Raw genomic sequence first — 55372 nt, 5'->3', positions numbered from 1 at the left:
GTGGAGCGGCTCACCGCCTTCGACGTCCTCACCGCGGTGCTCGTCATGGGCCTCGCGCTCCTCGCGGTCTCCCGCGACGAGGGCCCGTCGATCGTCCTCGTCGTCGTCGCGCTCGTCGGGTTCCTCACCGGCGCGGCCGTCGTGCGCCTGGTCCCGAGGAGCAGGCGGTGACCGCGCTCGCCGACGTCGTCGCGGCGCTCCTGCTGCTCACCGGCTGCGCCCTAACGCTCGTGGCGTCGGTCGCGCTGTTCCGCCTGCCCGGGGTGTCGGGCCGGCTGCAGGCAGCGACCAAGGGGCAGATCGTCGGGCTCGTCCTCGTCGTCGTCGGCGCGAGCCTGCGCCTGCGCGACCCGGCGGAGTCGGTCGAGCTGTGGCTCGTCGCCCTCTTCCAGGTGACGACCGCCCCCGTGCTCGCCCAGGTCCTCGGGCGGACCGCGCACGCGCGCGGGGAGGAGCAGGGGGAGGAGCTCGTGGTCGACGAGCTCGCGCGGGCGGAGGCGTCGCGGGACCGGGGGAGGCGGCCGCGATGACGTTTCTCGGCAGGCACCGGACCCGTCTCGCGATCGCAGGCAGGAGCGCCCTCGCCGCGTTCCTCGCGTGGCACGCCGCGGGCCTCGTGCCGGGCGTGGAGGACTACCGGTACTACGCCCCGCTCGGTGCGGCGATCGTCACGTACCCGACCGTCGCCGACACCGTGTCGTCGTCGTGGCGTGCCCTGCTCGCCATCCTGGCGGGCGGCGCCATCGGGGCGGTCGTCGTCCTCCTGCCCGACGCGGCGGGCGTGCCCGTCGGGCTCGCAGTCGGGGTGGGCTCCCTCCTCGCGGGGCTGCGCGCCTTCGGCGCCCAGCGCGCGTGGGTCCCGACGGCGGCGCTCTTCACGCTCGTCGTCGGCAGCGGCGACCCCGTCGCCTACCTCGCCGCGTACGCCGGACTCGTCCTGCTCGGCGCCGGCGTCGGCGTGGCGGTCACGCTCCTGCTGCCGTCCCTGCCGCGCGGGCAGGCGGGAAGCGCGGAGCGACGGGCCCTCGGCGAGGTCGCCGTGCTCCTCGAGGACCTCGCGGAGGCCGTCGAGACCGGCGCGGCGGAGGAGTCGGTGCCCGACCGTCGCGAGGCCGTGCGGTCCGCGCTCGCCGAGGCCCGCGCCGGGGAGTCCGAGACGGAGCGGGCACGGCGGGGCAACCTGCGCGCCCGCCGGCACGTCGAGGAGCTGGGCGAGGAGGCCCGGGCGCTGCAGGTCGTGGACCGGGTGGGGCGGGTGGCGCTCGACCTCGCCGACGCGCTGGGGTCGACCGACGACCTCGCGGCGCTCGCCTCGGACTCCTGCTCGGCGGGCGGCCGCGTGAGCGTCGCCCTCCGTGCCGTCGGCCGGGTCCTCGACCCCGAGCCCTCCGGGACCCCGGCCGAGAAGCTGCGCGACCGCGCGGGACGCGCCGTCGACGAGCTCGCGGGCCGGGAGGCGGACGCCGCGTGCCGCGACGTCGTCGCGCAGGTCGTCGGGCACCTGCGCCGCCTCCTCGTGGTCACCGGGCCCCCCGTCCGGTGACCCGACGATGCTCGGGGACCCGGCTCAGCGGGTCCTGTCGCCGTGCGGGCGCCCGCCCGCACGACCGCGGCGGCCCTGACCGCGGCTGCCGCTGCGGCCACGGCCGTCGCCCGCGCCGCCGGGACGTGCGGCCCGGGCGCGGCCGCCCTGGGTCCGCCGGCCCGTCCCGGGGGTCCCCTGCTGCTCGGCGACCCGCTGCGCCGGGGTCACGTACTCCCGGACGGCGGCCACCTCGCCCACGAGTCGCCCGACCACCGGGTGACCGGGGGCGACCCGGTCCTCCCGCGGCTGGACCTTCGCCTGGCGCATGAGGGTGCGGACGTCGCGCTCCTGCTCCGGCAGGACGAGCGTGACGACCGTCCCCTCCGTCCCGGCGCGGGCAGTGCGCCCGGAGCGGTGCAGGTACGCCTTGTGCTCCGTCGGCGGGTCGACGTGGACCACGAGCTCGACGTCGTCGACGTGGATGCCGCGGGCGGCGACGTCCGTGGCGACGAGGACGTTGACCTCGCCGGCGCTGAACGCCGCGAGGTTGCGCTGCCGCGCGCCCTGCGTGAGGTTGCCGTGCAGGTCGACGGCGGGGATGCCCTGCGTCGTCAGCTGCTTGGCGAGCTTCTTCGCCGCGTGCTTCGTCCGGAGGAACAGCACCCGGCGCCCGGTGCCGGACGCGAGCTCCCGGACCACCCCGGTCTTGGCGTCGCGGTCGGCGAGGCGCAGGACGTGGTGGGCCATCTGCTGGACGGGCGACACCGCCGGGTCGACGGAGTGCGTCGCGGGGGAGCGGAGGTAGCGGCGGACGAGCCGGTCGACGCCGTTGTCGAGCGTCGCGGAGAACAGCAGCCGCTGCCGTCCGGTGGGCGTGGCGTCGAGGACGCGCTGGACGGCCGGCAGGAAGCCGAGGTCGGCCATGTGGTCGGCCTCGTCGAGCACCGTCACCTCGACGCGGCGCAGCGACACCTCGCCCTGGCCCATGAGGTCCTCGAGACGGCCGGGGCACGCGACGACGACGTCGACGCCGCCGCGCAGCGCCTGGACCTGCCGGCCCTGGGGGACGCCACCGAAGACCGTGGTGACGCGCAGGCCGACGGCGGCGGCGAGCGGCTCGAGCGTGGCGGCGATCTGCGAGGCGAGCTCGCGCGTGGGGGCGAGCACGAGGGCGCGCGGCTCCCGCGGCGTGGGGCGTCCGGTCGCGCGGGGTGCGCCGCCGAGGAGGCGGGCGAGCAGCGGGAGGGCGAACGCGAGGGTCTTGCCGGAGCCGGTCCGGCCGCGACCGAGGACGTCCCGGCCGGCGAGGGAGTCCGGCAGCGACGCGGCCTGGACGGGGAAGGGGGTGGTGATGCCCTGGTCGGCGAGGACGCGGACGAGGGGCCCCGGCACGCCGAGGTCCGCGAAGGACCGGTCGGCGGTGCGGGCAGGGGCGAGGGCAGGGGCGGGGTCGAGCACAGTCAAGGGGACGCCTCTCCGGCGGTGGTAGGTCGCCGCGGGCAGGCGGGGCGCGTCCGGACGTGCGGCCCGGTGAGGGGCCTGGGTGCGGGGCGCCGGCGTCACGGCGGGACGGCGTGCGATCGGGCCGACAGGGGGTCGACCGGAGGTGGAGCGGAGGTGGAGCGGGCTGCTCCGGCACGGCGTCGGGGACCATGATGCCTCACGACGGGCCGGGGACTCGCATCGCCGCGAGGATGTGCCGCGATGACCTCCGCCCCCGACCTCCCGGTCCGGGTCCCGCGCCCGCCCCGCCGGGTCCCGGAACGGCTGCGCCGACTCGGTCGCACGGCCCCCCTGCTCGTGCAGTCCGCGGTCGCGGCGGGCCTCGCGTACCTCGTCGCCCGGGAGGTCCTCGGTCACGTCCAGCCGTTCTTCGCCCCGGCCGCCGCCATCATCGGGCTGGGCGCCTCGTACCGGCAGCGCTGGCGGCGGGCCGTCGAGGTCGTCGTCGGCGTCGCCATCGGCGTGGGGGTGGGGGACCTCGTCGTCGCCCTCGTCGGGCCGAGCGTGTGGGTGCTCGTCGTCGTCGTCCTCGTCGCGATGTCGCTGGCGGTCCTCCTCGACGCGGGCACGGTGGTGGTCCTGCAGGCGGGGGTGCAGGCCGCCATCGTCACGACCCTCGTCGCGAACCCGGACGACGGCCTCGACCGGTGGCTCGACGCGGTCGTCGGCGGGGCGACGGCCCTGGTTGTGGCGGCGCTCAGCCCGGTCGGTCCGCTCCGCCGGCCCCGCGAGCACGCCGTGGAGGTGCTGCGCACGGTCGCCTCCCTGCTGCGTGACGCCGTCCGGGCCTGCCGCACGGGCGACGCGGACCTCGCCCGCCGCACGCTGGAGCGGGCGCGCGCGACGGACTACGCCCTCCAGCAGCTCCGCGACGCCGTCGCCGAGCGGCAGGCGGCCGCCGCGCTGTCCGTCCTGCGGCCCGTCCGGTCCCGGCGGGCGCTGGCCGACGCGGCCACCCACACGGCGCTCGATCTCGCGGTGCGGGACGTCCGCGTCCTCGTGCGCCGCGCCGACGTCGCGGTCGAGCGCGACGACCCGGTGCCGCCGGAGGTGCTCGGTCTCGTCGTGTCGCTCGCGGAGGTGGTCGACCACCTCGCGGTCGGCTTCGACGACCCCGCGCAGGTCGAGGTGCTGCGCCGCGAGCTCGTCGCCGTCGCGGAGCGCTCCTCGACGCTCGGGGTGCCGCTCGGGCTGTCGGCGGCGGCGGTGCTCGCCCAGAGCCGCTCCCTCGTCACCGACCTGCTGCGGCTCACCGGTCTCGACGCCGCGACGGCCGTGGGGCTCGTGCCGCGGATGACGTGAGGTCCGTTCCTCCTGCGGCCTGCTACCGCGACAGGAGGACGAGGACCTCGGCGTGCCGCGTCTGGGGGAACATGTCGAGGACCTGCGCGGCGACGGGCCGCCACGACGGCATCGCGGCGAGGTCGCGCGCGAGGGACGTGACGTCACAGCTGGAGTAGAGGACGTACCGGGCGCCGTCCGCCGCCTCGAGCCGGCCCGCGAGGTCGGGGCCGAGGCCCCGCCTCGGCGGGTTGACGACCACGAGGTCCGGCGCCGCCGCCGGCTGCTCCTGCGCCCACCGCGTCGCGTCCGCGGCGACGAACCGCACGCCGCCCGGACCGTCGGCCGGCGCGCCCAGCTCGTCGCGGGAGCGCTCCGCGGCCGCCACCGACTCGGCGGCCACCTCGACGCCGACGACGTGGCGCCGTCCCCCGGCGAGGTGGAGGGCGAAGCCGCCGGCGCCGCAGTACAGGTCCCAGACCCTGCCGCCTGCCGCGGCCGGCAGCGCGCGCTCCGCCCACGCCCGCGCCTGCCGGTACAGCGTGCCCGCGACGGCGAGGTTGGTCTGGACGAAACCCTGGGGGCGCAGGTGGAGCGTGACGTCGCCGACGGCCACGGGCAGCGTCGCCTCCTCGCTGAGGACGACCTCCTCCGGCCCCTCGAGGACCGCGGCGTGCACCGGCTGGAGGTTGGCCGACAGCACGACGAGGCGGGGCAGCCGCTCCCGCAGCCAGCCGAGGCGTGCGCGCAGCCGCGGCAGCCCCTCGGTCGAGCGGAGGACCGCCCGGACCATGAGCCCGCCGTCGGGGGCCTCGACGACGATGAGGTGCTTGAGCTCGCCCCGGCGCGCCGGCACGTCGTACGGCGTCAGCCGCGCCTGCGTCACGAGGTCGGCGAGGACGGGCATGGCCGCCTGCAGGCCGGGGGTGAGTAGCGCGCACGCCCGCAGGTCCGTGCCGTTCCCGGTCCGGTCGAGGATGCCGAGGGTCGGGGCCGCGACGGTGCCGCCGACGACCATCTTCGCCTTGGCGCGGAACGCGGCCGGTGGGCTCGCGACGGGCGGCGACCACTCGATGCCGTGCGCCCGGGTGCCGAGCGCCGCGGCGAGCACCTCGCGGCAGTCGGCGTCGAGCCGGGCGAGCTGCTCGTCGTAGGGCCGGCCGAGCCACGTGCACGACCCGCACACCCCGGCCGCGTGGTAGGCGCAGCGCAGGACGCCGCCGGCTGTGCTGCCGTGCGCCGTGGCTGCGGCGACGTCGCCGGGCAGCGCGAGGGGGAGGTCGACGGGCACCATCCGGGACAGCATGCACCGGCGCGCGCGCACGCTGACGACGGACGAGTGAGGATGGGCCGGTGGGGCCCGTCGACGCGACCGCCGCCTGGGCGTGGCTGCGGTCCCCGGCCGCCCGGGCCGGTGGTGCCCGTCCGGCGCCCGCGGACGCCGAGGCCGCGGACCTGCTCGCCCTCTACGGTCCGGTCGCGACGGCCCCCGGGCGCTTCGCGCTCGCGCAGCTCGGGCAGAGCCTCGACGGGTGCATCGCCACCCGCACCGGTGACGCCGTCCACGTCACGGGCGAGGCCGACCGCGAGCACCTGCACCGGCTCCGTGCCCTCGTCGACGCCGTCCTCGTGGGGGTGGGCACGGTCGTGTCCGACGACCCCCGCCTCACCGTGCGCAGCGTCGTGGGCCGGGACCCGCACCGTGTCGTGCTCGACCCCGCCGCGCGTGCGCCGCTGACGGCCCGGGTGCTGTCCGACGGCGCCCCGGTGACGTGGTGCGTGGCGGAGGCGCACGAGGCGGCGGCGCGCCGCGCGGTGACCGGGGACGGGCCGGTCCGCGTGCTCGCGGTCCCGTGCGACGAGCGGCGCGGGGTCGACCCGCACGACGTCCTCGACCGGCTCGCGGACCGAGGTCTCGTCCGGGTCCTCGTCGAGGGTGGCGGCCGGACCGTGTCGCGGTTCCTGCGGGCGGGGGCCCTCGACCGGCTCCACCTCAGCGTGGCGCCGGTCCTCCTCGGCGCGGACGGCACGACCGGCCTCGGGGTCCCCGGACCGGCCCTCGCGCGGGACGCCCTGCGCCCACCGTCACGGACGTTCCGGCTGGGCGACGACGTGTGCTTCGACCTCGACCTCGCCGCGGCCCTCCGGACGGGTGCTCCGGTGGGGCAGCGCGAGCGGTAGCAGCCCGGGCAGCGCGGCGACGAGGGCGAGCAGGCCGTACCCGACGGAGGTCGCGACGCCCTCCGCGGCTCCGAGGCCGACGCTCGCGAAGGCGAGCGCCGCGCCCGCCTCGCGTGCGCCCCACCCGGCCACGGTGAGGGGGACCCCGGAGACGAGGAGCGTGACGAGGACGGCGGGGAGGAGGTCGGCGACGGCCGCGTCGCTGCCCGTTGCGCGCGCCGCGAGCACGAAGGTCGCGACGAAGCACGCGAGCACGCCGAGCGAGGCGACCGCGCCGAGGCCGACGGCCGCCGCCCACCGCCCGACGGTGCCCCGTGACCTGGGCCCCGAGGCGGTGCGCCACGGCTGCCACAGCAGCAGGACGACGACGGGCGCGACGACGGCCGCGGCGGCGAGGACCGTGACGGTCCGCCCGTCGACACCGTCCGCCACACCGAGCAGCGACGGGTGGGACGCCACGGCGACCGCTGTCGCGGCGACGAGCGTCGCCTGTCCCAGGACCCGCTCGACGACGACGCCGCGTGCCGCCGGGAGCAGCCCCACGGTCGTCCCGTGCCGCCGCGCCCGGTCGAGGTCCCCGACGACACCGCCGGGGACGACCTGGTTGACGAGCTCGCTGCGGGTGTACTCCGCGTACGCGCCCGCCGGTGCCAGCGGAGCCCCCAGCGCCCGGGCCACCACCAGCCAGCGGGCGGTGGCGAGAGCGCGCCACAGCGCACCGAGGGCGAGTGCCGCCACGACAGGACCGGGGCTCAGCACCGCCGTGCCCGCCCGGACGGCGTCCGCTCCCACGACCAGCGCCACCGCCGCGAGCGCGGCCGCGGTCGCGGCGAGCCGGAGCGCGAGGCGCACCCGGCGGGGCAGGCGCCGCCGACCCGTCCGCGTCGGGGTGGCGGGCGGTGCGGACACGACCCCATCGTGCGTCACGACGCGTCCTCATGCGTCCGCGGTTCCCCCCACGTCTGCGTTTCTGTCGACATCCGGCACGGATGTCGACAGAAACGCAGACAGACGTGACCGGGCGGCGTGGCCCGGCAGGACCAGCACGTCGTCGTGGCCGACCTGCACCACGAGCGCACCCCGCTCGAGCGCGGACCTGTGGTCGGCCGCCCACACGTCGAGAGCTGTGCGCTCCTCGGGTGTGCGGGCGCCGTGACGGGCGGCGGCCGCGTAGCCCTCCCACCACGCCGCCACGAGCGCCCCGTCCCGCGCCGGGTCGAGGTGCCAGGGCGTGGACCGCGCGACAGCGCGGCACCCCTGCGCGGTCGCCGCGTCGACGAGCAGGCCGGCCGCACCCGGCCCGGCGGCCCCGTCGCGGCGGGCGGTGCGGGCGACGGCCGCCGCGGCGACCTCGTCCCAGGGGTGCTGCGGGTCGAGGCGCACGGTCCCGGTCACGGTCAGCGCGGCGAGCAGCGGCACACCGGCGCCGGCGACCGCGCGCGCGAGGTGCACGACCGAGGCGGCGGGCACGACGTCGAGCAGCGCGCTCGCGACGACCGCGTCGACCCGGCGCCCCTCCGGCGGGTCGGCGAGGAGCCGCGCGAGGTCGTCGCAGCCGGCGGCGACGGTCGTGAGGACCCGGCCCGGCGCCGCGGCGAGCCGGCTCCTCGCGACCTCGAGGAGCCGGCCGTCGGGGTCGACGAGCGTGACGACCGTGTCCGTGGCTCGCGGGCCGAACCGGTCGAGGCACCAGCGGGCCATCGCCCCCGTCCCGCACCCGAGGTCGAGCACGTGATCGCCCGGCGGGTCGGCAGCGGTGACGCCCGGTCGGAGAGCGTTGCCCAGGTCGGCGAGGAGGGCGTCCGAACGGGCTCTGTCGTCGGCGTCGGCTCGGAGGTCGAGCCACGCCACGTCGTACCCGCCGGCCTCGTCGTCGCTGCCGTCGTCGTTGCCGTCGTCGCTGCCGTCGTCGCTGCCGCCGACGGGTCCCGCCCCGCGCAGCGGGCTCATGCCCGCGCCCCGAGCAGGGCGTCGTGGACGGCGGCGGCCGTCGCGTCCCAGCCGCCGCCCGGCGCGGTGAGCGCCGCGCCGCGCCGGCGGGCGAGGTCGCGCAGCCCCGCCCGGAGGTCCGCGTCCGCCCACCACGTCGTGAGCGCGTCGGCGAGCGCAGCCGCGTCGCCGGGGGGCACGAGCAGCCCGGGGTGCCGCCCGGCCACCTCGCCCAGCGCCTCCTCGAGGCCGCTGCCGGTCGTCACGAGGCACGGCAGCCTGCGCGCGAGCGCCTCGGTCACGACCATCCCGTAGGTCTCCCGGTGCGACGGGACGACGAGGAGGTCGGCCCACGCGTACTCCGCGTCGAGGTCCGCGCCGGTCCGCGGTCCCACGAACGCGACCCGGTCCGGGTGCGGCAGCGCGGCGGCGAGGTCCCGCAGGCGCCGCTCGTGGGCGGGGTCGGGTGCCGGGCCGACCAGCCGGAGCCGCCACGGGACGTCCGGCGCGGCCGGGCGGTGGAGGGCGTCCAGCAGCACGTCGTGACCCTTGCGGGGGGTGAGCGAGCCGACGGCGAGCAGCCGGGTCCCGTCACCGGGGCGGTCGGGCGGGGCGAGGGCCGGCGGCCTCGTCCCGGGACGGGCGACGCGGACGGGCGTCCGCGTGCGCCCCCGGAGCCGTCCGGCGCACCACTGCGACGTCGCGACGACGACGTCGACCGCGGCGAGGGCGCGTGTCTCGAGGGCGTCGAGCCGCTCGGCGTCGTCCGGCCTCAGGCCGGTCTCGAGCGCGAGGGGCAGGTGGACGACGAGACCGAGTCGTGCCCGTCGCGACGCCTCCTCGAGGACGTCCGGCCACGCGGCAGCGACGAGTCCGTCGACGACCGCGACGCGACCTACCTCGGCCAGCGCCTCGACCAGGTCGCCGGGGCCCTCCGGGGGCACGGGCCACGCCCCCGCGACGGGTCGCCACCGGACCTCCGTCCCGGCCGCCCGGAGAGCCGCGGCCACCTCCCGGTCCCACACGTTGCCGCCGGTGGGCCGGTCGACGTCGCCGGGCACGATCCACCCGAGCGGCACCGTCGGCCCGGTCAGCGCGGCGCCCACGGCCAGCGGTCGACCGGCCCGGCGCCGGGCTCCCGCAGCCGGACCGTGCACGAGGCGGCGGCCTGCGGGGTCTCGCCGAGCTCGACGACGACCGCCGTGAGGTCGGTCCCCGCACCGCGGAGGTCACCGGCGGCGGCCCGGCGCACGAGACGCGCGGCGACGAGACCCGCGAGCACCTCGGTGGTCGTGACGACGCCCTGCAGGTCCGGGTGGTCGTCGAGGTTCGTGTACGTGAGGTCGGCGAGGGCGTCGCGGAGCACCTCCTGGGCGGCCCCGATGTCGACGACCACGCCGTCGTCGTCGAGCCCGTCGCGGCGGAACGTCGCCCGCACGACGAACGTCGCGCCGTGGAGGGCCTGCGCGGGCCCGAAGACCGGTCGGGGCAGGGAGTGGGCGACCATCATCGAGTCGCTGACGGTGACGGCGTGCTCGACGGCGATCGGGGCCTGACGGGTCGTCATGCCCCGTAGGTGATCACGGGGCAGGGACCGCCGCCACCGGCGTCGTCCAGCAGCAGCCCGGGCAGGACCGTCGGCGCGTCGTCGAGGGGGACCTCCGGGCCCAGGAGGTGGTCGAACGCCGGGTCGGTGAGGAGCCGGAGGGCGAGGGCGAGCCGGTCGGCGGGGGTGCGCCGTTCGCGGCGCGCCCGCGCCACCGCTCCCACCTGGCTGGGGCGGATCGCGACCCGGCGCGCGTGCACGTCGTCCCCGAGCGGGACCTCCGGGGCGTGGCTGCCGAACCACGACAGCTCGACGACCTCCCCGTCGTCGGGCGCGAGCCGGAGGGCGAGCGCGAGCCCGGCGGCGGTCGCGGAGGCGTGGACGACGACGTCGTGGCTGCCGACGACGCCGTCGAGCTCCTCGGGCGTCCGGTGGGAGACGCCGAGCGCGCCGGCCAGCACAGCCCGCTCCGGAGCCGGGTCGACGAGGTCGACACGGCAGCCCGGCACCTGCGCGGCGAGGCGCGCGACGCACGCGCCCACCATGCCGGCACCGACGACCGCGACGCTGTCCCCGAGCCGCACACCCGCGTCCCAGAGGGCGTTGACGGCGGTCTCCACGGTGCCCGCGAGGACCGCACGGCGAGCCGGCACGCCGTCCGGGACGACGTGGACGGCCGCAGCCGGCACGACGAAGCGGTCGTGGTGCGGGTGCAGGCAGAACACCGTGCGGTCCCGGAGCGCGGGCGGGCCGGCCTCCACGACACCGACGGCGAGGTAGCCGTGGCTCACGGGCCACGGCAGGTCGCCGTGCTGGAACGGTGCCCGCATCCGGTCCCGCTGCGACGCGGGCACCCGGCCGGTGAGCACGAGCCGCTCGGTGCCGCGGCTCACGCCGCTCGCGAGCGTGCGGACGCGGACCTCCTCCGGTCCCGGGTCCTCGAGGGGCTGGTCGCGGACGGCGAGCACGCCCTCGCCCTCGACCCACAGCGCCCGCGCGGTCGGCGGGCGGGACGCGGTCGCGGGGCGCATCGTGGGGTGGTGCTCGTCCGTGGCCACCCCCCGAGCCTGACACCGGCGGACGTGGTCACGCTCGTGCGGGCCGGACTGCTCGTCGTCGTCGCGGCGCTCGTGGTGTGGCCCACGACGACGGCGCCCCTCGCGACGCCGTCGTCGTGGGCCGGACCGGTGCTCCTCCTCGCGGTGCCCGTGCTCGCGCTCGACGCCGTCGACGGCGCGGTGGCCCGTCGCACCGTGACGACGACGCGCGGCGCCCGCCTCGACATGGAGACCGACGCCGCGGCGGTCCTCGTCCTCGCCGTGGCGGCGGCCCCGTTCGTCGGCGCGTGGGTGCTCACGGCAGGTCTGCTCCGCTACGCCTTCGGGCTCGCCGGGGCGCTCCGGCCGGCGCTGCGGGCGCCGCTGCCGTACTCCCTCGCCCGCCGGGTCGTCGCGGCCGTCCAGGGGCCGGCGCTGCTCGTGCCCGTGGCGGCCCTGCTCGTGCCCGGCGTGCCGCCCGTCGCCGGGGTCCTCGCGTGCGCCGCGGCGCTCACCGCCCTCGTGTGGTCGTTCGGGCGGGACGTCGTCCGGCTGGAGCGGGAGGGCCGCCGCGGTACGTCACGAATCGCGACGGTGCGCGCCCGGTCGTAGCGTCGTCGCCATGAAGGCGCTGCTCGTCGTCCTGCTCGTCCTGTGGCTGGTGGTGACGCTCGTCGGCGCCGTCGTCGAGGGCCTGCTCTGGCTCCTCGCCATCGGGCTCGTCCTGTTCCTCGCCACCGCCGTGTGGGGCTGGTTCAAGCTCCGGGCCGTCGTCCAGCGGGACTGACGGGGGCGGGTCTCAGCCGCCGAAGACGAACCCCCACCGCGACGTCGCGCCCGTCTCGCCGGCGAGCACGGCGAACAGCGTCGCGGCGGCGCCGGCCACGACCGTGAGCCACGCGGCCAGTCGCCACGCCGTGCCGGTGCCCGGGCCGCGGAACGTGAGCACCGTCGTGGCGACCGCGAGGACGGCGAGCGCGACGCTCGCCACCACCGTGTAGAGGCCCCAGCGGCCGTGGTCGCTCAGCAGCGGCGTCTCGAGCGCGAGGGCCACCTGCAGCGCCTCGCCGGCCTGCTGCGCGACGAGCGCGGCTCCCGCGGACGCGACGGCGCCGGCGGCGACGAGCGGGGCGTACGGACGCGCCCACCGCGGTCGGACCGCGACGAGGAGGGCTCCGAGGGTCGTGAGGGGGACGAGGACGACGACGGCGTGGACGACCAGGGGGTGCAGGGGGAGCCCACCGATCTGCTCGAACATGCGGTCAGTGTCCGCCCTCGGGGCCGTCCGCGTCCCGGGTTGCGACCGACGCGCCCGGACGGAGCACCCCGGGGCGCACGACCTCGGCGCGGACGCCGAAGTCGATCTCGCCGCTGCGGGTGCGGTCCGCGGCGAGCAGCCGCAGCGGGTCCCAGGGATCACGGGTGCCGGCGCCCGCGCGCAGCCTCACGACCGCGCACCGCGGCACCGGGCCGTCGACCCGGACGACGGGCGCGTCGGCGGCGTCCCCGAGGACGAGCGCCGTCCCGACCCACTCGTCCTCGACGAAGGGCGCGGCGCCGGGGGTGGCGAGGACGGCGGTGGCGCGGAACCGCTCGGCGTCGGCGACCAGGGCGGCCTCGTCGTCGGGGTCCGGCGCGGTGTCGTGGCCGTCGGCGCGGGCCCGGCGTGCGAGCTCGGCGAGCGAGGCGGTCGTGACGAGCGTGACGGCGCCGCCGAACACGACGTGCCGCGGCTCGGCCCGGGCCGGCGCCACCGCCCGGCCGAGGTACGCCGACAACGCCGGCGCCCACGGCCCGTCGAGCACCGTGAGCCGGGCGTCGCGCCCCCAGTAGTCCGCGACCACCTCGCGCCCGCCTCGGACGGTCCCGCGGACCGTGCCCTGACCCGGCACGTCGACGACGAGCTCGCCCGCCTCCTCCGCTGCCCGCAGCGCCACCAGCCGCGGGTTCTCGACCGTGCGGAGCACCCGTGGGCCACCGGGGTGGTCGAGGTCGACGAGGCAGAAGCGGCGGTCCCCGACCGGGCCGTACGGCGCGAGCTCGAGCACGTCCGGGTGCGCGGGCGCGCTGCCCTTGAGGACGCTGACACCGAGGGCCGCTACGTGCACCTCGGCGAGGGTACGGGCAGCATGCGGGGCGTGGACGACGTCATCGAGCCGGCCCCGCCCGGCGCCGGGGGAGCAGGTGGCCGGGACCAGCGGGGGCCGATGGAGCGCCTCACCCAGATCCTCTTCGTCCTCTCCCGCTCCCCGGAGCGGACGGCGTCGACGGACCGGCTGCTCGCCCACGTCGGGTACGGCGCCGCGGAGCCCGAGGACCGGCGGCGGCAGCTCACCCGCGACATCGGGCACCTCACGCGGCTCGGCTGGGAGATCCGCAACGTCGGGGCGAGCGGCGAGAACGCGCGCTACCGGCTCGTCGCGGGCGACCTGCGCCTGCGCGTCCAGTTCTCACCGGAGGAGCAGGCCGAGCTGCAGCGGGTCGCGCGCGCCGCCGACCTGTCCGGGCTCGGCGAGGACCTCGGTCCCAGCGGGCCGGCGGACGGGCCCCCGGCCTTCGTCGCGCGCCGGGAGCGGGTCGGTGACCCGGAGGCGGCGCAGCGTGCCGTGCGGCGGCGCTGCCGGCTGCGCTTCACCTACCGGGGCAGCGAGCGGGACGTGCACCCGCAGCAGGTGTCCCTGCGGGCCGGCGGCTGGTACCTGCGGGCCCGGGAGGACGGCGCGAGCGAGTCGAAGACGTTCCGCCTCGACCGCATGCTCGACGTCCGCCTCGACCGGCCCGGCACCGCCGACCCGCGGCCCGCGGGCGCCCACCTCAGCATCGACCCCGTCACGTGGCAGGTCGACGCGCCGGTCGACGCGTTCCTGCGGACCGCCCCGGAACACGTCCCGCACGTGCGGGCCATGCTCGGCGGCGCCGACGTCGTCGAGGCGGAGCCGGCGGTCGTCGGGGTCGGGGAGGAGGACCTGCCCGTCCTCGTGCGCGTGCCCGTCACCCACCGCACCGCGTTCCGCGGGCGCCTCTACGAGCTCGGCAGCCGCGTCCGCCTCGTCGGTCCCGACGACCTGCGCGACGAGGTCCGCGACCACCTGCGGGCCGTCGTGGCGGGCCGGCCGTGACGGCCGCGGCGCGACCCGCGGGCGGCGTCGCCCGGTACGCGAGCCGGCTCGCGCACGTCCCTCGGGCGCTGCAGCTGCTGCGACACCACCCCGACGGCCTGCCGATCAGCGACCTCGCCGCCGACCTCGACGTGCACGAGGCGCAGCTGCGCGAGGAGCTCGAGGTGTTCTTCCTCGCCGACGTCGTCGACGCCGGCGCGGTCGGGCTCCGCTCGTGCGCCCTGGAGTTCCTCGCCCCGACCGGGGACGGGGCCCTCGCCGAGACCGACCTCGCGTCGGCGCAGGTCGTGCGGCTCGTCGACGACAGCCCGCTCCAGGAGCTCGGCGTCGCGTTCCTCTCCCCGGGCGAGCTCGGGGTGCTGTACCGGGCGGCGTCGGAGCTGTCGGCGCTGGAGCCGGACAACGCCGCGCTCGCCGCGGCGGTGCGCCGGCTCGGCGACGGGGTGCTCGGCGGCGTCGACGGGCTCGCGGAGGCGGGCGACGACGCAGGGGACGGCGCACGGGACGGCGCACGCGACGGCGCCACCGCGCCGCCCCTGCTCGGCGGCGCGGTCCTCGTCGGCGCCGACGTCGCCGCCGACCTTCGCCGCGCGGCGACCGCGCAGCGGAGGGTGCGGATCGTCTACGCCCGCGCGTGGCGCCCGGGCGTCGTCGAGCGGGTCGTCGAGCCGTACCGGGTCGTGAGCACCCGCCGCGGCTACGAGGTCGACGCCGGCCCCCTCGACGCCGACGGGCAGCCCCGGACGTACCTCGTGTCCGGCATCCGCGACCACGAGGTGCTGCCCGACACGTTCGAGCGACCCGCCGACGCGGACGAGCGGGTCGCTGCCGCCCGTCGTCCGACCCGGGTCCGGCTCGTGCTGCCGGCGGACCGGGCGTGGGTGGTCGAGCGGTTCGCGGAGGACGTGCGCCTGGAGGCGGCCGACGAGGACGGTGTCCTCCTCGTCGCGGAGGTGCTGCCGCCCGTCCGGGAGCGGGTGGGGCTCCTCCTGGCCGTCGCGGGCGCCGGGGCGTTCGTCCTCGACCCGCCCGGGCTCGCCGAGGCCGACCGCGAGGTCGCCGCCCGGCTGCTGGAGCACCACCGCCTCACGTGACGCCCCGGGCCCGGTGCGCGCCGAGCCGCAACCGGTCGGCGACCGGGTCCGAGACCCGCATGAGGAGCGGTCCGCCGACCGCGAGGAGGAGGACGTAGCACGCGCTCAGCGCCGCGAGCACGGCACCGGCGGCCCCGAGCGCCGGCGCGGCGAGGCCGGCGACGACGATGCTGAACTCCCCCCGCGGCACGAGCGCGGTGCCGGCGCGGAGCCGGCCGCGGGGCCCGACCCCCTCCCGGCCGGCGGCGACCCACCCGGTCGCGACCTTCGTCGCCGCCGTGACGGCCGCCAGCACGGCGGCGGGGGCGAGCACCGGCAGCAGGGACGTGGGGTCGATGCCGATGCCGAACCACACGAAGAACACGGCGGCGAACAGGTCGCGCAGCGGGGCGAGGAGGTCCCGGACCTTGTCGGCGACGTCCCCGGACACCGCGACGCCGACGAGGAACGCCCCGACGGCGGCGCTGACCTGCGCGGCCTCCGCGATGCCGGCCACCAGCAGGGTGAGGCCGACGACCGCGAGGGTGAGGAGCTCGGGGCGCACCGGCAGGAGCCGCGTGAGCCGGGGACCGTGCCGCAGCGCGACGACGAGCACGACGGTGACGACCCCGACCGCCACGGCCACCACCCCGAGCCCCGCGAGCAGCCCCGCGCCGGTGACGACGACGGTGAGCACCGGGAGGTAGACCGCCATCGCGAGGTCCTCGATGACGAGCACCCCGAGGACCGCGGGCGTCTCGCGGTTGCCGAGGCGGCCGAGGTCGCGCAGCGCCTTCGCGACGACACCGGAGGAGGAGATGTACGTGACGCCGCCGAGCGCGAGCGCACCCGCCGGTCCGAGCCCGAGCAGGAGGCCGGCGACGACCCCGGGCACCCCGTTGAGGACGAGGTCGAGCCCGCCGACGGGGGCCTGGCGGCGCAGCGTCCCGACGAGCTCCTCGGCGGAGAACTCCAGCCCGAGGGACAGCAGGAGGAGCAGCACCCCGACCTCCGCGGCCGTGGCGAGGAACGCCTCGCTCTCCGTCGGGGCTACGAGGCCACCCTGCCCGAGCGCCAGCCCGGCGACGAGGTACAGCGGCACGGCCGGCAGGTCGAGGCGGGCGGCGAGCCCCGCGAGCAGGGACAGGCCGACCACGAGGGCCCCGAGCTCCAGCAGGAGCACGGCGGTGTGGTCGAGCGCCACCAGTCAGCCGCGCAGCAGCTCGGTGAGGGCCTCGACCCCGCCGGGGGTGCCGACGACGACGAGCACGTCCCCGGCCTCCAGCCGGTCCTGCGGCCCGGGCGAGGCGACGACGGTGTCGCCGCGCAGGAGGGCGACGACGGACGTGCCGGTGCGGGTCCGTGCCGCCGTGTCACCGAGCGGCCGGCCGGCGAAGGGGGAGCGGGAGTCGAGGTCGATGCGATGGACCACGACCCCCGGTACGTGGTGGATCGCGTCCTCGAGGTGCTGGACGAGCCGCGGCGCCCCCAGCAGCCCGGCCAGGCCGCTGCTCTCCTCCTCGCTGAGGACGAGCGCGTGCGCGACCTCGTCCTCGTCGCGGTCGTCGTACAGCAGGAGCTCGCGCCGCCCGCTGCGGTACGTGACGACCCCGACGTGCCGGCCGCGCTCGGTGCGGAAGTCGTGCCGCAGCCCGATGCCGGGCAGGGGCGTCTCCTGGACCTCCAGGGGGCGTGGGGTGCTCACCCCGTCATCCTCGCGGGCTCATCCTCGGGAGGGAACCTGCCGATACACCGCGTCGCCGGGGGAGATGACGAAGGTGGTGCGCCGATGGGCGGTGGGCACGGGCGGTCCGACCGCGACCACGAGCGGGAACGGGCGCGGCTGGAGGCGCTGCACGGCTACGGGGTGCTCGACACCCCGCCCGCGCCGGAGCTCGAGGCCCTGGTCCGGGTCGCCGCGCACCTGGCCGGCGTCCCGACCGCGACCCTCAACCTCCTCGACACGTCCCGGCAGTGCCAGCTCACCACGGTCGGGTTCGAGGGCGGGGACTCCCCCCGCGAGCACGCGATGTGTGACGTCACGGTGCAGACGGAGGAGACCGTCACGGCCGTCGACGCCCGGCACGACCCCCGCTTCTGGACCAACCCGTGGGTCGACGGGCGCTACGCCCGGGTCCGCGGGTACGCCTCCGTCCCGCTGCGCAGCCCGGCCGGGCACGTGCTCGGCAGCCTGTGCGTCTTCGACAGCGTGCCGTTCGCCCTCGACGACGAGCAGCTGTCCCGTCTCGAGGACTGCGCCGCGCTGGTCGTCGCGATGTTCGAGCGGGCGAAGGCCGCCCGGGTCGAGCAGGAGCGGCACCAGCTGCTCGACACCGTCCTCGAGACGGCTGCCGTCGGGATCGTCGTGTCCGACGCCGCCGGCCGCGTCAGCCTCTTCAACCGCACGGCGCGCGAGTGGCACGGCGCCGACGCCGACCCCGTGGTCGCCTCGGAGGAGCTGCCCGCCCGCTACCACCTGTGCGAGCCGGACGGACGGACGCCGCTGCCCGCCGCGGACGTCCCGCTGCTGCGTGCGCTGACCGAGGACCGCGTCGACGGCGTCGCCATGTCGATCGCCGTGCCCGGACGCGACCCGGTGCTCGTGGTGGCGTCGGCGCGCCGCCTGCTCGGCCCCGACGGGCGGACCCGGGGGGCCGTCGTGGCGATGGCTGACGTCACCGCGCAGCGCCGGCAGGAGGCGGAGCTGCGCAGCAGCGAGGAACGCTTCCGCAGCGCCTTCGACCGGGCCCCCAGCCCGCTCGCGGTGACGGGAGCGGACGGCACGTGGCTCGACGTCAACCCCGCGCTCTGCGCCTGGCTCGGCCACAACCGGGACGAGCTGCTCGGGCGTCCGGCCGAGGACGTGCTCCACCCGGACGACGCCGGTGAGGTCGCCGCCGCCCGGCGCTCGTTGCTCGACGGCTCGGTCACGACGACCCGGCTGACCGTCCGCTACCGGCACCGCCGCGGCGAGGAGATGTGGGGGGCCCTGTCCCTCGCCGTCGTCACGGCCCCCGACGGCGGGCGGCAGCTCGTCACCCAGGTCGAGGACCTGCAGGAGCGCCGGGCGGTCGAGCAGCGGCTCGCCGCGCTCGCGCTCCACGACCCCCTCACGGGGCTGCCGAACCGGCTGCTCCTGCTCGAGCGGCTCGGGCACGCCCTCGCCCTGTCGGCCCGGGACGGGTCCCGGCACGCGGTGCTGTTCTGCGACCTCGACCGCTTCAAGGCCGTCAACGACACGCACGGCCACGCGGTCGGGGACGAGGTGCTCGTCGCCGTGGCCGAGCGGCTGCTCGGGCTCGTCCGGCCCAGCGACACCGTGGCGCGGCTGGGCGGCGACGAGTTCGTCGTGCTGTGCGAGGCCGTCGCCGAACCGGACGTCGCGTCCGTGACCGCGCGGCTGCAGGCCTCGCTCGCGAGGCCGTTCCGCACCTCGGTCGGTCTCCTCGAGGTGGGCGTCAGCATCGGTGTCGCCCACCCCGTCGAGGGCAGCGGACCGGACGCCGCGGCGGAGGCGCTCGACGCCGCCGACCGGCAGATGTACCGGGCCAAGCGGCGGGCGCGCGGGGCGGTCAGCCCGGTGTGACGAGCGCCGGTCGGTCCGGGTGCTCGGCGCGCACGACGAGGTCGGCCCGCTCGGCCGGGGCGGTCTCGCCGACGTAGCGCGCCCACGCCCCGGGGGCCGGGTCCCCGTCGGGGACCCGGCGGCGCAGGGCGGCGTCGGAGGTCTGCAGGTGCACGACGACGTCGAGGTCGCCGGTGAGCTCCCAGCGCAGCAGGTACGGCCCGTCGACGACGAGGAGCGCTCCCGGTCCCGCGGTCCGGACCGGTTCCCGCGCCGCGCGGTCGGTGTCGGGGTCGCGCAGCCGCGGCAGCCACGTCAGGCGAGCGGGGTCGCCGAGCGGCTCCAGCACCTCCCGCTGCAGGGCCGCCCAGTCGACGGCGCGCTCGTAGGCGGCGTCGACGTCGGCCGGTCCGTGCTCGAGGCGGACGGAGCGGCGGTGGAGGAAGTCGCGCGCCCGCACCCGCAGCGCGCCGACCCCGGTCGCGAGGGCGTGGTCGGCGACGAGGTCGGCGAGCGGGCCGGTGTCCGCAGCCAGCGCGCCGTCGACCCCGACGCGCACCGCGACGCCGCGCTCCCTCGCCTCGCCGAGGCGCTCGGCCGCGGCGGCCACGACGAGCGCCGCGAGGGCGGCCGGTGTGAGCGGACGGACGGTGGGCGGCACGCGCGCAGGGTAGGCGGGGGCGGGGGCGTCGGTCCTACGGTGGGCGCGTGGAGCACCCCCCAGCCGGCCTCGTCATGGTCGTCGGCTTCACCGCCCGCCCCGACACCGTCGAGGAGCTGCGCGAGCGCCTCGTCACCCTCGTCGGCCTCACCCGCACCGAGGACGGCTGCCTGCGCTACGACCTCCACGAGCACCCCGACGACCCGCTGCGCCTGACGTTCGTCGAGGAGTGGGCGAGTCGCGACGCGCACGCCGTCCACGACCGCACACCGTGGGTGCAGGACCTGCGCGAGAACCTCCCCCGGCTCGTCGTCGGCGAGCCCGAGGTCACGGTGCTGCGCCGCGTGGCGGGCTGAGCGGTGGTGGCCGCGCCGCGCCACGACCCCGCGACCACCCGGGCGTGGGAGGTGGCCGGCACGCAGCGGCTCCTCGCCCTCGTCGACGCGCTCGGCGACGACGCGCTCGGAGGTGCGAGCCTGCTGCCGGGGTGGCGCCGCAGCCACGTCGTCGCGCACGTCGCGCGGAACGCCGAGGCCCTCGCCCGGCTCGCGACGTGGGCCCGTACCGGTGTCGAGACGCCGATGTACGCCAGCCGCGAGGCCAGGGACGGCGACATCGAGCGGTCGTCGCAGCAGTCGCCCGCCGCGCTGCGGGCCGACCTGCGCGGCACCGCGGCGGTGCTCGAGGACGCCCTCGACGGGCTGGTGGGCGAGGCGTGGGACGCCCGTGTCGTCGCCGGGCAGGGCCGCGAGGTCCGCGCCGCGATGCTGCCGTGGCTGCGCACCCGCGAGGTCTGGCTGCACGCCGCCGACCTCGACGCGCCGGGCGGCCCCGAGGCAGCCCTCGCGGGCGGCCCGCCGCGGCTCCTGCACGAGCTGCTCAGCGACGTCACCCGCACGGTCGGCCGTGCCGAGGCCTGCCCACCCGTCCGGCTGGAGGCCGACGACGAGCCCGGTGCCTGGTCCCTCGGACCCGACGCCCCCGACGCGGTCCTCGTACGCGGTCGCGCCGTCCGGCTCCTGCTGTGGGTGAGCGGCCGCGGCCCGACCACCGGCCTCGCCACGGCCACGGGGGCGCCCCTGCCCGTCCTGCCGCGCTGGCTCTGAGCCGGGCCACTCCCTCCACGACCTGACTTCCCGCAGTGCGGACGGGCGTCGTCAGCGGGCGGGGCGGAAGGAGCGGGCGACCTCGTCGAAGAGCGGGCGACTGTCATCCCACTGCTCGACCGGGACCTGCCAGTACAGGGCGAAGGCGCGGTCGCTCCGCTCGTCGACGACGTTCCGGTTGAGGACCCGCACGGTCCCGCCACCCGGCTCCCACGTGAACTGCCAGTCCGCGGCCTCGAAGCCGCGGAAGTCGGCCTCCTCGATGCCGAGCAGCTCGTAGCCGTCCAGCCGCCCGGCCACCACCGGCTCCTGCGCCTGCCAGTCCTCGACCGGCTCGCCGGACGGCTCGCCGCCCTCCTCCACGAGGAGGTAGCGACGCGAGTCCGGGTCCTGGAACCGGACCCGCGTGTCCCCGTCCGGCTCCGCCGACCACCCGGCCGGCACGACGAGGGAGTACCGCCCGTTGTCGTAGCGCTCGAAGCCGTCGGGGACGGCTCCGTCACCCCGTGCCGTGCCGTCCTCGTCCGGGCCGTCCTCGTCCGGGCCGTCCTCGTCCGTGTCGCCTGCGTCCGTGTCGCCTCCGTCCGGGTCGCCCTCGTCCGTGCCGCCTCCGTCCGCGCCGCCCGGGTCGGGGTCGCGGGCCGGGTCCTCGGACCCCTCGGGCGCGGCGCTCCCGGCCGTCGGCTCCGCGCGCGCCGACGGCGCGGTCGCGCTCGGCGCCGGCGCGGCCTCGCCGGACGACCCTCCCGGCAGGTCGAGGAGAGCCGCCACGACAGCCCCCACGAGCAGCACACCGAGCACCGCGGCGACGACGCCCAGCACTGCCGGCCGGCGACGTCCCGCCGTTCCCTCACGCACCGCCCCCGCAGCGACCGGACGCAGAGCCTGCGTGCGCTCGGCCGTCGGTCGGGTACCGGGACCGCCGTCGGGCGGCGTCAGCGGCGGCGCCGGCGCCACCGGTCCCGGCGGAGCCTGGGTGGCGGTCTCGTCCGTCCCGGCGGCCGCCACCTCGTCGAGGAGCCGCCGTGCCGCAGCCGCGTCGAGCCGGTCGGCGGGGTCCTTCTCGAGCAGACCGGACACCACGGCCCCGAGCGGGCCGGTGGCGACGGCGTCCGGCAGCGGGTCCTGGACCGCGGCGAGCATCGTCGCGAGCGGTGTCTCCCGCTCGAAGGGCGACCGCCCGTGCACGGCGGTCGCGAGCGTCACCCCGAGCGACCACAGGTCGGAGGCGGTGCTCGCCGGACCGCCGTGCGCTCGTTCCGGTGCCACGTACCCGGGCGAGCCGATGATGGCGCCGGTCGTCGTGACGGTCGGGTCACCGTCGAGCGAGGCGATGCCGAAGTCGGTGAGCACGGCCTCGCCGCGGGAGTCGAAGACGACGTTCGACGGCTTGACGTCGCGGTGGAGCACCCCGGCTCCGTGCGCCGCCACCAGCGCCTCGAGCAGCCGCAGCCCCACGTGCGCCGCCCGCCGGGGGGTGAGCGGGCCGTCCTCCCGGAGGACGTCGGCGAGGCTGCGCGGGGGCAGCAGCTCCATGACGACCCACGGCTCGTCGTCGTGCTCGACGACGTCGTAGACCGTGACGGCGGCGGTCGATCGGATCCTCGCCGCAGCGCGGGCCTCGCGGAGCGTGCGCTCGCGGAGCCGTTCCCGCTCGTCCTGCGCGAGCCCGGGCGGGGGCGACACCTCCTTCACCGCCACGTCGCGGTCGAGGACCTCGTCCCTGGCCTGCCACACCGCCCCCATGCCGCCGCGGCCGAGGCGTCGGCCGAGCCGGTAGCGGCCGCCCACGAGCCGCCCGTCGGGCGGCGGCACAGCCGGGTCGTCGGTCACGGTCGCATGCTGGCAGGCGACGTCGCGACCGGCATGAGGGAGCGGGACCTCGGGCGGCGCGGCAGGCTGTCCGCATGGACCCGGTCAGGTACGGGCGACACGGTCGCGGAGCTCCGCGAGGGGCTCATCGGCGGCACGACGTCGGGCGGGCGCCTCGAGAAGGTGCTCAACGAGCAGGCGGCCGAGGGATGGCGGCTCAGGGCGATCACCGCGGTCGACGTGGAGGGCCGCATCGGGCCCGGGGGGCGTCGACGGGGTGCTCGTCACCTTCGAGCGGCCCCGTTCCTGGATCCCGCGTCTGCACGGGCCGGCGCGGGCATGGGGGCCGCGCCGCCCGGGTAGGGGGGACGTCATGACGACCGCAGCCACGTCCGACCGCACGGACGTCGTCGACGTCCTCACCGCCGACCACCAGGAGTTCCTCGGCCTGCTCGCCCGCATCCGCGCGAGCGAGAGCCCCGAGGACCAGAAGGAGCTCGCCGACGTCCTCGTCGCCGAGCTCGTCCGGCACTCCGTCGCCGAGGAGACGTGGGTGTACCCCGCGATGCGCGAGCACCTGCCCGACGGTGACGCCAAGGTCGCGCACGACACCGAGGAGCACGAGGAGCTCGAGGTGCTCCTGCGGCAGCTGGAGGCCGCCGACCCCGCCGACGTCGAGTTCGTCACGACGGTGGCGCGCATCGAGGAGGTGCTCCGCGACCACGTCGCGGACGAGGAGTCCGAGCAGTTCCCCGAGCTGCGCCGCCACGTGCCCGCGGAGGACCTGCGGACGATGGCGCGGCGGGTCGAGAAGACGAAGGAGGTCGCCCCCACGCGACCGCACCCGGGCGCACCGAACACACGGCTGTTCCACACGACGGTCGGCCTCGGTGCCGGCATGGTCGACCGGCTGCGCGACGCCCTCGCGCACCGCACGACCGAGCCCGACGAGCTCCGCGGGGAGCGGTAGGCGCAGGTGCCCGCCCCGCGCGTCCGCCTCGTTCTCGGCGACATCACGGCCGTCGAGGTCGACGCGGTCGTCAACGCCGCGAACAGCCGGCTCCTGGGCGGTGGCGGCGTCGACGGCGCGATCCACCGGCGCGGCGGCCCCGAGGTCCTCGCCGCCTGCCGGGAGCTGCGGGCGACGACCCTGCCCGACGGGCTGCCCACGGGGCAGGCGGTGGCGACGACGGCGGGACGGCTGCCGGCGCGCTGGGTCGTCCACACCGTCGGGCCCGTGCACTCCCGGCGCGAGGACCGCAGCCACCTCCTCGCCGCCGCCTACCGGTCGAGCCTCGCGGTCGCGGAGGAGCTCGCTGCCCGCAGCGTCGCGTTCCCGGCCGTGAGCGCGGGCGTGTACGGCTGGCCGATCGACTCCGCGGCCGACATCGCCGTCGGGACGGTGCTCGCGCACCGGGCGGGCACCGTCGTCGACGTCCGCTTCGTCCTGTTCGGCGAGGCGGCGTACGCGGCCTTCGAGCGCGCGCTCGCGGAGCGCCTTCCGGCCACGTGACCGGGTCGCCGTCCCGGCGACGGGGGTGACGCGTCAGCCGCGTCCGCCGAGCAGCCCGCCGAGACCGCCCCCGCCGCCACCCGTCTTCATCTGGGCCTTCCCCTGCACGCTGTCGGGTCGGATCGGGTCCCCTTCACCGTGCCCCACGACGCGCGACGGCACCACCGCTCACCGGGGGCGCAGGGCGGACGCGCACTGCGCCACCGCCTCCTCCAGCGACTCCAGGGTGGACTCCGGCGTCGAGCCCTCCCACTCGGGGGACTCCTCCCGGTCGCGGTCGACGAGCCGCACGAGGTGCCCGGCCGCCTGCACGTCGTCGACCGTCGTGCACAGCAGCTGCACCGCGGGCTCGTGCAGCCACCCGACGCTGCGGAGGTCGACGACCACCGCGCCGGGACGGTGGGCCGCGTCGTCCAGCTCCTGCGCGGCCGCCACGACCGCCCGGCACGCCTCGTCGGCGTTGCGCAGGGTGAGCGGACCCTGCAGGCGCACGACGTGGAGGCGCCCGCCCTCGCGCCGCTCGTGGGCGGCGACCACCCGCAGGCCCTTCCCCTCCGGTCGGAGCTCGTGCATGCCGAGCCGCTCCGACAGCAGGGCGCAGGCGCGTGCGGCGCGCACGCTGTTGCCGTGCTCGTCGAGCCGCGGGCTCCACGCCCCGATGCCGAGCTGGCCCGGCTGCACGGCGACGATGCCGCCCGCGACCCCGGACTTGGCGGGCAGGCCGACGTCGACGAACCACCGACCGGCGCCGTCGTACATGCCGCACGTCGCCATCACCGACAGGACGGTGCGGTTGACGGTCGGCGGCACCACCTGCTCGCCCGTCACCGGGTTCCACCCGCCGGCGGACAGCGTGGCGCCCATGACGGCGAGGTCGCGGGCGTCGACCTCCAGCGAGCAGGCGAAGACGTAGACGTCGAGTGCGTCCTCGACGTCGTACGGCAGCGAGCCCTCGGCCTTCATGAGCCACGCGAGGGCGCGGTTGCGCTCCCCGGCGCCCTTCTCGGACTCGCTCACGCGCTCGTCGTCGTCGAGCGACCTGCCGGCGAACGCCGACACCCCGTCGCGGATGCGCTGCTTCCGGGTCGTCGCGTCGTCCCCGGCGACGAGGCACCCCGTGAGGATGGCGCCGGCGTTCACCATCGGGTTGGGCGGGCGGCCGGTGACGTCCTCGAGGACGAGCGCGTTGAACGCCTCGCCCGTCGGCTCGACCCCGACCGAGTCGTGGACCGCGTCGAAACCCGAGTCGGTGAGGGCGAGTGCGTAGACGAACGGCTTGACGACCGACTGGATCGTGAAGCGGTCCGTCACGTCGCCGGCCTCGTGCAGGTGGCCGTCGGCGGTGCACAGGGCGAGGCCGAACCGGTCGGGGTCCACCTCCTGCAGGGCGGGGATGCTCGAGCGGAGCTCGCCGCCGGCCTCGCCGTGCAGCTCGTCGTGGACCTCTCGGAGGCGACGCGTCAACGGGTGCAGGGGCTCCACGGACGAACCCTCCCACCACCCCGACGTCGGCGCCCGTGTGGAGGTCTCCCTCCTCTCAGCCGGTCCGGGGGAGGGTGCTCGTCGCGGGGTCCTCCACCCCGAGCCCGTCGAGCCCGTCGAGCCCGTCGTCGTCCGCGTCCAGCGCGGCCAGCTCTCCGGCCGCGTCGGCGCGGTCGAGCGCCGTCTGCTCGGCGTCGCAGTCCTCGCACAGCGCCGCCAGCACCGGTGCGTCGTCGAGCACGCCGACGTCGGCGCCGCACACGTCGCACAGGTCGATGACCCGCCACCCGCTCGCGGCGTCGAAGTACAGCGTGCGCCGGTCGAGGCGCGCCTCGGCGCGCTCGGCCTCGAACACCGCGCGGAGGTCGGGGCGGTCGGCGAGCCGGTCGAGGGCGTCGGCGAGGCCGCGGTCGTGGACGTCGGCGGCGGAGAGCAGGAGCACGGGGGCCTCCTCGGGTGCCGGGTGCTGCGGGGAGCGGCAGCGCGGACGGGACACACCCAGGGTCGCTGCACCCCGGACACAACCCGGGGAGGCGCCCGGGTGTGTCGGTGCGCTCAGCCCGCGACCATCGCCGACAGCAGCTCGTAGACCGCGTGCGCGGCCGCGATCCCCGTCACCTGCGCGTGGTCGTACGCCGGTGCGACCTCGACGACGTCGACGCCGACCAGCCGCAGCCCCGCGAACCCGCGGAGCAGGGCGAGCAGCTCCCGGCTCGTCATCCCGCCGGCCTCGGGGGTGCCGGTGCCGGGCGCGAACGCGGGGTCGAGGACGTCGATGTCGAGGGACACGTACACCGGCCGGTCGCCGACCCGGGCCCGGACGCGCTCGACGAGCCCGGGTACGCCGACGGCGTCGAGCTCGGTGCAGGGCACGGCGGTGAAGCCGAGTGCGCGGTCGTCGGTGAGGTCGGCGGGGCCGTACAGCGGGCCCCGCACCCCCAGGTGCATGCACGCCTCGGCGTCGAGCAGGCCCTCCTCCGACGCCCGCCGGAACGGGGTGCCGTGGGTGTAGGCGGCGCCGAAGTACGTGTCCCACGTGTCGAGGTGCGCGTCGAGGTGGAGGACCGCGACCGGACCGTGGACCGCGTGCAGCGCCCGCAGCAGCGGGAGCGCGACCGTGTGGTCGCCGCCGAGCGTCACCAGCCGCGTCGCCCGCTCCAGCAGCGTCCGGGCGCCGGTCTCGACGTCGGCGAGGGCCTCGTCGATGTCGAAGGGGTTGATCGCGAGGTCACCGGCGTCGACGACCTGCTGCCGGGCGAACGGCTCGGTGCCGAGCGCGGGGTTGAAGGGGCGCAGCAGGCGCGAGGACTCCCGGACGTGCCCGGGTCCGAACCGCGCGCCGGGCCGGAACGACACCCCCGTGTCGAAGGGGGCGCCGAGGACGGCGACGTCGACGTCCGCCGTCCCGATCTCGTCGAGGCGCGGCAGGCGGGCGAAGGTCGCCGCCCCGCCGTAGCGCGGGGACAGGCTCGCGTCGACGGGGCCGACGCGTCCACCCGGTCCCGCGACGCGCGGCGTCGCCCAGGGGTCCCGGCCCGTCACACCGGCTCCGGCGCGCGGCGCGTGCGGGACCGGTCGGCCCGCGGGCGGATCGCGGGCGGTTCCGTCGCCCGCTCGTCGCACGGCACGAGCCACGGTCCCCGCGGCCCGAACACGTACCGCGGCTCGGGGAAGACGACCAGCGCCGCGAGGTAGAGCACCGCGGCCGTGACGATCGCGACCGGCAGGGAGACGTCGACGCCGCCGGCCACCACCGACGACCACTGCCCGACGATGACGGGCGGGAAGTACGCGAACTGCAGCCCGAGGACGGCGGCGACGACCCACGCCACGACCGGGCGCCAGTTGACGCCGCGGTGGAAGCGGTAGGCGCCGCCGGTCTCACCCTTGTTGAAGACCTGCAGGTCGCGGGGCAGGTAGTGACCGCGCCGCACGGCGAAGCCGATCATCATGATGACCATCCACGGCGTCGTGCACACGATGATCGCGCCGATGAACGCGTTGACGCTGCCGAGCAGGTCGACGACGAGGCGGCCGACGAGGATGAACACGAAGGCGATCGAGCCGATGAACAGCGACGCCTGCACGCGCGTGAAGCGCGGGAACACCGAGGAGAAGTCGAGGCCGGTGCCGTACAGGCTCGTGATGCCGGTGCTCATGCCGCCGAGGAACGCGACGACGACGAGCGGGAGGACGAACCACAGCGGCGACACCTGGACGAGCGCGACGACGTAGTCGACCTCCCCGGCGACGAGCGTCGCCGTCGCGACGCCGAAGAGGAAGGGCACGAGGGTGGCGAGCTGGCCGAGGAGCGTCGCGCCGAGCAGGGAGCGCTTCGACGTGGCGGCGGGGATGTAGCGGGACCAGTCGCCGAGGAACGCCCCGAAGCTGATCGGTTTCCCCATGACGATGAGGGCGGACAGGACGAACGTCGGCCAGAACGAGCCGAGCAGGTACTCGCCCCCGGCGTAGCCGGCGTCGAAGACACCGGCGAAGGCGACGACGCCGAGGAGGAACAGGACGCTGTTGCCGACCACCACGACCTTGTTGACGAGCAGCATGAACTGGTAGCCGTACACGACGACCACGACGACGAGCGCGCCGATGATCCCGTAGAGGACCGCGCGCAGGAGCGCGGAGTCCGCCACCCCGAGCAGGCGTCCGGCCGCCCCGACGAGAGCGTCCCCGCTCACCCACACGCTGATGGAGAAGAACGCCGTCGCGGTGAGGAGGGAGAGGAACGAGCCGATGACGCGGCCGGCCGTCCCGAAGTGCGCGCCGGACGACACGGCGTTGTTCGTGCCCGTGCGCGGGCCGAACAGGCCCATGGGCGACAGGATGACGGCACCGACGACGACGCCGAGCAGCGTGGCGAGGACGGCGTCGCGGAACGACAGGCCGAAGGCGACGGGGAGCGTGCCGAGGATGACCGTGGCGAACGTGTTGGCGCCGCCGAACTGGATCCGGAACAGGTCGAACGGCCCGGACGTGCGGTCGGCGTCCGGGATGGTGTCGACGCTGAACTGCTCGACCTCCGTCGCGCGGGGGCGCGGGCGCACGGCGGCGGGACCGGCGGCGGGGCCCGCCGGGGGCACGGGGTCGTCGATGGGTGTGGCCACGGGGTCCTCCACGTCGAGGGGCTGGCGCTGCTGGGACGACGGTAGGACGGTGGTGTCGTGTTGAGCAACAGTCGTGTCGTGGAAGTGACCGAGATCGTCGACCTGTCCCTGCCCGTCGACGACTCGACGGTCGTGTACCCGGGCGACCCGCGGCCGCGGGTCCACGTGCACTCCACCGTCGCGCGCGACGGGTTCAACCTCCTCCGGCTCGAGCTCGGCTCGCAGACCGGGACCCATGTCGACGCGCCCTACCACTTCGACGACACGGGCGCCCGCATCGACGAGGTCGACCTGCGGCGCTTCGCCGGCCCGCCCGTCGTCGTCGACGCCACGGGCATGCCGCCGCGCGGCCGGATCACGCCGGCGCACCTCGCACCTGTCCGGGATCGGCTCCGCCCGGGCGTCGTGGTGCTGCTGCGGACCGGCTGGACCCGGCACTACGGCACGCCGACGTGGTTCGCGCACCCGTTCCTCGACGCCGCCGCGTGCCGGGAGCTCCTCGCCGCCGGGGTCCGCACGATCGGCGTCGACGCGGTCAACCTCGACGAGACCCCGGACGACGACCACCCGGGCGAGGGCTACCCCTGCCACCACCTCGTCGCGGCGGTCGATGGGATCATCGCGGAGAACCTCACGGACCTCGACCGGGTGGAGGCGCTCGTGGACCCGCTCGTGTGCCTCTTCCCCGTCCGCCTGTCCGGCGCCGACGGCGCTCCTGTCCGCGCGGTCGCGATGTCGCTGCGCGTCGGTGCGGGGAGCGGGTCGTGACGGAGCGCGCCCGGGTCGCGCGACCCTCGCGAGCGGCCGTGTCCATCGGGCCGCGGCTGCGCGCCGCCCGCCAGGCACGGGGTCTCACGCTCGAGGTCGTCGCCGAGCGGGCGGGGCTCACGAAGTCCTTCGTCAGCCGGCTCGAGCGCGACCACGTCTCGCCGTCCGTCGCGTCGCTCATCACGGTGTGCGACGTCGTCGGGCTGCGGGTCGGCGACCTCTTCGAACCGTCCCCGACGGCCGTCGTGCGGCACGGCGAGGGTGCTCCCATCAACTTCGGGGGGACGCGGGTCGAGGAGACGCTGCTCACCCCCGGCACCCAGCGGGACCTGCAGGTCATCCGCTCGCACATCCTCGCCGGCGGGCACGGCGGCAAGGACCTCTACGCCCTCCCGACGCAGGTCGAGTTCGTCTACGTCGTGCACGGGCGTCTGCTCGTCGTGCTCGAGGACGAGACGGTCGCGCTCGCCGCCGGGGACTGCCTCACGTTCGCCGGGCGCACCCCGCACACGTGGCGCAACGCCTCGGCGAGCGAGACGTGCGACGTGCTGTGGGTGCTGGCCCCGGCGCCGTGACCCGGCTCAGGCCTGCCCGGTCGGCTCCGGTGACTCGGCGGTCGTGACCTCCGCGCCCGCGTCCTCGGCCGTCATCCGGTCCTCGAAGCAGTAGGCCCATGACTCGCCCGGTTCCAGGGACGCCACGACGGGGTGGGCGAAGTCGCCCGCGTGCTGCCGGGCGTGCTGACCCGGCGAGGAGTCGCAGCACCCGACGTGACCGCACGAGGTGCACACCCGCAGGTGCACCCAGGACGTGCCCTCCCGCAGGCACTCCTCGCACCCGACCGACGTCGGCAGCACGGGCCGTGCGTCGCGCAGGTGGGTGCAGGCGGGCGCCTGCGGGTCCGGCCGGACGACGACGACGCTCGACAGGCTGACGGCGGAGCGCGGAGCGCCGCCGTCGAGCGGAGCCGGCAGCACGACGCTCGGCAGCGGTCCGCCGGCCTCGCCGAGTGCCGCGAGGACCGCCTTGGTGAGGGCGTGCCGTGACGCCCCCTCGGCGTCGACGACGGTCCGGACGCCGACAGCGACCATCTCCGCGAGGTCGGTGCCGCCGAGCGGACGTGCGAGCACCGGCACGTCGTACTGCGCGAGACCGGCGACGACCCCGGCGATGCGGACGGCCTGCTCGTGCTCGTCCTCCGCGACGACCAGCAGCCGGGTGCGCTCGAGCCCCGCCATCTCGAGGACGGCGGACTTCGTCGAGTCGCCCATGACGACCCGGTGCCCGTCCGCCTCGGCCTCGAGCGCGCCGTCCGGGTTGAGCGTGACGACGCTGAGGTCGACCCCGCGGCCGCGCAGCTCACGGGCGAGCGCCCGCGTCGCCGGACCCCATCCCGACAGGAGGACCTGCTGGTCGCCGTCCGCCGCCGCGGGGCCGCTGGGACGCGGGTCGTCGCCCCGGGCGGCGGTCGCCGCCGCCTGACGGCGCGCGTCGTCCCGGGCCTCCAGTCGCGCCTCGAGGCGCCGGCCCGCTGTCGCCATCAAGGGGGTGGCGAGGAGCAGGAGGACGCTCGCGGCGATGAAGGCCTGCGAGCCGTCGTCGCCGAGGCCGCCCGGTGACAGTCCGGAGCTGCGGCCGGCGGTCTCGAGGACGAACGAGAACTCGCCGATCTGCGCGAGCAGCAGAGCCGTCCCGAGCGCGGGTCCCGCCGCGAGCGCGGTCCCGCGGCGGCGCCCCGTGCGGCGCAGCACGGACACGGCGAGCCACGTCGTGAGCAGCTTGACGACGAAGAGCGCGGCGACGCCCGCGAGCACCACCGGCAGGTTGGCGACGACGAAGCCGACGTCGAGCAGCATCCCCACGGAGACGAAGAAGACGGCGGCGAAGAGGATCTGCAGGGGGAGGATCTCCCCGAGCGCCTGCGAGCTGAGCCGCGACTCGCTGACGACGAGACCCGCGAGGAACGCCCCGAGCGAGACCGACACGCCGGCGAGCGCGGTGAGGGTGGCGGTGCCGAAGCAGATGGCGAGCACCGTGAGGAGGAACACCTCGGGTGAGCAGGTGCGCGCGACCCGCTCGAGCAGCGGGGGCAGGACCCGCCGCGCGACGACGAGGACCAGCGCGACGATCCCGACGGCAGTGAGCAGGGCGAGTGCGAGGTCGCCGCCGGACGAGTCCTCGCCACCCGCGCCCGCCCCGAGGAGGGGGACGAGCAGGACCATCGCGACGACCGCGAGGTCCTGGAACACGAGGAGCGCGACGGCGAGGCGTCCCCGCGTCGTCGTCGTCTCGCGGGCGTCGCCGAGGAGCTTGAGGACGATGGCGGTGCTCGACAGGGACACGAGGAAGCCGGTGAAGACGGCGTCCCGCCAGCCGACGCCGAGGGCGAGGCAGATCGCCGCCACGACGCCGACGGCGAGCGCGACCTGCAGGCCGCCGCCGACGACGATCCACGTCCGCAGGGCGGCGAGGCGCTCGAGGGAGAACTCGATGCCGATGATGAAGAGGAGGAAGATGACGCCGACCTCGGCGGCCGCCTCGACCGTCTCCACCTCCGCGACGAGCCCGAGCTGCTCCGGTCCGATGAGCACGCCGGCGAGGAGGAACCCGACGATCGGCACGACCTTCGCGCGGACCGACACGTACCCGATGGCCGCGGCGGCCACGACGAGCACCGCGGTGGAGACGAGGAAGGGAGGCGGGCCCTCGCCCGCCGCGAGGACTGCCGCCTGGTCGAGCACGGCTCAGTCAAGCCCGGCCCGTGCGCCGCTGTCCACGGCGACCGGCGTCCTGTCCGCTCTCGGCGCACGGGGAGTGGGCGGCGGTTCCGCCGGGTAGTACGCCCGCATGGCGAAGGACGAGAACCTCCATAAGGGCGACGAGGTCAGCTGGAAGACCCACGGCACGCGCACCGAGGGCGAGGTCGAGAAGAAGATCACCTCCGACACCGAGGCGGCCGGCCGCACGGTCCGGGCCTCGGAGGACGACCCGCAGTACCTCGTGAAGAGCGACAAGTCGGGCAGGGAGGCGGTCCACAAGCCGGGCTCGCTCCGCAAGGAGGACTGAGCCCGACCCTCCCGGCGGTCTCCGGGAGGACCAAGGTCCCGGTCGCGGACGCGTCGGCGTCCCTACCGTCTGTCTCGAGCGACCCGCTTGTGAACACGTTCACAAGCGGGTCTACCCTGGGTGCTGTCGGCGACGGCGGCGACATCCCGCCCGAGACCGACCGGAGGACCCGTGGACCTCGATCCGCTGCTGCTCGCGAGGATCCAGTTCGGCGCGACGACGATCTACCACTTCCTCTTCGTGCCGCTGACGATCGGCCTGTCGGGCCTCGTCGCCGTCATGCAGACGCTGTGGGTGCGCACGGGCGACGACACGTACCTCCGCATGACGAAGTTCTGGGGGAAGCTCTTCCTCGTCAACTTCGCCATGGGCGTCGTGACGGGCATCGTCCAGGAGTTCCAGTTCGGCATGAACTGGAGCGACTACTCCCGCTTCGTCGGCGACGTGTTCGGGGCGCCGCTCGCGATGGAGGGGATGCTCGCCTTCTTCCTCGAGGCGACGTTCCTCGGCGTGTGGATCTTCGGGTGGGACCGGCTGCCGCGCCTGGTCCACCTCGCGAGCATCTGGATGGTCGCGATCGGCACCTCGCTGAGCGCGTACTTCATCCTCGCCGCCAACGCGTGGATGCAGAACCCCGTCGGCTTCACCGTCAACGAGGAGCGCGGCCGGGCCGAGCTCACCGACATCGTCGCGGTGCTCACCAACCCGGTCGCCCTCGTGACGTGGCCGCACACGATCTTCGCGTGCTACCTCGTCGCGGCGGCGCTCGTCATGGCCGTCGCGGCCTGGCACCTCGCGCGTCGCAACGAGGTGCCGCTCATGCGGACGTCGCTGCGGATGGCGATGGTGACCGCACTCGTCGGCGGGCTCGGGCTCGCGGTGTCCGGGGACCTGCTCGCGCGGGTCATGACCGAGGTCCAGCCGATGAAGATGGCGGCCGCGGAGGCCTTGTACGACACGACGGAGGACGCGTCGTTCTCCCTGGTCACCGTCGGCACCCTCGACGGCTCCGAGGAGCTGTGGAGCGTCCGCGTCCCCCACCTGCTGTCGTTCATGGCGACCGGCACCCTCGGCGGCGAGGTGGAGGGCATCAACGACCTCCAGGCGCTCTACGAGGAGCAGTACGGTCCCGGTGACTACGCACCGATCGTCCCCGTCACGTACTGGTCGTTCCGGCTCATGATCGGGCTGGGGCTCGTCACCGTCGGTCTCGCCGCCGTCGGGCTCTGGCTCACCAGACGCGGCCGGCTGCCGTCGCGGCCGTGGGTGTGGCGCGTGGCGGTGTGGGCGTTCCCCCTGCCGCTCCTCGGCTCGATCATCGGGTGGGTCTTCACCGAGATGGGTCGCCAGCCGTGGATCGTCTTCGGCCTGCAGCTCACCGAGGACGGAGTGAGCCCGGGGGTGCCGGGGTGGATGGTCCTCACCTCGCTCGCGGCCTTCACCGCCGTGTACGCCGCGCTCGCGGTCGTCGAGGCCGTGCTGCTCGTCCGCTACGCGAAGGCCGGGCCGCCGCAGCTCGACCGGACCGGTACCGACGGATCCGACGACACCGACGACGACGGGACGGCCGACCGGCCGCGCGCCCTCGCCTTCGCCTACTGAGGAGGACGACATGTCGCTTCCCGAGATCTGGTTCGTCGCGGTCGCCGTGCTGTTCGTCGGCTACTTCCTGCTCGAGGGCTTCGACTTCGGCGTCGGCGGGCTCCTGCCCGTCGTCGGGCGCACGGAGAACGACCGCCGCGTCATGATCAACACGATCGGGCCGGTGTGGGACGCCAACGAGACCTGGCTCATCGTCGCCGGTGCCGCGATGTTCGCCGCCTTCCCCGACTGGTACGCGACGCTGTTCAGCGGCTTCTACCTGCCCCTGCTGCTCATCCTGCTCGCGCTCATCGCCCGCGGGGTCGCCTTCGAGTACCGCGGCAAGGTCGACGACCCCCGCTGGCGTGCTCGCTGGGACGCCGCGATCGTCGCGGGCTCGCTGCTGCCCGCCCTGCTGTGGGGGGTCGCGTTCGCCAACATCGTGCGCGGGGTGCCCGTCGACGCCGACATGACGTACGTCGGGTCGCCCCTTCTCACGCTGCTGAACCCGTACGCGCTGCTCGGGGGCCTCGTCACCCTCACCCTGTTCCTCACCCACGGCGCGGTGTTCCTCGCGATGCGGACGGAGGGCCCGGTGCGGGTGCGGGCACGTGCCGTCGCCCTGCGGCTGGGGCCGGTGACGGCGCTGCTCGCGGTCGGGTTCCTCGGCTGGACCGTGCTGGACGACGGTGGGGCGGCCACGGCCGGCCTCGCGGCGCTCGCCGCGCTCGCGCTCGTCGGGGCGCTCGTCGCGACGGCGGCCCGCCGGGAGGCGCTCGGGTTCGCGCTGACGGCCGTGACGGTCGTCGCGGCGGTGGCGTCGCTCTTCGTCGCGCTGTTCCCCGCCGTGCTCCCGTCGACGCTCGACCCGGCGTGGAGCCTCACGGTCGACAACGCCTCGAGCACCCCCTACACGCTCACGATCATGACGTGGGTGACGGTTGTCATGCTGCCGGTCGTCCTGCTGTACCAGGCGTGGACGTACCGCGTGTTCCGACGCCGCATCCACCCCCACCACATCCCCGCCGCCGCCGGGCTGCCCGCGCGGCGGCGACCGGAGACGGCGGTCCCGCAGCAGCGTGGCTGAGCCGGCCGGGCGCGCGCGACGCGCACCCCTCGACCCGCGCCTGGTCCGGCAGGCGCGGGCGGTGCGGCCGTTCCTCCTCGGCACGGTCGTGCTCGGGACGCTGCTCGCCGGGGCGGTGGTCGCCCAGGCGGTGCTGCTCGCGCGGGTCCTCGCGGGCGCGTTCCTCGGCGGGGCCGGGCTCGGCGACCTGCGCGTGGAGCTCCTCGGGCTGGTCGGCGTCGTCGCCGCGCGTGCACTGCTCGTGTGGGCGCAGGAGGCGGTGTCGGCGCGCGGTGCGGCGGCGGTGCGCGCCCAGCTGCGCGCCCGGCTGCTGCGCCACGTCACCGCGCTGGGCCCGGGGCACCCGGTGCTCACCGACCCCGAGCGCGGCAGCGGCGGGCTCGCGCAGCTCGCCGGGCGCGGCGTCGACGCCCTCGACGGGTACTTCGCCCGCTACCTGCCCCAGCTCGTCCTGTCCCTCGTCGTCCCCGGCGCGGTGCTGCTCGTGATGGCGCGCGTCGACCCCCTGAGCGCGCTGACGGTCGCCCTCACCCTGCCGCTCGTCCCGTTCTTCCTCGCCCTCGTCGGCCTCACGACGGAGGCCGCACAGCGGCGGCAGTGGCGCGCGCTGGAGCGCCTCGGGCACCACTTCCTCGACGTCGTCGACGGTCTCGCGACGCTCCGCGCCTACGGGCGCGGGCGGGCGCAGGCCGTGCGGATCGCGGCCGCGACCGAGGACTACCGCCGGCGCACGATACGGGTGCTGCGGGTGTCGTTCCTGTCCTCCTTCGTCCTCGAGCTCGCCGCCACGCTCTCGGTGGCGCTCGTCGCGGTCTCCGTGGGGCTGCGGCTCAACGCGGGCGACGTCACCCTCGTCGCGGCGCTCACCGTCCTCCTGCTGGCGCCCGAGGCGTACCTCCCGCTCCGGCAGGTGGGGGCGGCCTACCACGCGTCCGCGGAGGGGGCCGCCGCCGGTCGGCGCGTGCTCGACGTCCTCGACGAGCCGGTGCCCGCGCGCGGGGCGGGCCTGCTCGTCGCGGCCCGCGGGTGCTCGCCGCTCGTCGTGGACGGGGTGTCGGTCGCCCACGCCGGCCGCGGTGTCGTCGTGCCGCCGACGACGCTGGCCGTGCGGCCCGGGGAGGTCGTCGCGCTCACGGGCCCCAGCGGCAGCGGCAAGTCGTCGCTGCTCGCCGCGGTGCTCGGGCTCGTGCCGGTCACGGCGGGGCGCGTGCTGCTCGGGGGCACCGACCTCGCCGCAGTCGACCCGGCCGCCTGGCACGCCCGGGTGGCGTGGGTGCCGCAGCGGCCCGCGCTCGTCGCGGGGACCGTCGCCGACAACGTCCGCATCGGCGCCCCCGACGCCTCCGACGCCGCCGTGCGGCGGGCGCTCGCCCTCGCCGGCGCCGCCGACCTCGACCCCGCCCGCGTGCTCGGCGAGGACGGCGAGGGCGTCTCCGGCGGGCAGCGGCAGCGCATCGGTCTCGCTCGCGCGTTCTGCCGCGCCGAGGCGGGACCGGACGGCGGGGCCGACGTCCTGCTGCTCGACGAGCCGACCTCGCACCTCGACGCCGCGACGGAGGCCGTCGTCGTCGCGTCCCTCCGGGCGCTCGCGCCCGGGCGCTGCGTCCTCGTCGTCGCCCACCGCGAGGCGCTCGTCGCGGCGGCCGACCGGGTCGTCGAGGTCGCCTCCGTCCAGGTGCCGCACCCGCGCCCCGACCTCGTCGGGAGCGCCCGGTGACCGGGCTCGCCGGGACCCGGCGCCTGCTCCGCCTCGTCCCCGTCGACACGCGCGGCACCGCGGTCGGTGTGGTGTGGGCGGTGCTGTCGCTCGGCAGCGGCGTCGGGCTCATGGCGTGCGCGGCGTGGCTCATCTCCCGGGCCGCCGAGCAGCCCCCGGTGCTCACCCTCACGTTCGCCGTCGTCGGGGTCCGCGCGCTCGCCCTGTCCCGGGCCGCCTTCCGCTACCTCGAGCGGCTCCGCTCGCACGACGCGGCGTTCCGGATGCTGGCGGCGCTGCGCGTACGGGTCCACGCGGCGCTCGAGCCCCTCGCGCCCGCCGGGCTGCCCGCGTTCCGGCAGGGTGACCTGCTCGCCCGCCTCGTCGACGACGTCGACACCATGCAGGACCTGCCGCTGCGGGTCGTCGGTCCTGCGCTCACCGCCGCCGCGGTGTCGGCGTTCTCCGTCGCTCTCGTCGCGCTCGTGCTGCCGGGCGCCGGGGCGGTGCTCGCCGTCGCCCTGCTCGCCGCGGCTCTCGCGGTCCCGCTCGCCACCGCGTGGGCGGCCCGCCGCGCCGACGCCGCGCTCGCCGGTGCCCGCGGTCGCCTGGCGGGCGACGTCGTCGAGCTCCTCCGGGCCCTGCCCGACCTCGCCGTCGCCGGCGCCGTCGAGGCCCGCCTCGCCGCGCTCGAGACCCAGGACCGTGAGCTCGTGCGGCTCACCCGACGGCAGTCCGCGGCCGCCGGGCTCGGCGCCGGGCTGGCCGCGCTCGCGGCGGGCGGGACGGTCGTCGCGATGGTCCTCGTCGGGGTGCCTGCCGTCCGGGCCGGTGACCTCGGCGGGGTGTGGCTCGCGGTCGTCGTGCTCGTGCCCCTCGCCGCGTTCGAGGCCGTCGGGCTCCTGCCGCCTGCCCTGTCGGCGTGGCAGCGGGTGCGTCGCTCCGGGGCCCGGCTCCTCGAGATCGTCGAGACCCCGGTGCCGGTCGTCGACCCGCCCGCCCCGCGTGCCCTGGTCGTCGGCCGGGTCCCGCACCTGCGGCTGGAGGCCGTGTCGGCCGCGTGGCCCGGGGGCGGGGACGTGGTCCGGGACGTCGACCTCGACCTCCCGCCGGGGCGACGGCTCGCAGTCGTCGGCGCCAGCGGGGCCGGCAAGTCGACGCTCGTCGCGGTGCTCGCCCGTTTCCTCGAGCCGACGGGCGGGCGGTACCGGGTCGACGGTGTCGACGTCCGGGAGCTGGCCGCGGACGACGTCCGCTCGCTCCTCGGGCTCGTCGGCCAGGACGCGCACGTGTTCGCCTCGACGGTGCGGGAGAACCTGCGCCTCGCGGCGCCGGACGCCGACGACCCGGCGCTGGTCGGGGCCCTGCGAGCCGCCCGGCTCGGCGACTGGGTCGAGAGCCTGCCCGACGGGCTCGGCACGTGGGTGGGCGAGCGCGGCGCGGCCGTGTCCGGGGGGCAGCGGCAGCGCCTCGCGCTCGCCCGCGCGCTGCTCGCCGACCGTCCCGTCCTCGTGCTCGACGAGCCGACCGCCGGGCTCGACCCCGCCACCGCCGACGCGCTCGTGCGTGACGTCCTCGCGGCCGCCGGCGGTCGCACCGTCGTGCTGGTGACGCACCGGACGTCGGACCTCGCCCGGCTCGTCGACGTCGGCCTGCTCGACGGGGTCGTCGAGGTCGCAGCCGCCGGCGGGTCGGCGTCCGCCGCGGAGGCGCGGGTACTGCGGTAGGGAGACCGGGGAGCAGCCCCGGCGGAAGGAGCCCCTGTGACTGCCGTCCTCCTCGTCGTCGTCGTCGCCGTGCTCGGCCTCGTCATCACACGCGTCGCGACCATCGCGTTCGTCCTCACCGGCATGTCGCCGGACGCCGCCCGGTTCCAGGCCCGTTCCGCGCTGACGGGCACCGGCTTCACGACCGGCGAGGCCGAGGCCGTCGTGACGCACCCGGCCCGCCGTCGGATCGTCATGGTGCTGATGCTGCTCGGCGGCGCCGGCGCGGTGTCGGCGGTCGGGGCGGTCGTGCTCGGCTTCGCGGGGGTCGACACCGCCGCCGGCGGGCTCCTGCGGGTCGGCGTGCTCCTCGGGTCGCTGCTCGTGCTGCTGTGGGTGGCGCAGACCGATCCTGTCGACCGTCTCCTCGAGCGCCTCATCCGCCGCGTGCTGCGCCGCTGGACCGACCTGGAGGTCCGCGACTACACGGCCCTGCTGCACCTGCGCGGTCCCTGGCGGATCTCCCGGGTGCGGGTCGGCGAGGGCGACCGGCTGGCCTCGCGCCCGCTGGACGAGCTCGGCCTCACCGACGACGGGGTCACGGTGCTCGGCATCGAGCACGCGGACGGTCGCTGGGACGGCGCACCCGCGGGCGACGCCCACCTACGAGCCGGGGACGAGGTGCTCCTGTACGGGACGGAGGACGCCCTCGTCGGCCTCGGTCGGCGCCCCGGTCCCTGACCGGCCCGCTCCCGTCCCGCCCCTCCCCACCCTTCCCGACACAAACGTCGACATCCGGCACGGATGTCGACAGGAACGCAGACACCTGCGCCCGCCCTTGCGACAAGAACGTCGACATCCGGCACGGATGTCGACACAAACGCAGACAACTGGTCGTGGTCTGGCACCCGCAGACATGGGAGGCGGGGGTCAGGTCATGCTCTCCGGGAGGTCGAGCACGGTGAGCAGCTGGGCGGCGGTCGCGACGGCGATGGCGGCGGGGCTCTTTCCGGGCACCCCGGGGATGCCGATGGGGCTCGTCACGCGGGTGAGGGCGCCGTCGTCGTGGCCGAGGGCACGCAGCTCGTGCCGGAACGTCCGCCACTTCGACTCGCTCCCGATGACCCCGAGGAGGCCGAGGTCGTCGCGGCGCAGGCACGTGTCGAGGACGGCGAGGTCCTCGTGGTGGTCGTGGGTCATGACGAAGACGTGCGCCCCGGCGGGCAGTTCGCGGGCGACCGCCTCGGGTACCGGGGCGGGGACGCACTCGATGTCGGCGACGTGGTCGTCCCCGGTCTCCACGAGGGCGAGCTCGTCGGGGCGGGAGTCGGCGACCCGGACGTCGAGCGGCAGAAGCTCCAGGACGTGGACGAGCGCCCGGCCGACGTGACCGGCGCCGAACACCGCGACGACGGGGCGGGCGGGACGGACGGGCTCGAGCAGGAGGGTCACCTCCCCGCCGCAGCACTGCACCCCGTGCGGGGTGGTCGCCCGGTCGAGCCGGGCGACGTGGAGCACGGGGTCGCGGGCGCCCTCGGTGAGCATGCGGGTCGCGGTGAGGACGGCGGTCCGCTCGAGGCTCCCGCCCCCGACGCTGCCCGCCACCTCCGCCGACCCGCTCTCCGCGTCGGACCGCACGCACATCTTGCTGCCGGGTCCCCGCGGCGCGTGACCGCGTACCTGCGCGACGGTGACGACGACGAACGGTCGCCCCTCGCCCGTCCACGTCGCGACGGTCTCCCAGCCGGTGCGGGCCATGGGCTCACTGCTGGGCGAACGGGCGGTCCGGCGCCGCCGCCGGCGCGCTGCCCGCCCGTCCCCGCACGGCGTCGACCGCCGCGAGCACCGCCTCCGGCGTCGCCGGCACGGCGAGCGCGACCTGCTGACCGGGGCCGGCGGGACCGAACGCGGCGACGGCGTCGCGCAGCGCCTCCCGGACGGACAGGGCGAGCATGAACGGCGGCTCGCCGACGGCCTTGCTGCCGAGCACGGTCCGCTCCTGCGGGGCGTCCGCGAGCAGGTGGACCTCGAAGTGCTCCGGCACCTCCGCGATGGTCGGGATCGTGTACGTCGACGGGGCCGCGGTGAGGAACCGGCCGTCGGGCGACCACACGCACTCCTCGGTCGTCAGCCACCCCATGCCCTGGACGAACCCTCCCTCGACCTGGCCCCGGTCGACGAGCGGGTTGAGGGAGTCGCCGACGTCGTGGAGCACGTCGACCGCGCGGACGCGGTACGTGCCGGTGAACCCGTCGACCTCGACCTCCGTGAGGGCGGCGCCGAAGGCGAAGTAGTGGAACGGGGTGCCGCGCCCGGCCCCGGGGTCCCACGTGAGGTTCGGGGTGCGGTAGTAGCCGGTCGCGGACAGGGACACGCGCTCGTCGTATGCGGCGGCCACGACGTCGTCGAAGACGACCCTGTGCCCGGGGTCGTTGGCGGGGAACACGTGCTCGTCGGCGAAGACGAGGTCCTCCGGCGCGTCGCGGCCGAGAAGCCGGGCGGCGACGACGGCGAGCCGGTCCCGCACCGTCGAGCACGCGGCGAGCACCGCCTGCCCGTTGAGGTCCGCGCCGCTGCTCGCGGCCGTCGCCGACGTGTTCGGCACCTTGTCCGTCGCCGTCGGCATCGCGCGGATCCGCTCGGGTCGCACGCCGAGCGTGGTGGCCGCGACGTGGAGCATCTTCGCGTGGAGCCCCTGGCCCATCTCGGTGCCGCCGTGGTTGAGCTGGACGCTGCCGTCGACGTAGACGAGGACGAGCGCGCCCGCCTGGTTGTACTGCGACTTCGTGAAGGAGATCCCGAACTTCACCGGCGTGATCGCCAGACCCCGCCGGCTCGCGCCGCCCCCGGAGTTGGCCCGTGCGACCTCGGCGCGGCGCCCGGCGAGCCCCGCGCGGGTCGACAGCTCCGACCAGATCCGCGGCTGCCGGTTGTGGAGCACCCGCTGCCCGTAGTGCGTCGTGCTGCGCTCGATGTCGCCGCCGTCCTCCGGGCCGCGGTAGAGGTTCCGTTCGCGGACGACCTCCGGCAGCAGGCCGAGGTGCCGGGCGACCCGGTCGACGACCTCCTCCGCGACGAGCATCCCCTGCGGGCCGCCGAACCCGCGGAACGCGGTGTGGGAGACGTGGTTCGTCCGCGCGACCTGCCCCGTGACACGCAGGTGCGGGACGGCGTAGGCGTTGTCGACGTGGAACATCGCCCGGCTCGTCACGGGCAGGGAGAGGTCCATCGACCAGCCGCCGTCGCTCACGAGCCGCGCGTCGAGCGCGAGGAGCCGCCCGTCGTCGTCGCACGCGACCCGGTAGCGGGCGAGGAACGGGTGCCGCTTGCCCGTCATCACCATGTCCGTGCCGCGGTCGAGGCGGACCCGCACGGGCCGGCCGGTGACGAGTGCGGCGAGCGCGGCGAGCGCGGCGAACGGGTGGCACTGGGACTCCTTGCCGCCGAACCCGCCGCCCATCCGCAGGCACGTGACGACGACCTGGCTGCGCGGCACGCCGAGGACCTTCGCCACGACGAGCTGCGTCTCGCTCGGGTGCTGGGTCGACACCGTGCAGGCGACGTGGCCCTCGGCGTCGACGTGCGCCCACGCGGCGTGCGTCTCGAGGTAGAAGTGGTCCTGCGCCCCGGTGCGCACCTCCCCGGCGAGCACGTGCACGCCGGGCCCGGGCGCGTCGAGGACGTCGTCCGGGGTGCCGCGCTCGATGCGGGCGGGCGGCGCGTGGACGCTGCCGGTCGCGACCGCCTCGTCGACGTCGAGGACGGCCGGTAGCGGCTCGTACCCGACGCGGACGGCGGCCGCCCCGCGCCGGGCGGCCTCGTCGGTCTCGGCGACGACCCACCGCACGGCGTGCCCGACGTGGTGCACCTCGTCGGTCGGCAGCAGCTCCTCGTCGGCGGCGTGGCCCGTGCAGTCGTTGACGCCGGGCACGTGCTCGGGGCCGAGGACGACGACGACGCCGGGCACGGCCAGCGCCTCGGTGGTGTCGACGGCGACGATGCGGGCGTGCGCGTGGGGCGACAGGACCGGACGGGCGCTCAGCTGCCCGGTCGGCGGGTGCTGGTCGTCGGTGTAGACGGCCCGGCCGGTGACGTGGGCGACGGCGGACTCGTGCGCTCGCGCGGGCCCGGTCACGCCGCGTCCCCGGCGTCCGCGCGGCCCCCGGTGCCGGGCCCGGCGTGCTCCGCGACGAGCTTCTCGAACAGCGACCCGACGAGCCGGCGGCGGTAGGCCGCGCTCGCACGGTGGTCGTCGAGCGGCTTCACCCACGCCTGCAGCCGCGCCGAGGTGTCGGCGACCGTCGCGGGGTCGAGCCGGCGCCCGAGCAGCGACGCCTCCACCTCGTGCGCCCGGACGGGCGTGACGGCGACCCCGCCGTACGCGAGCCGGGCGTGCCGGACGCAGCCGTCGGCGTCGAGGTCGAGGGTCGCGGCGAACGCGACGACGCTGATGTCGTCCGCGCCGCGCTTGCCGACCTTGTACGACCAGGTGAGCCGTCGCGTCGTGCCGTCGCTCCGCGCGAGCGGGACCCGCACGAGGCGGATCAGCTCGCCAGGCCGCAGGACCGTCTCGCGGTACCCGGTGAAGAAGTCCTCGACGGGCACCGCGCGCTCCCCGTCGAGGTCGGCGAGGACGAGCTCGGCGTCGAGCGCGAGGAGGACCGGCGGGAGGTCGCCGATGGGGGAGGCGGTGCCGAGGTTCCCGCCGAGCGTCGCCCGGTTGCGGACCTGGCGCGCCGCAAACCAGCGGAGCATCTCGTCGAGGGCCGGCAGGTGCCCTGCCGCCTCGCGCTCGAGGCGGGTGAGGCTGACGCCGGCGCCGATCTCGAGGTGGGTCGGCGTGACGGCGAGGTGGTGGAGCTCGGCGACGTCCTCCAGCGCGACGGTGACGCGGGGGTCGAGGCGGTGGTGCGACAGCTCGATCCCGAGGTCGGTGGCACCGGCGAGGACGGTGGCGTCGGGGTGCTCCTCGAGGAGCCGGAGCGCGTCGGCGAGCGTCGTCGGCCGGTGGTACGTGCGTCCGGCGGCCTCGACCGCGGCGCCGCGGGCGCCGGCGACGACGCCCCCGACGGGGGGTTCGGCGGAGGCGCCCGACAGCGCCCGGCACGCGCGACGGATGGGGGCGTAGCCCGTGCAGCGGCAGAGGTTGCCCTCGACCACGTCGTCGGGGAGGCCCTCCGGGCCGGCGCAGGCAGGGTCGTGGAAGCCCGCGACCATGCTCATGACGAACCCGGGGGTGCAGTACCCGCACTGCGAGCCCGCGGCGTCGACGAGCGCCTGCTGCACCGGGTGCAGGGTGCCGTCGGGCGCGGCGACGTCCTCGACGGTCAGCACCTCCCGGCCGGCGACCGCGCCGACGGGCACGAGGCAGCTGGTGACCGCGCTCCACGCCCCGCCGGGCTCGCGGACCGCCACCGTGCACGCGCCGCAGTCCCCGTCGCCGCAGCCCTCCTTGGTGCCGACCCGGCCAGCGGCGCGCAGAGCCGCCAGGAGGGTCGTGGTCGGGGAGGTCCCGGGCACGACGAGCGGTGCCGTGGTGGGGACGACAGCCATGACGCAGGGTACCCAGCCGACCCCTCACGAGGTCAGGACAGCCGGCGCGGACAGGGTGTGCGCAGTGTGCTACGGTCGCGCACATGCCGACGATCGCGTCCCGCGAGCTGCGCAACCACACGGCGTCCGTCCTGGAGCGGGTCGAGCGGGGCGAGGTCTACACGGTGACCGTGCACGGTCGACCGGTCGCGGAGCTCCGTCGGGTGGTGGCGCACCGCCGGCCCGCCGTCCCCCGCGCCGACCTCGTCGCGCTCCTCGACCGGCAGCGCCCCGATCCGGGCCTCGCTGCGGACATCGCATGGATCTCCGAGGGGACGACCGATGAGCTCGACGACCTCGGGTGACGGCCGACCCGCCCGGGCCCTCGTCGACACGAGCGTGTGGATCTCCGGAGAGCTCGGCCGGGCGGTCGACCGCGACCGGCTGCCGGAGGAGAGCCTCGTCAGCGTCGTCACCGTCGCCGAGCTGCAGGCCGGGGTCCTCGCCGCACCTGACGCCACGTCACGTTCCCGACGGCTCGACACCCTGCAGGTGGTGATGGACGCCGAGGTCCTCCCCGTCGACCTCCGTGCGGCGCACGTCTGGGCCGAGCTGAGGGTGCGACTCCGCGACGCCGGACACCGGATGAACGTCAACGACCTGTGGATCGCGGCGATCGCCGTCGCGAACGACGTCCCCGTCGTGACGCAGGACGACGACTTCCGGCCTCTCGTCGAGATCGGCGGCGTCGACGTCGTCAGGGTGTGACCCGGCTCCGGGTTCCGCCACGGGTGACGCATCGCGATACTGCCGCGATGAGCGAGGTCCGGTCCGACACCGTGGCGCTGCCCCCGCGCGACGCCCTGCTCACGTGCCTGCGGTCCGACGCCTGGGCCGACGCCCTGCTCGGCGGCGCCCCGTACCCGACCCGGACGGCGCTGGAGGAGGCGGCGCTGCGCGCCGCGAGGGACCTCGACGACGACGCGCTCGACCAGGCGCTCGCCGCCCACCCGCGCATCGGCGACCGCCCGCAGGGCGACGGCGTCGAGGCGGCCCACTCCCGCCGCGAGCAGTCGGGCGTGAGCGACGACGACCCGCTCGCGGCGCGGCTGCGGGAGACCGTCCGTGCGTACGAGGAGCGCTTCGACCGGGTCTTCCTCGTCCGCGCCGCGGGCCGGTCCACCTCCGACCTGCTCGCCCTCGCCCGGCAGCGGCTCGGCCACGATCGCTCGCTGGAGGACGTCGTCGTGCGCGAGCAGCTCGGCGAGATCGCCGTCCTCCGCCTGCGTCCCCTCGTGGAGGAGCCCGCGTGACCGCGTTCACCACCCACGTCCTCGACGCCGCCACCGGCACCCCGGCCGCCGGTGTCGACGTCACCCTCCATCGCCTCGACGACGGCACGTGGCGGACGGTCGGCGCCGCGACCACCGACGACGACGGGCGCTGCCGGGACCTCGGCCTCGCCTCGACCGTCGTCGGGACCTACCGGCTGACCTTCGCGACCGGCCCGTGGTTCGCGGCGCAGGGGCGCGCAACCTTCTTCCCCGAGGTCGTCGTCACCGTCGAGCTCGCCGACCCCGCCCGGGCCCACCACCACGTCCCGCTGCTGCTGTCGCCCTTCGCCTACTCCACCTACCGGGGGAGCTGAGCATGGCCGTCGTCCTCGGAGCGAACCAGTACGGCAAGGCGGAGGTGCGCCTCGTCCACGTCGACCGCTCGACACCCCGCCACGCGCTCACCGACCTCACCGTCACCACGCAGCTGCGCGGGGAGTTCTCCGGCACCCACCTGCGGGGCGACAACGCCGCCGTCCTGCCGACGGACACGCAGAAGAACACCGTCTACGCTTTCGCCCGGCGCTTCGGCGTGGGTCACGTCGAGGACTTCGCGATGCGGCTCGCCCGGCACTTCGTCGACGCCCAGGAGGCGGTCACGGGAGCCCGGGTCGAGGTCGAGCAGCACGCGTGGGAGCGGATCCGCGTCGACGGCACCGACCACGACCACGCGTTCCGCCGCCCCGGCGGGGAGGTGCGCACGAGCGTCGTGACGGTCGACGGCGACGACGCCTGGGTCGTGTCGGGGCTGCGTGACCTCGTCGTCCTGAAGTCGACCGGGTCGGAGTTCCACGGCTTCCCCCGCGACGGGTACACGACGCTCGCCGAGACGACCGACCGCGTCCTCGCGACCGCCGTCACGGCGCGCTGGCGCTACTCCTCCCCGGTCCTCGCCGCTGCCGACGACTTCGGCGCGGCGCACGCGGCGATCCGCACGACCCTCCTCGAGGCGTTCGCCTCCCTGCACTCCCTCGCCCTCCAGCAGACGCTCTACGCCATGGGCGAGGCCGTCCTCGAGCAGCACCCGGACGTCGCCGAGGTGCGCCTGTCGATGCCGAACAAGCACCACTTCGTCGTCGACCTGTCGCCGTTCGGTCTCGACAACCCGAACGAGGTCTTCGTCGCCGCCGACCGGCCCTACGGCCTCATCGAGGGCAGCGTCCTGCGTGACGACGCCCCGCCCGCAGGGCGGGCCTGGGACAGCGTCCCCGGGTTCGTGTGAGCGGGGCAGCCCGCGACCTGCTGGCGGAGGTCGACGCGCTCCTCGCCGACGACGACGCCGCGACGGCCCGCGCGTACCCGGGGGACGCGACGACCCGGCAGCCGGTCCACACGTGCTACGTGTCGGCGGACCGGGCCGACCGCACCACCCCCTCTCTGTGGGGCGCCGAAGCGCGCGCGGTCCTCGACGCGAACGCCGGCGACGTCGACGCGCTCGCGCGCCTGCTCGCCGACATCGGGGTCCCGCTCGCGCCGGCTGACGCGGAGGAGGTGCTGACCCGCGTCCGTCGCGTCCTCCGGGAGCGTCCCGTCCAGGACCTTCGGATCGACCTGGAGGACGGCTACGGCCTGCGGCCGGACGCCGAGGAGGACGCCCACGCGGCGGCCGCCGGTCGGACGCTCGCAGCCTGGCGGGACGACGCGGGTGCGCCGTTCGTCGCCGGGGTGCGGGTCAAGGGCCTGCAGCCGGCGACCCGGGCCCGGGCTCTCCGCAGCCTCGACCGGCTCGTCGGCGCCGCCGCCGACACCGGCGGGCTGCCGCACCGGACGGTCGTGACGTGGCCCAAGGTGGCGTCGCCCGCCCACGTGGAGGCCGCCGTCCTCGTGGTCGAGCGGCTCGAGGTCGCGCACGGTCTGCCGGCGGGAGCGCTGAGGCTCGAGCTGCAGGTCGAGCTGCCGCAGGCCGTGGTCGCCGCCGACGGTTCGGCGACGGTCGCGCGCCTGGTCCACGCCGGGGCCGGGCGCGTCGAGGGCCTCCACTACGGCACGTACGACTTCAGCGCCGCCCTCGGCGTGGGGCCGGCCGACCAGTCCCTCGACCACCCGCTCGCCGACCACGCCAAGGCCGTCATGCAGCTGGCCGCTGCGCAGACCGGGGTGCGCGTGAGCGACGGGTCGACGAACGTGCTGCCCGTGGGGACACCCGAGCAGGTGCGGGACGCGCTCGTCCTCCACGGGCGCCTCGTCCGCCGCGCGCACGCCCGAGCGCTGCGGCAGGGCTGGGACCTCCATCCGGGCCAGCTCGTCACCCGGTACGCCGTCACCGTCGCCCTCGCCCGGGCGGAGCTCGCCGCCACCGCCGCGCGGCTGCGCGCCTACGCCGCCGGTGCCGCGGCCGGCACCCTCGACGAGCCCGCCACCGCCCGGGCCCTCGCCGGGGCGCTGCTGCGGGGCATCGACGACGGAGCGCTCGACGGCGACGAGGTGCGCGTCGCGACGGGCCTCGACGACGCGACGCTGCTGGACTTCGCGGGCCGGACGCCGTGAGCGACCTCGACCTCCTCGTCCGGGCGGCGCGCGCCGTCGTCGACGACGGCGACGGGCCACGGCTGGCGCCCGCGGTGGTGGGGGTACGCGACGGCACCATCGTGCTCGTCGCCGACCCCGGGTCCGACGCGCCGGCCGCTGCGGTCGTCGTCGACGTGCCGGACGACCAGGTGCTCCTGCCCGGGCTCGTCGACAGCCACGTCCACGTCAACGAGCCGGGCCGCACCGAGTGGGAGGGCTTCGCGACCGCGACCCGCGCCGCGGCCGCCGGGGGCATCACGACCCTCGTCGACATGCCCCTCAACTCGGTCCCCCCGACCACGACGGTCGCGCACCTGCGCGCGAAGCAGGCCGCGGCGACCGGGCAGGTCCACGTCGACGTCGCCTTCTGGGGCGGGGCGGTGCCGGACAACCTCGCCGACCTCGCGCCGCTGCACGACGCCGGCGTCCTCGGGTTCAAGGCGTTCCTCGTGCCGTCCGGGGTGCCGGAGTTCGGGCACCTCGACGACCCGCAGCTGCGCGCCGTCCTCGAGCAGGTCGCGGCGCTCGACGCGCTCCTCGTCGTCCACGCCGAGGACCCCGACGCGCTCGCCGACGCACCGCCTGTCACCGGGCGCCGCTACGCCGACTTCCTCGCCTCACGGCCCGACGAGGCCGAGGTCCGCGCCGTCGAGCGCCTCCTGCTGCTGGCCGAGCGGACGGGCGCACGCGTCCACGTCCTCCACCTGTCGAGCGCCGAGGCGCTGCCGCTGCTCGCCCAGGCCCGTGCCGCGGGGGTGCCGGTGACGGTCGAGACGTGCCCGCACTACCTCGTCCTCGACGCCGCGGGCGTCCCGGACGGCGCGACCCCGTTCAAGTGCTGCCCGCCCATCCGCGACGCCGCGAACGCCGACGCGCTGTGGCAGGCGCTCGCCGACGGTGTCGTCGACGCCGTCGTCAGCGACCACAGCCCCTCGACCGCCGACCTCAAGGCCCTCGACACCGGCGACTTCGGCGCCGCCTGGGGCGGGATCTCGTCCCTGCAGCTGACGCTGCCGCTCGTGTGGACGGCGGCCCGCGCCCGCGGACACGACCTCGCCGACGTCGTCGCGTGGACGGCGGCCGGCCCCGCCCGCGTGGCCGGCCTCCGCCGCAAGGGACGCATACGCGTCGGTGCGGCCGCCGACCTCGTCGCGTTCGACCCCGACGCCCGGGTCGTCGTCGACCCGGAACGGCTGCACCACCGCAACCCCGTCACGCCGTACGCCGGCGCGACGCTCACCGGCGCCGTCCGGGCCGTGTGGCTCGCGGGCCGGACGCTCGACCCCGCCGGGCCCGCCCGGGGCCGGCTGCTCACCCGAGGAGACGCATGACGAGCTCGCCCACCCACCTCGAGGACCTCGTCGACCTCGCCTCCCGGGCCCTCGGTGGGCGCGTGGTCGCGGCGAACGACGAGCTGTTCGCCGACCGTCGCAACCTCAACACCGACCGTCCGGCGTCGTGGGACCCGGCGAGCTTCGGTCCCGACGGCAAGGTCTACGACGGCTGGGAGACCCGCCGCCGCCGTGGTCGCCTCGGTGCCGTGCCGGGGGCCGACGAGCACGACACCGCCCTCGTCCGGCTCGCCGCGCACGGCGTCGTGCGCTGCGTCGTCGTCGACACCGCCCACTTCACCGGCAACTACCCGGCGGAGGCCTCGGTGGAGGCGGTGCGCGTCGACGGGCACGCCGACGTCGCGGCGCTCGAGGCGATGACGTGGACGACGCTCGTGCCCCGTAGCCGCCTCGCCGGGGACACCGAGAACCGCTTCGACGTCGACCCGGGTGCCGGCGAGCAGGCGTGGACGCACGTGCGGCTGCGCATCTACCCCGACGGCGGTGTCGCCCGGCTGCGGGTGCTCGGGGAGGTCCGCCCCGACCCCCGCTTCCTCGAGGGCACCGTCGACCTCGCCGCCGCCGTCAACGGGGGACACGTCGTCGACGCCTCGGACCGCTTCTACGCCTCGCCCGGCAACCTGCTGCGCCCCGGCACGGGCGCGACGATCGGGGAGGGCTGGGAGACCGCCCGCCGGCGCGTCCCGGGCAACGAGTGGGTCGTCGTCGCCCTGGGAGCGCCCGGCCGGCCGCGCGTCCTCGACGTCGACACGACCCACTACCTCGGCAACGCACCGGGCGCCGCGCGGGTGCGCGGGGTGCGGGTCGACGCCGGCGCGGAGCTCCCGACGGACGACGGGACCTGGGTCGACCTGGTCCCGCTGACCGCGCTGCTGCCCGATACGGTCCACCGGTTCCGGGTCCGCGACGTCCTCGCGGAGCCGCCGGTCGTCACGCACGTCCGCCTCGACATCCACCCCGACGGGGGCGTCAACCGCTTCCGCGTGTGGGGCGAGCTCGACGGTGACGGCGCACCCGCCGCGGCCCCGAGGACGCAGCGATGACCGACCACATGAGGAGCGACTTCCGGGGCGCGACGTTCGTGCGGTCGAGCTTCCGAGGAGCGACCCTCCGCTTCTCCGACGTCAGCGACGTCACGATGCGGAGCGTCGACGTGGCCGGGCTCGACATCGACAGCCACGACCTGTTCCTCGGCAGCCTCGTCGTCAACGGGGTCGACGTCGTGCCCCTGGTGGACGCGGAGCTCAACCGGCGGTTCCCGGGCCGCGAGCTGCAGACGGCGCGGACGCCCGAGGGCCTGCGCGAGGCGTGGGTCGCGGTGCGGTCCGCGTGGCGGACGACCGTCGAGTGCACGCCGCCGGAGCTCGTCGACGCCCACGTGGCGGACGAGTGGTCCCTCGCGCAGACCCTCCGGCACCTCGTGCTCGCCACCGACGCCTGGCTCCGCGGTGCGGTCCAGGGCATCGAGCAGCCGTTCCACGAGATCGGCCTGCTCTTCACCGGTGCCGAGGAGAGCGGCGTCGACATGTCGCCCTTCCGCGCCGACCCGCCCGGCTACGCGGAGGTCCTCGCCGTGCGCGCCGAGCGACAGCGGATGGTGACCGACTTCCTCGGCACGGTCACGGACGAGCAGCTCGCGGAGGAGCGCACGGACCCGTGGGGCGGCGACGGCTGGCGTCCCACCGTCGGTGACTGCGTCCGCGTCGTCCTCGAGGAGGAGTGGGCCCACCTGCGGTACGTCCGACGGGACCTCGAGCTGCTGCGATGACCCCCTGGGCGCGGTCCGTCGGTGCGACGGCCGCCCGTCACCGGGCCTCGGCCAGCTCCTTCACCCTCGCCAGCGCACGCTCCCACGCCGCGACCATGTCGTCGTAGTAGGCGTCCTCCATCGGGGCGGAGATCATGAGGTGCGTGCCGCCGCCGGCGTCGGCGAGGCGGTACGTCTCGTGGGTCCCCGACCACAGCCGCGCTTCCTCGCTCTCGGTGTCGTCGCCACCGCCGGACACGACACCGGTGTACTCGACGTCGAGGAGCTCCGGTCGACGGCTCGCGGCGATGCGGCCGACCAGGCCGGTCCCCTCGGGGCCGAGGAACCGGACGCTGCTGCCCTCCTGCCAGTCGGTCTCCGCGAAGGACCCCTCCGCGAACTCCGCGGTCCACTGCCGGTACGTGGCGTCAGCGGTGAGGACCTCCCACACCCGCTCCCGCGGTGCCTCGACGTCGATCTGCTTCTCGATGGGACGCGTCGACATGGTGTCCTCCTGCTCGTCGGTGGGTGCCGAGGGGGAGACCGGGCACGCGGCCGGAACTCATCGGACGATCTCCGGCCGGTCACCGCACGCTGACGGTCAGCGTCCCGCCAGTGGCGAGCGGCATGACCGCGTGCCCCTCGCCCGCCGCCGCCGGCGAGCCGTCCGCGGTGTCGAGGACCGTGACGAGCGCCCGCGGGTCGTCGCCGCCGAGCGTCGTCGTCTGCCGCAGCACGGGCCGGTCGTCCCGCGTGACGTCGAGCCGGCCCCGCCACCAGCCGCCCGGCTCGCCGTGCCGACCGCGGACGACGTGCTCGGTGAGCACGACGTGCGCGTCGCCCACCAGGCGCACGAGGGTGGTCGTCTCGTGCTCGGCCGCGGCCGTGACGACCACCGGCGGGAGGGCGCAGCGCAGCAGCCCGCCGTCGTCGACGTCGCACTCCGCGTGCACACGGGAGCGCGCCTCGTGGCGCGAGGCGAGGACGACGCTCGCGGCGACGGCGGCGACGTCGAGGACCGCACCGGGACCGACTCGGACGCGGAGGCGCACCTCGTCCCCGCCCATGGGCCCCGCGGCCGTGCCGACGAGGTGCAGCCGCGCGGGGCCGGTGCGCCGGACGGCGAGCGCGGGCCCGGTCACCGCCACCCGCTGCAGGTCGGTCACCCCGCCGCGGGCGACGGCGACGACGTCGACGGTGGTCCTCAGTCGACGAGCCCGTCCGCGTGGCCGGCCCGCTGCCCGGTCGCGCGCAGCTCGGCGACGAGGCCGCGCACCCAGTCCGCGACCGGCCCACCGCTCGGGTTCTCCCGCAGCGAGATCAGCAGCGTCGGGCGGTCCTCGCGCACCCTGGCGGCGTCGTCGCGCATGACGTCGAGGCTCGCGCCGACGAGCGGGGCGAGGTCGGTCTTGTTGACGACGAGCAGGTCCGACAGCGTGACGCCGGGACCGCCCTTGCGGGGCACCTTGTCGCCGCCGGCGACGTCGACGACGAAGACCTGCCGGTCGACGAGCCCCGCGCTGAAGGACGCGGTGAGGTTGTCCCCACCGGACTCGACGAGCACGAGGTCGAGCCCCGGCACGGTCGCGACGAGGTCCTCGACGGCGTCGAGGTTCGCGGTGATGTCGTCACGGATCGCCGTGTGCGGACAGCACCCCGTGCGGACCGCGGCGATGCGCTCGTCGGGCAGGACGGCGTTGCGGCGCAGGAAGTCGGCGTCCTCGGTCGTGTAGATGTCGTTCGTCACGACCGCGAGCGACAGCTCCTGCCCGAGGGTGCGGCACAGCGCCGCGACGAGCGCGGTCTTGCCGGAGCCGACGGGCCCGCCGATGCCGATGCGCACCGGCCCGTCGTGGGTCAGGTGCTCGTGCGGGTCGTGGCTGTGGTCACCGGACACAGGTCCTCCTCATGTCTGCGTTCCTGTCGACGGGACGGGCGGGCGGGGTCACGAGGCGAACAGCCGGTCGGGGGCGGCGGCGTGGCGCTCGGCGAGGACGTCGAGGAGCGGGTCGGACGGGGACGGCAGGTCGTGCAGCGGCCCGGCGGCGGCCGCGACGGCGGTCGCGACGACGCCGTCCATCTCCGCCGCCAGCCGGGCGGTCAGCGCGGCGACTGCGACCGGGTCGAGGGCGAGGAGCCGCTGCGCGGCCCCCGCCGGACCCGACACGGCCAGGTAGACCGCGGCCGCGGCCGCGTCCGTGGGTCCCAGTCCCGCCGCGGCCGCCGCGACGCCGAGAGCGACCGCGTGGTGCGGGCGCCGACCGAGCGCCGACCACCCGCCGGGTGGTCCGGTGTCCGGCCAGGTCGCGGCGGCCAGCCGCAGCAGCCCCCGGCCCTGCGAGCGGGACGCCTCCCGCTGCGCCGGGGACGGGGTGCGCGCGTCGGTCTCGGCGTCGAGGTCCGCGTACCGGTGAGGTGCCACGCAGGCGGCCGCGGCGACCCCGGCGGCCACGGCCGCGCTCGTCCGGAGCCGCCGCCGCAGCCAGCCCTCCAGGTCCGCGAGGCCGGTGAGCCGGCCGTCGGACCGCGCCTGCTCGAGCCCGCCGGAGTGGACGTGCCCGCCGGTCGGCAGCCGCCCGTCGCCCAGCAGCAGGGCGAGCGCGCTCGTCATCGTGTCGTCATCCGGGCACGACCATCAGAACAGGAAGTACCGCTGCGCCATCGGCAGCTCGGTCGCGGGCTCCTCCTCCCACACCTGCCCGTCGACGGTGACCGTGAAGGTGTCGGGCTCGACCTGGATGGTCGGGGACGCGTCGTTGAGCGGCATGTCCGCCTTGCCCCGCCGGCGCACGTCCGCCGTCGCGACGAGCCGACGCTCGAGCCGGAGCCGGTCCGCGAGCCCGTCCTCGAGCGCCGTTGTCGACACGAAGTGGATGCCCGCGCGTTCCGCGGCGCGCGGCAGGGCGCCGAACATCGGCCGCGGCAGCACCGGCTGCGGCGTCGGGATGGACGCGTTGGCGTCGCCCATCTGCGCCCACGCGATCATGCCGCCGAGCAGGACCGCGTGCGGGCGCACCCCGAAGAACGCCGGCTCCCACAGGACGAGGTCGGCGCGCTTGCCGACCTCGACCGAGCCGACCTCCGCCTCGAGGCCGTGGGCGATCGCCGGGCAGATCGTGTACTTCGCGACGTAGCGACGGGCGCGCAGGTTGTCGTGGCCCCCGCCGGGCCCGCCGGTGGGGTCGCCCGGCAGGGCGCCACGGCGGCGCTTCATGACGTGTGCTGTCTGCCACGTCCGCAGGACGACCTCCCCGACCCGGCCCATCGCCTGGGCGTCGGAACCGATCATCGAGATCGCACCGATGTCGTGGAGCAGGTCCTCCGCCGCGATCGTCGAGGGCCGGATACGGGACTCGGCGAACGCGAGGTCCTCCGGGATCGACGGGTCGAGGTGGTGGCAGACCATGAGCATGTCGAGGTGCTCGGCGAGGGTGTTGACGGTGTGCGGGCGGGTCGGGTTCGTCGAGCTCGGCAGCACGTTCGGGTACCCGGCGACGGTCATGATGTCGGGCGCGTGCCCGCCGCCCGCACCCTCCGTGTGGTACGCGTGGATGGCCCGGCCGCGGATCGCCGCGAGCGTGCTCTCGACGAACCCGGCCTCGTTGAGGGTGTCGGAGTGCAGGGCCACCTGGACCCCGGCGGCGTCGGCCACCGTGAGGGCGGTGTCGATGGCGGCGGGCGTGGTGCCCCAGTCCTCGTGGAGCTTGAACCCGGCGGCCCCGCCGCGCAGCTGCTCCCACAGCGCCTCGTGGCTCACGGTGTTGCCCTTGCCGAGCAGCGCGACGTTGACGGGCTGGTCGGCCATCGCCTCGAGCACCCGCGCGAGGTGCCACGCCCCGGGGGTGACGGTCGTCGCCTTCGACCCCTCCGCAGGGCCGGTCCCGCCACCGACCATCGTCGTGATGCCGCTGCCGAGCGCCTCCGGCACCAGCTGGGGGCAGATGAGGTGGACGTGGCAGTCGATGCCGCCCGCGGTGAGGATGCGCCCGTTCCCGGCGATGACCTCGGTGCTCGGTCCCACGACGAGGTCGGGGTGAACGCCCGGCATCGTGTCGGGGTTGCCCGCCTTGCCGAGGGCGACGATGCGGCCGTCGCGGATGCCGACGTCGGCCTTGACGACGCCCCAGTGGTCGAGGACGACCGCGCCGGTGACGACGGTGTCGGGCGCACCCTCGGCGCGGCTCACCCGCCCCTGTCCCATCGACTCCCGCAGGACCTTGCCGCCGCCGAAGACGGCCTCGTCGCCGGCGCGCCCCGGCCCGCCGCACCAGTCGTCCGTCACCTCGAGGACGAGGTCGGTGTCGGCGAGACGGACCCGGTCGCCGGTCGTCGGCCCGTACAGCTGGGCGTAGCGCTCGCGCGAGATGTCCATCAGGCGGGGCCTCCGTCCAGGTGCCCGGGAGCGTCCCCCTGCAGTCCGCCGACGTACCGCGCGCCGCCGAGCGGGACCACCCGCACGGTCTGCGGCACGCCCGGCTCGAACCGCACGGACGTTCCGGCCGGCACGTCGAGGCGTTGCCCGTACGCGGCGTCGCGGTCCATC

59 protein-coding genes (2 of these 59 only partly in view) are annotated in these 55372 nt (G+C 76.4%); 32 read left to right on the top strand and 27 right to left on the bottom strand.

What is annotated here, in order from left to right; all coding sequences use genetic code 11:
• The 3 genes in view from WAB14_RS12975 to WAB14_RS12965 are tightly spaced (each overlapping or abutting the next) and all read left to right on the top strand, a layout consistent with a single transcriptional unit that may run on beyond the window.
• Nucleotides 1-171, top strand: partial view of a hypothetical protein gene (locus tag WAB14_RS12975; RefSeq protein ID WP_340270365.1) — the 3' portion only. Its footprint begins 87 nt before the window's first position; only the last 171 of its 258 coding nucleotides appear in the window; its start codon lies beyond the left edge, outside the window; it ends in the stop codon at nt 169-171.
• Nucleotides 168-530: a monovalent cation/H(+) antiporter subunit G gene (gene mnhG, locus WAB14_RS12970; RefSeq protein ID WP_340270364.1), complete on the top strand. Its 363-nt coding sequence runs from the start codon at nt 168-170 to the stop codon at nt 528-530. The genes WAB14_RS12975 and mnhG overlap by 4 nt, the downstream gene beginning before the upstream one ends.
• Nucleotides 527-1543 (top strand): FUSC family protein, encoded by a 1017-nt coding sequence (locus tag WAB14_RS12965; protein ID WP_340270363.1) that lies wholly within the window; start codon nt 527-529, stop codon nt 1541-1543. Before mnhG ends, WAB14_RS12965 begins: the two co-directional genes overlap by 4 nt.
• Nucleotides 1544-1567: 24 nt before the next feature.
• Here WAB14_RS12965 and WAB14_RS12960 read toward each other — a convergent pair whose 3' ends face one another.
• Nucleotides 1568-2983: a DEAD/DEAH box helicase gene (locus WAB14_RS12960; protein WP_340270444.1), complete on the bottom strand. Its 1416-nt coding sequence runs from the start codon at nt 2981-2983 to the stop codon at nt 1568-1570.
• Nucleotides 2984-3229: 246 nt separating this feature from the next.
• On the opposite strand from WAB14_RS12960, the gene WAB14_RS12955 reads away from it, so the two are divergent.
• Nucleotides 3230-4330, top strand: a complete 1101-nt coding sequence (locus tag WAB14_RS12955; protein ID WP_340270362.1) for an FUSC family protein — start codon at nt 3230-3232, stop codon at nt 4328-4330.
• Nucleotides 4331-4352: 22 nt separating this feature from the next.
• On the opposite strand, the gene WAB14_RS12950 is transcribed toward WAB14_RS12955, so the two are convergent.
• Nucleotides 4353-5603 carry a methyltransferase domain-containing protein gene (locus WAB14_RS12950; protein WP_340270361.1) on the bottom strand — a complete coding sequence of 417 codons (1251 nt, stop codon included), beginning with the start codon at nt 5601-5603 and terminating at the stop codon, nt 4353-4355.
• 59 nt (nt 5604-5662) lie between these two features.
• Here WAB14_RS12950 and WAB14_RS12945 point away from each other — a divergent pair, with 59 nt between their 5' ends.
• Nucleotides 5663-6490 carry a RibD family protein gene (locus WAB14_RS12945; protein ID WP_340270359.1) on the top strand — a complete coding sequence of 276 codons (828 nt, stop codon included), beginning with the start codon at nt 5663-5665 and terminating at the stop codon, nt 6488-6490.
• Here the strand turns inward: WAB14_RS12945 and WAB14_RS12940 are convergent.
• From WAB14_RS12940 to WAB14_RS12920, 5 genes are read right to left on the bottom strand one after another with little or no spacing between them, the layout of a single operon-like run.
• Nucleotides 6395-7399, bottom strand: coding sequence for a lysylphosphatidylglycerol synthase transmembrane domain-containing protein (locus WAB14_RS12940; RefSeq protein WP_340270357.1), 1005 nt, complete (start codon nt 7397-7399; stop codon nt 6395-6397). The two genes, WAB14_RS12945 and WAB14_RS12940, sit on opposite strands and share 96 nt — an antisense overlap.
• Nucleotides 7400-7426: 27 nt before the next feature.
• Nucleotides 7427-8440 (bottom strand): class I SAM-dependent methyltransferase, encoded by a 1014-nt coding sequence (locus WAB14_RS12935; RefSeq protein WP_340270355.1) that lies wholly within the window; start codon nt 8438-8440, stop codon nt 7427-7429.
• Nucleotides 8437-9525 carry a glycosyltransferase family 4 protein gene (locus tag WAB14_RS12930; protein WP_340270354.1) on the bottom strand — a complete coding sequence of 363 codons (1089 nt, stop codon included), beginning with the start codon at nt 9523-9525 and terminating at the stop codon, nt 8437-8439. Before WAB14_RS12930 ends, WAB14_RS12935 begins: the two co-directional genes overlap by 4 nt.
• Entirely contained in the window at nt 9510-9986 is a 477-nt protein-coding gene (locus tag WAB14_RS12925; protein WP_340270353.1) for a 6-pyruvoyl trahydropterin synthase family protein, read from the bottom strand. Before WAB14_RS12925 ends, WAB14_RS12930 begins: the two co-directional genes overlap by 16 nt.
• On the bottom strand, nt 9983-11023 hold the full coding sequence (locus WAB14_RS12920) for a zinc-dependent alcohol dehydrogenase (protein ID WP_340270351.1): 1041 nt from the start codon (nt 11021-11023) through the stop codon (nt 9983-9985). Before WAB14_RS12920 ends, WAB14_RS12925 begins: the two co-directional genes overlap by 4 nt.
• Before the next feature lie 24 nt (nt 11024-11047).
• Here WAB14_RS12920 and WAB14_RS12915 point away from each other — a divergent pair, with 24 nt between their 5' ends.
• Nucleotides 11048-11614, top strand: coding sequence for a CDP-alcohol phosphatidyltransferase family protein (locus WAB14_RS12915; protein ID WP_340270350.1), 567 nt, complete (start codon nt 11048-11050; stop codon nt 11612-11614).
• Between the two features lie 10 nt (nt 11615-11624).
• Nucleotides 11625-11789: a hypothetical protein gene (locus tag WAB14_RS12910; RefSeq protein WP_340270349.1), complete on the top strand. Its 165-nt coding sequence runs from the start codon at nt 11625-11627 to the stop codon at nt 11787-11789.
• Nucleotides 11790-11801: 12 nt separating this feature from the next.
• Here WAB14_RS12910 and WAB14_RS12905 read toward each other — a convergent pair whose 3' ends face one another.
• A complete protein-coding gene (locus WAB14_RS12905) occupies nt 11802-12260 on the bottom strand; it encodes a DUF2231 domain-containing protein (RefSeq protein WP_340270347.1) in 459 nt (152 codons plus the stop codon).
• Nucleotides 12261-12264: 4 nt separating this feature from the next.
• The gene (locus WAB14_RS12900) at nt 12265-13110 is read right to left on the bottom strand and encodes an MOSC domain-containing protein (protein ID WP_340270346.1); all 846 of its coding nucleotides are present in this window, start codon (nt 13108-13110) and stop codon (nt 12265-12267) included.
• 30 nt (nt 13111-13140) lie between these two features.
• Between WAB14_RS12900 and WAB14_RS12895 the strand changes: the two genes are divergently transcribed.
• Together WAB14_RS12895 and WAB14_RS12890 are read left to right on the top strand one after the other, a co-directional pair.
• Nucleotides 13141-14121, top strand: a complete 981-nt coding sequence (locus WAB14_RS12895) for a helix-turn-helix transcriptional regulator (RefSeq protein ID WP_340270344.1) — start codon at nt 13141-13143, stop codon at nt 14119-14121.
• Nucleotides 14118-15215, top strand: a complete 1098-nt coding sequence (locus WAB14_RS12890; RefSeq protein WP_340270343.1) for a helix-turn-helix transcriptional regulator — start codon at nt 14118-14120, stop codon at nt 15213-15215. Before WAB14_RS12895 ends, WAB14_RS12890 begins: the two co-directional genes overlap by 4 nt.
• On the opposite strand, the gene WAB14_RS12885 is transcribed toward WAB14_RS12890, so the two are convergent.
• A complete protein-coding gene (locus WAB14_RS12885) occupies nt 15208-16398 on the bottom strand; it encodes a cation:proton antiporter (RefSeq protein WP_340270341.1) in 1191 nt (396 codons plus the stop codon). The genes WAB14_RS12890 and WAB14_RS12885 overlap by 8 nt on opposite strands.
• A gap of 3 nt (nt 16399-16401) precedes the next feature.
• Complete coding sequence (locus WAB14_RS12880) at nt 16402-16899, bottom strand: cation:proton antiporter regulatory subunit (protein WP_340270340.1); 498 nt, start codon at nt 16897-16899, stop codon at nt 16402-16404.
• An 84-nt stretch (nt 16900-16983) separates the two neighbouring features.
• Here WAB14_RS12880 and WAB14_RS12875 point away from each other — a divergent pair, with 84 nt between their 5' ends.
• Nucleotides 16984-18780, top strand: a complete 1797-nt coding sequence (locus WAB14_RS12875) for a diguanylate cyclase domain-containing protein (protein ID WP_340270338.1) — start codon at nt 16984-16986, stop codon at nt 18778-18780.
• Here WAB14_RS12875 and WAB14_RS12870 read toward each other — a convergent pair.
• On the bottom strand, nt 18767-19420 hold the full coding sequence (locus tag WAB14_RS12870) for a nucleoside/nucleotide kinase family protein (RefSeq protein WP_340270336.1): 654 nt from the start codon (nt 19418-19420) through the stop codon (nt 18767-18769). The two genes, WAB14_RS12875 and WAB14_RS12870, sit on opposite strands and share 14 nt — an antisense overlap.
• A gap of 47 nt (nt 19421-19467) precedes the next feature.
• On the opposite strand from WAB14_RS12870, the gene WAB14_RS12865 reads away from it, so the two are divergent.
• Both WAB14_RS12865 and WAB14_RS12860 read left to right on the top strand, forming a co-directional pair.
• Nucleotides 19468-19776, top strand: coding sequence for a putative quinol monooxygenase (locus tag WAB14_RS12865; RefSeq protein ID WP_340270334.1), 309 nt, complete (start codon nt 19468-19470; stop codon nt 19774-19776).
• A 3-nt stretch (nt 19777-19779) separates the two neighbouring features.
• Nucleotides 19780-20526, top strand: a complete 747-nt coding sequence (locus tag WAB14_RS12860; protein ID WP_340270332.1) for a maleylpyruvate isomerase family mycothiol-dependent enzyme — start codon at nt 19780-19782, stop codon at nt 20524-20526.
• A 51-nt stretch (nt 20527-20577) separates the two neighbouring features.
• On the opposite strand, the gene WAB14_RS12855 is transcribed toward WAB14_RS12860, so the two are convergent.
• The gene (locus WAB14_RS12855) at nt 20578-22359 is read right to left on the bottom strand and encodes a serine/threonine-protein kinase (RefSeq protein WP_340270330.1); all 1782 of its coding nucleotides are present in this window, start codon (nt 22357-22359) and stop codon (nt 20578-20580) included.
• A 6-nt stretch (nt 22360-22365) separates the two neighbouring features.
• Here WAB14_RS12855 and WAB14_RS12850 point away from each other — a divergent pair, with 6 nt between their 5' ends.
• From WAB14_RS12850 to WAB14_RS12840, 3 genes are read left to right on the top strand one after another with little or no spacing between them, the layout of a single operon-like run.
• A complete protein-coding gene (locus WAB14_RS12850) occupies nt 22366-22701 on the top strand; it encodes a DUF4177 domain-containing protein (RefSeq protein WP_340270328.1) in 336 nt (111 codons plus the stop codon).
• A 10-nt stretch (nt 22702-22711) separates the two neighbouring features.
• On the top strand, nt 22712-23308 hold the full coding sequence (locus WAB14_RS12845; RefSeq protein ID WP_340270326.1) for a hemerythrin domain-containing protein: 597 nt from the start codon (nt 22712-22714) through the stop codon (nt 23306-23308).
• Between the two features lie 6 nt (nt 23309-23314).
• Nucleotides 23315-23851 (top strand): O-acetyl-ADP-ribose deacetylase, encoded by a 537-nt coding sequence (locus tag WAB14_RS12840; protein ID WP_340270324.1) that lies wholly within the window; start codon nt 23315-23317, stop codon nt 23849-23851.
• Nucleotides 23852-24019: 168 nt separating this feature from the next.
• Here the strand turns inward: WAB14_RS12840 and glsA are convergent, their stop codons facing one another.
• The 4 genes from glsA to WAB14_RS12820 all read right to left on the bottom strand — a co-directional run bounded on the left by glsA (nt 24020) and on the right by WAB14_RS12820 (nt 28452).
• Nucleotides 24020-25333 carry a glutaminase A gene (gene glsA / locus WAB14_RS12835; protein WP_340270322.1) on the bottom strand — a complete coding sequence of 438 codons (1314 nt, stop codon included), beginning with the start codon at nt 25331-25333 and terminating at the stop codon, nt 24020-24022.
• 55 nt (nt 25334-25388) lie between these two features.
• The gene (locus WAB14_RS12830) at nt 25389-25775 is read right to left on the bottom strand and encodes a hypothetical protein (RefSeq protein WP_340270320.1); all 387 of its coding nucleotides are present in this window, start codon (nt 25773-25775) and stop codon (nt 25389-25391) included.
• A gap of 113 nt (nt 25776-25888) precedes the next feature.
• Nucleotides 25889-26875 (bottom strand): agmatinase, encoded by a 987-nt coding sequence (gene speB, locus WAB14_RS12825; protein ID WP_340270318.1) that lies wholly within the window; start codon nt 26873-26875, stop codon nt 25889-25891.
• On the bottom strand, nt 26872-28452 hold the full coding sequence (locus WAB14_RS12820) for a purine-cytosine permease family protein (RefSeq protein WP_340270317.1): 1581 nt from the start codon (nt 28450-28452) through the stop codon (nt 26872-26874). The genes speB and WAB14_RS12820 overlap by 4 nt, the downstream gene beginning before the upstream one ends.
• A gap of 78 nt (nt 28453-28530) precedes the next feature.
• Between WAB14_RS12820 and WAB14_RS12815 the strand changes: the two genes are divergently transcribed.
• On the top strand, nt 28531-29220 hold the full coding sequence (locus WAB14_RS12815) for a cyclase family protein (protein WP_340270316.1): 690 nt from the start codon (nt 28531-28533) through the stop codon (nt 29218-29220).
• Nucleotides 29217-29795 (top strand): helix-turn-helix domain-containing protein, encoded by a 579-nt coding sequence (locus WAB14_RS12810; protein ID WP_340270314.1) that lies wholly within the window; start codon nt 29217-29219, stop codon nt 29793-29795. Before WAB14_RS12815 ends, WAB14_RS12810 begins: the two co-directional genes overlap by 4 nt.
• Nucleotides 29796-29801: 6 nt before the next feature.
• On the opposite strand, the gene WAB14_RS12805 is transcribed toward WAB14_RS12810, so the two are convergent.
• Nucleotides 29802-31961, bottom strand: a complete 2160-nt coding sequence (locus WAB14_RS12805) for a cation:proton antiporter domain-containing protein (protein ID WP_340270312.1) — start codon at nt 31959-31961, stop codon at nt 29802-29804.
• A gap of 106 nt (nt 31962-32067) precedes the next feature.
• Here WAB14_RS12805 and WAB14_RS12800 point away from each other — a divergent pair, with 106 nt between their 5' ends.
• From WAB14_RS12800 to WAB14_RS12775, 6 genes are all read left to right on the top strand, one after another.
• Nucleotides 32068-32286: a hypervirulence associated TUDOR domain-containing protein gene (locus WAB14_RS12800; RefSeq protein WP_340270310.1), complete on the top strand. Its 219-nt coding sequence runs from the start codon at nt 32068-32070 to the stop codon at nt 32284-32286.
• A gap of 171 nt (nt 32287-32457) precedes the next feature.
• Nucleotides 32458-33888, top strand: a complete 1431-nt coding sequence (locus WAB14_RS12795) for a cytochrome ubiquinol oxidase subunit I (RefSeq protein WP_340270309.1) — start codon at nt 32458-32460, stop codon at nt 33886-33888.
• Between the two features lie 10 nt (nt 33889-33898).
• Nucleotides 33899-34954 (top strand): cytochrome d ubiquinol oxidase subunit II, encoded by a 1056-nt coding sequence (gene cydB / locus WAB14_RS12790; protein WP_340270307.1) that lies wholly within the window; start codon nt 33899-33901, stop codon nt 34952-34954.
• Nucleotides 34947-36671: a thiol reductant ABC exporter subunit CydD gene (gene cydD, locus WAB14_RS12785; protein ID WP_340270305.1), complete on the top strand. Its 1725-nt coding sequence runs from the start codon at nt 34947-34949 to the stop codon at nt 36669-36671. Before cydB ends, cydD begins: the two co-directional genes overlap by 8 nt.
• Nucleotides 36668-38377 (top strand): thiol reductant ABC exporter subunit CydC, encoded by a 1710-nt coding sequence (gene cydC, locus WAB14_RS12780; RefSeq protein ID WP_340270303.1) that lies wholly within the window; start codon nt 36668-36670, stop codon nt 38375-38377. Before cydD ends, cydC begins: the two co-directional genes overlap by 4 nt.
• 36 nt (nt 38378-38413) lie before the next feature.
• A complete protein-coding gene (locus WAB14_RS12775; RefSeq protein WP_340270301.1) occupies nt 38414-39097 on the top strand; it encodes a TrkA C-terminal domain-containing protein in 684 nt (227 codons plus the stop codon).
• Nucleotides 39098-39286: 189 nt separating this feature from the next.
• On the opposite strand, the gene xdhC is transcribed toward WAB14_RS12775, so the two are convergent.
• Genes xdhC through WAB14_RS12760 form a run of 3 tightly spaced genes read right to left on the bottom strand, consistent with a single transcriptional unit; the run spans nt 39287 to nt 43909 of the window.
• A complete protein-coding gene (gene xdhC / locus WAB14_RS12770; protein WP_340270299.1) occupies nt 39287-40114 on the bottom strand; it encodes a xanthine dehydrogenase accessory protein XdhC in 828 nt (275 codons plus the stop codon).
• Between the two features lie 4 nt (nt 40115-40118).
• Nucleotides 40119-42491 carry a xanthine dehydrogenase molybdopterin binding subunit gene (gene xdhB, locus WAB14_RS12765; RefSeq protein WP_340270297.1) on the bottom strand — a complete coding sequence of 791 codons (2373 nt, stop codon included), beginning with the start codon at nt 42489-42491 and terminating at the stop codon, nt 40119-40121.
• Nucleotides 42488-43909, bottom strand: coding sequence for a xanthine dehydrogenase small subunit (locus WAB14_RS12760; protein WP_340270295.1), 1422 nt, complete (start codon nt 43907-43909; stop codon nt 42488-42490). Before WAB14_RS12760 ends, xdhB begins: the two co-directional genes overlap by 4 nt.
• Nucleotides 43910-43992: 83 nt before the next feature.
• Here WAB14_RS12760 and WAB14_RS12755 point away from each other — a divergent pair, with 83 nt between their 5' ends.
• From WAB14_RS12755 to WAB14_RS12715, 9 genes are read left to right on the top strand one after another with little or no spacing between them, the layout of a single operon-like run.
• Complete coding sequence (locus tag WAB14_RS12755) at nt 43993-44253, top strand: type II toxin-antitoxin system Phd/YefM family antitoxin (protein ID WP_340270293.1); 261 nt, start codon at nt 43993-43995, stop codon at nt 44251-44253.
• Nucleotides 44231-44656 carry a PIN domain-containing protein gene (locus WAB14_RS12750; protein ID WP_340270291.1) on the top strand — a complete coding sequence of 142 codons (426 nt, stop codon included), beginning with the start codon at nt 44231-44233 and terminating at the stop codon, nt 44654-44656. The genes WAB14_RS12755 and WAB14_RS12750 overlap by 23 nt, the downstream gene beginning before the upstream one ends.
• A gap of 47 nt (nt 44657-44703) precedes the next feature.
• Nucleotides 44704-45201, top strand: a complete 498-nt coding sequence (gene uraD, locus WAB14_RS12745; RefSeq protein WP_340270290.1) for a 2-oxo-4-hydroxy-4-carboxy-5-ureidoimidazoline decarboxylase — start codon at nt 44704-44706, stop codon at nt 45199-45201.
• A complete protein-coding gene (gene uraH / locus WAB14_RS12740) occupies nt 45198-45536 on the top strand; it encodes a hydroxyisourate hydrolase (protein ID WP_340270288.1) in 339 nt (112 codons plus the stop codon). Before uraD ends, uraH begins: the two co-directional genes overlap by 4 nt.
• A 2-nt stretch (nt 45537-45538) precedes the next feature.
• Nucleotides 45539-46444 (top strand): factor-independent urate hydroxylase, encoded by a 906-nt coding sequence (pucL, locus tag WAB14_RS12735; protein ID WP_340270287.1) that lies wholly within the window; start codon nt 45539-45541, stop codon nt 46442-46444.
• Nucleotides 46441-47709, top strand: a complete 1269-nt coding sequence (locus WAB14_RS12730) for a DUF6986 family protein (RefSeq protein WP_340270285.1) — start codon at nt 46441-46443, stop codon at nt 47707-47709. The genes pucL and WAB14_RS12730 overlap by 4 nt, the downstream gene beginning before the upstream one ends.
• Complete coding sequence (allB, locus tag WAB14_RS12725) at nt 47706-49061, top strand: allantoinase AllB (protein ID WP_340270284.1); 1356 nt, start codon at nt 47706-47708, stop codon at nt 49059-49061. Before WAB14_RS12730 ends, allB begins: the two co-directional genes overlap by 4 nt.
• The gene (gene alc / locus WAB14_RS12720; protein ID WP_340270283.1) at nt 49058-50125 is read left to right on the top strand and encodes an allantoicase; all 1068 of its coding nucleotides are present in this window, start codon (nt 49058-49060) and stop codon (nt 50123-50125) included. The genes allB and alc overlap by 4 nt, the downstream gene beginning before the upstream one ends.
• Entirely contained in the window at nt 50122-50850 is a 729-nt protein-coding gene (locus tag WAB14_RS12715) for a DinB family protein (protein WP_340270281.1), read from the top strand. The genes alc and WAB14_RS12715 overlap by 4 nt, the downstream gene beginning before the upstream one ends.
• 37 nt (nt 50851-50887) lie before the next feature.
• Here the strand turns inward: WAB14_RS12715 and WAB14_RS12710 are convergent, their stop codons facing one another.
• The 6 genes from WAB14_RS12710 to WAB14_RS12685 form a co-directional block, all read right to left on the bottom strand.
• A complete protein-coding gene (locus WAB14_RS12710) occupies nt 50888-51334 on the bottom strand; it encodes an SRPBCC family protein (protein ID WP_340270279.1) in 447 nt (148 codons plus the stop codon).
• 79 nt (nt 51335-51413) lie between these two features.
• A complete protein-coding gene (locus WAB14_RS12705; RefSeq protein ID WP_340270277.1) occupies nt 51414-51995 on the bottom strand; it encodes an urease accessory protein UreD in 582 nt (193 codons plus the stop codon).
• Between the two features lie 38 nt (nt 51996-52033).
• On the bottom strand, nt 52034-52726 hold the full coding sequence (gene ureG, locus WAB14_RS12700) for an urease accessory protein UreG (RefSeq protein WP_340270276.1): 693 nt from the start codon (nt 52724-52726) through the stop codon (nt 52034-52036).
• 48 nt (nt 52727-52774) lie between these two features.
• Entirely contained in the window at nt 52775-53440 is a 666-nt protein-coding gene (locus WAB14_RS12695; RefSeq protein ID WP_340270274.1) for an urease accessory protein UreF, read from the bottom strand.
• Nucleotides 53441-53464: 24 nt separating this feature from the next.
• Nucleotides 53465-55204 carry an urease subunit alpha gene (locus WAB14_RS12690; RefSeq protein ID WP_377003247.1) on the bottom strand — a complete coding sequence of 580 codons (1740 nt, stop codon included), beginning with the start codon at nt 55202-55204 and terminating at the stop codon, nt 53465-53467.
• On the bottom strand, nt 55201-55372 hold the 3' portion of the coding sequence (locus tag WAB14_RS12685) for an urease subunit beta (protein ID WP_377003204.1). The gene runs 161 nt beyond the window's last position; only the last 172 of its 333 coding nucleotides appear in the window; its start codon lies off the right edge, out of view; it ends in the stop codon at nt 55201-55203. Before WAB14_RS12685 ends, WAB14_RS12690 begins: the two co-directional genes overlap by 4 nt.

It is taken from the genome of Aquipuribacter nitratireducens (assembly GCF_037860835.1).
Taxonomy (GTDB): domain Bacteria; phylum Actinomycetota; class Actinomycetes; order Actinomycetales; family JBBAYJ01; genus Aquipuribacter; species Aquipuribacter nitratireducens.
The sequence above is the reverse complement of the archived record's forward strand: the minus strand, read 5'-3'. Positions and strand labels throughout refer to the sequence as shown.

What these genes read in the sequence shown, in the direction of transcription:
- WAB14_RS12965 (WP_340270363.1), top strand. Translation starts at nt 527, where the DNA reads ATGACGTTTCTCGGCAGGCACCGGACCCGTCTCGCGATCGCAGGCAGG.
- WAB14_RS12955 (WP_340270362.1), top strand. Translation starts at nt 3,230, where the DNA reads ATGACCTCCGCCCCCGACCTCCCGGTCCGGGTCCCGCGCCCGCCCCGC.
- WAB14_RS12950 (WP_340270361.1), bottom strand. Translation starts at nt 5,603, where the DNA reads ATGGTGCCCGTCGACCTCCCCCTCGCGCTGCCCGGCGACGTCGCCGCA.
- WAB14_RS12935 (WP_340270355.1), bottom strand. Translation starts at nt 8,440, where the DNA reads ATGAGCCCGCTGCGCGGGGCGGGACCCGTCGGCGGCAGCGACGACGGC.
- WAB14_RS12925 (WP_340270353.1), bottom strand. Translation starts at nt 9,986, where the DNA reads ATGACGACCCGTCAGGCCCCGATCGCCGTCGAGCACGCCGTCACCGTC.
- WAB14_RS12910 (WP_340270349.1), top strand. Translation starts at nt 11,625, where the DNA reads ATGAAGGCGCTGCTCGTCGTCCTGCTCGTCCTGTGGCTGGTGGTGACG.
- WAB14_RS12905 (WP_340270347.1), bottom strand. Translation starts at nt 12,260, where the DNA reads ATGTTCGAGCAGATCGGTGGGCTCCCCCTGCACCCCCTGGTCGTCCAC.
- WAB14_RS12875 (WP_340270338.1), top strand. Translation starts at nt 16,984, where the DNA reads ATGGGCGGTGGGCACGGGCGGTCCGACCGCGACCACGAGCGGGAACGG.
- WAB14_RS12850 (WP_340270328.1), top strand. Translation starts at nt 22,366, where the DNA reads ATGCTGGCAGGCGACGTCGCGACCGGCATGAGGGAGCGGGACCTCGGG.
- WAB14_RS12845 (WP_340270326.1), top strand. Translation starts at nt 22,712, where the DNA reads ATGACGACCGCAGCCACGTCCGACCGCACGGACGTCGTCGACGTCCTC.
- WAB14_RS12800 (WP_340270310.1), top strand. Translation starts at nt 32,068, where the DNA reads ATGGCGAAGGACGAGAACCTCCATAAGGGCGACGAGGTCAGCTGGAAG.
- cydB (WP_340270307.1), top strand. Translation starts at nt 33,899, where the DNA reads ATGTCGCTTCCCGAGATCTGGTTCGTCGCGGTCGCCGTGCTGTTCGTC.
- xdhC (WP_340270299.1), bottom strand. Translation starts at nt 40,114, where the DNA reads ATGGCCCGCACCGGCTGGGAGACCGTCGCGACGTGGACGGGCGAGGGG.
- WAB14_RS12760 (WP_340270295.1), bottom strand. Translation starts at nt 43,909, where the DNA reads ATGGCTGTCGTCCCCACCACGGCACCGCTCGTCGTGCCCGGGACCTCC.
- WAB14_RS12755 (WP_340270293.1), top strand. Translation starts at nt 43,993, where the DNA reads ATGCCGACGATCGCGTCCCGCGAGCTGCGCAACCACACGGCGTCCGTC.
- WAB14_RS12750 (WP_340270291.1), top strand. Translation starts at nt 44,231, where the DNA reads ATGAGCTCGACGACCTCGGGTGACGGCCGACCCGCCCGGGCCCTCGTC.
- uraD (WP_340270290.1), top strand. Translation starts at nt 44,704, where the DNA reads ATGAGCGAGGTCCGGTCCGACACCGTGGCGCTGCCCCCGCGCGACGCC.
- pucL (WP_340270287.1), top strand. Translation starts at nt 45,539, where the DNA reads ATGGCCGTCGTCCTCGGAGCGAACCAGTACGGCAAGGCGGAGGTGCGC.
- alc (WP_340270283.1), top strand. Translation starts at nt 49,058, where the DNA reads ATGACGAGCTCGCCCACCCACCTCGAGGACCTCGTCGACCTCGCCTCC.
- WAB14_RS12715 (WP_340270281.1), top strand. Translation starts at nt 50,122, where the DNA reads ATGACCGACCACATGAGGAGCGACTTCCGGGGCGCGACGTTCGTGCGG.
- WAB14_RS12710 (WP_340270279.1), bottom strand. Translation starts at nt 51,334, where the DNA reads ATGTCGACGCGTCCCATCGAGAAGCAGATCGACGTCGAGGCACCGCGG.
- WAB14_RS12695 (WP_340270274.1), bottom strand. Translation starts at nt 53,440, where the DNA reads ATGACGAGCGCGCTCGCCCTGCTGCTGGGCGACGGGCGGCTGCCGACC.